General features: G+C 33.6%; 46 protein-coding genes and 1 pseudogene (1 of these 47 running past the window's edge). 3 read left to right on the top strand and 44 right to left on the bottom strand.

Annotation, left to right across the window (positions count from 1 at the left end; all coding sequences use genetic code 11):
• From HALSAC_RS0114460 to HALSAC_RS0114445, 4 genes are all read right to left on the bottom strand, one after another.
• Positions 1–560, bottom strand: partial view of a collagen binding domain-containing protein gene (locus HALSAC_RS0114460; RefSeq protein ID WP_027340858.1) — the 5' portion only. 1216 nt of this gene lie to the left of the window's left edge; the window shows 560 of its 1776 coding nt (coding positions 1–560); the start codon lies at positions 558–560; the stop codon falls past the left edge of the window.
• 229 nt (positions 561–789) lie between these two features.
• Entirely contained in the window at positions 790–1113 is a 324-nt protein-coding gene (locus HALSAC_RS0114455; RefSeq protein ID WP_027340857.1) for a hypothetical protein, read from the bottom strand.
• Positions 1114–1302: 189 nt separating this feature from the next.
• On the bottom strand, positions 1303–1464 hold the full coding sequence (gene rd, locus HALSAC_RS16955) for a rubredoxin (RefSeq protein ID WP_084804524.1): 162 nt from the start codon (positions 1462–1464) through the stop codon (positions 1303–1305).
• A gap of 216 nt (positions 1465–1680) precedes the next feature.
• Positions 1681–2067, bottom strand: a complete 387-nt coding sequence (locus HALSAC_RS0114445) for a PadR family transcriptional regulator (protein ID WP_027340856.1) — start codon at positions 2065–2067, stop codon at positions 1681–1683.
• 179 nt (positions 2068–2246) lie between these two features.
• Between HALSAC_RS0114445 and HALSAC_RS16185 the strand changes: the two genes are divergently transcribed.
• On the top strand, positions 2247–2507 hold the full coding sequence (locus HALSAC_RS16185; protein ID WP_035571954.1) for a hypothetical protein: 261 nt from the start codon (positions 2247–2249) through the stop codon (positions 2505–2507).
• Between the two features lie 56 nt (positions 2508–2563).
• Here the strand turns inward: HALSAC_RS16185 and HALSAC_RS0114435 are convergent, their stop codons facing one another.
• Positions 2564–3520: a D-2-hydroxyacid dehydrogenase gene (locus HALSAC_RS0114435; RefSeq protein ID WP_027340855.1), complete on the bottom strand. Its 957-nt coding sequence runs from the start codon at positions 3518–3520 to the stop codon at positions 2564–2566.
• 125 nt (positions 3521–3645) lie between these two features.
• Positions 3646–5553 (bottom strand): DNA topoisomerase (ATP-hydrolyzing) subunit B, encoded by a 1908-nt coding sequence (gene gyrB / locus HALSAC_RS0114430; protein ID WP_027340854.1) that lies wholly within the window; start codon positions 5551–5553, stop codon positions 3646–3648.
• A gap of 464 nt (positions 5554–6017) precedes the next feature.
• Between gyrB and gyrA the strand changes: the two genes are divergently transcribed.
• Positions 6018–8414 (top strand): DNA gyrase subunit A, encoded by a 2397-nt coding sequence (gyrA, locus tag HALSAC_RS0114425; protein WP_027340853.1) that lies wholly within the window; start codon positions 6018–6020, stop codon positions 8412–8414.
• 44 nt (positions 8415–8458) lie between these two features.
• Here gyrA and HALSAC_RS0114420 read toward each other — a convergent pair whose 3' ends face one another.
• The 26 genes from HALSAC_RS0114420 to HALSAC_RS0114290 all read right to left on the bottom strand — a co-directional run bounded on the left by HALSAC_RS0114420 (position 8459) and on the right by HALSAC_RS0114290 (position 37182).
• Positions 8459–9496: a protein-glutamate methylesterase/protein-glutamine glutaminase gene (locus tag HALSAC_RS0114420; protein ID WP_051412269.1), complete on the bottom strand. Its 1038-nt coding sequence runs from the start codon at positions 9494–9496 to the stop codon at positions 8459–8461.
• Positions 9497–9575: 79 nt separating this feature from the next.
• A complete protein-coding gene (locus HALSAC_RS0114415; RefSeq protein ID WP_027340851.1) occupies positions 9576–9938 on the bottom strand; it encodes a response regulator in 363 nt (120 codons plus the stop codon).
• A gap of 12 nt (positions 9939–9950) precedes the next feature.
• Positions 9951–11948: a chemotaxis protein CheA gene (locus HALSAC_RS0114410; RefSeq protein WP_027340850.1), complete on the bottom strand. Its 1998-nt coding sequence runs from the start codon at positions 11946–11948 to the stop codon at positions 9951–9953.
• A gap of 28 nt (positions 11949–11976) precedes the next feature.
• On the bottom strand, positions 11977–12438 hold the full coding sequence (locus tag HALSAC_RS0114405; RefSeq protein WP_051412260.1) for a chemotaxis protein CheW: 462 nt from the start codon (positions 12436–12438) through the stop codon (positions 11977–11979).
• A gap of 266 nt (positions 12439–12704) precedes the next feature.
• On the bottom strand, positions 12705–13355 hold the full coding sequence (gene hisIE / locus HALSAC_RS0114400) for a bifunctional phosphoribosyl-AMP cyclohydrolase/phosphoribosyl-ATP diphosphatase HisIE (protein WP_027340848.1): 651 nt from the start codon (positions 13353–13355) through the stop codon (positions 12705–12707).
• Positions 13346–14104 carry an imidazole glycerol phosphate synthase subunit HisF gene (gene hisF / locus HALSAC_RS0114395; RefSeq protein WP_027340847.1) on the bottom strand — a complete coding sequence of 253 codons (759 nt, stop codon included), beginning with the start codon at positions 14102–14104 and terminating at the stop codon, positions 13346–13348. The genes hisIE and hisF overlap by 10 nt, the downstream gene beginning before the upstream one ends.
• 230 nt (positions 14105–14334) lie before the next feature.
• Entirely contained in the window at positions 14335–15060 is a 726-nt protein-coding gene (gene hisA, locus HALSAC_RS0114390; protein WP_027340846.1) for a 1-(5-phosphoribosyl)-5-[(5-phosphoribosylamino)methylideneamino]imidazole-4-carboxamide isomerase, read from the bottom strand.
• A 374-nt stretch (positions 15061–15434) separates the two neighbouring features.
• Positions 15435–16055, bottom strand: a complete 621-nt coding sequence (gene hisH / locus HALSAC_RS0114385) for an imidazole glycerol phosphate synthase subunit HisH (RefSeq protein WP_027340845.1) — start codon at positions 16053–16055, stop codon at positions 15435–15437.
• A gap of 163 nt (positions 16056–16218) precedes the next feature.
• Complete coding sequence (gene hisB / locus HALSAC_RS0114380) at positions 16219–16806, bottom strand: imidazoleglycerol-phosphate dehydratase HisB (RefSeq protein ID WP_027340844.1); 588 nt, start codon at positions 16804–16806, stop codon at positions 16219–16221.
• A 304-nt stretch (positions 16807–17110) separates the two neighbouring features.
• On the bottom strand, positions 17111–18403 hold the full coding sequence (hisD, locus tag HALSAC_RS0114375; protein WP_027340843.1) for a histidinol dehydrogenase: 1293 nt from the start codon (positions 18401–18403) through the stop codon (positions 17111–17113).
• A gap of 80 nt (positions 18404–18483) precedes the next feature.
• Positions 18484–19131, bottom strand: a complete 648-nt coding sequence (hisG, locus tag HALSAC_RS0114370; protein ID WP_027340842.1) for an ATP phosphoribosyltransferase — start codon at positions 19129–19131, stop codon at positions 18484–18486.
• Complete coding sequence (gene hisZ, locus HALSAC_RS16180; RefSeq protein WP_051412259.1) at positions 19124–20389, bottom strand: ATP phosphoribosyltransferase regulatory subunit; 1266 nt, start codon at positions 20387–20389, stop codon at positions 19124–19126. The genes hisG and hisZ overlap by 8 nt, the downstream gene beginning before the upstream one ends.
• 45 nt (positions 20390–20434) lie before the next feature.
• Positions 20435–20566 carry a hypothetical protein gene (locus tag HALSAC_RS17735; RefSeq protein WP_281172364.1) on the bottom strand — a complete coding sequence of 44 codons (132 nt, stop codon included), beginning with the start codon at positions 20564–20566 and terminating at the stop codon, positions 20435–20437.
• A 132-nt stretch (positions 20567–20698) separates the two neighbouring features.
• The gene (folK, locus tag HALSAC_RS16175; protein WP_035571952.1) at positions 20699–21190 is read right to left on the bottom strand and encodes a 2-amino-4-hydroxy-6-hydroxymethyldihydropteridine diphosphokinase; all 492 of its coding nucleotides are present in this window, start codon (positions 21188–21190) and stop codon (positions 20699–20701) included.
• Positions 21183–21548 (bottom strand): dihydroneopterin aldolase, encoded by a 366-nt coding sequence (gene folB, locus HALSAC_RS0114350; protein ID WP_027340841.1) that lies wholly within the window; start codon positions 21546–21548, stop codon positions 21183–21185. Before folB ends, folK begins: the two co-directional genes overlap by 8 nt.
• Positions 21548–22348 (bottom strand): dihydropteroate synthase, encoded by an 801-nt coding sequence (gene folP / locus HALSAC_RS0114345; protein ID WP_027340840.1) that lies wholly within the window; start codon positions 22346–22348, stop codon positions 21548–21550. The genes folB and folP overlap by 1 nt, the downstream gene beginning before the upstream one ends.
• A 239-nt stretch (positions 22349–22587) precedes the next feature.
• Positions 22588–23160 (bottom strand): GTP cyclohydrolase I FolE, encoded by a 573-nt coding sequence (gene folE / locus HALSAC_RS0114340; RefSeq protein WP_027340839.1) that lies wholly within the window; start codon positions 23158–23160, stop codon positions 22588–22590.
• Between the two features lie 132 nt (positions 23161–23292).
• Positions 23293–24063, bottom strand: a complete 771-nt coding sequence (locus HALSAC_RS16170; protein ID WP_051412258.1) for an aminotransferase class IV — start codon at positions 24061–24063, stop codon at positions 23293–23295.
• Complete coding sequence (gene pabB, locus HALSAC_RS0114330; RefSeq protein WP_027340838.1) at positions 24053–25396, bottom strand: aminodeoxychorismate synthase component I; 1344 nt, start codon at positions 25394–25396, stop codon at positions 24053–24055. The genes HALSAC_RS16170 and pabB overlap by 11 nt, the downstream gene beginning before the upstream one ends.
• The gene (locus HALSAC_RS0114325) at positions 25389–25976 is read right to left on the bottom strand and encodes a glutamine amidotransferase-related protein (protein WP_027340837.1); all 588 of its coding nucleotides are present in this window, start codon (positions 25974–25976) and stop codon (positions 25389–25391) included. The genes pabB and HALSAC_RS0114325 overlap by 8 nt, the downstream gene beginning before the upstream one ends.
• A 169-nt stretch (positions 25977–26145) precedes the next feature.
• On the bottom strand, positions 26146–27996 hold the full coding sequence (locus tag HALSAC_RS16165) for a methyl-accepting chemotaxis protein (protein WP_051412257.1): 1851 nt from the start codon (positions 27994–27996) through the stop codon (positions 26146–26148).
• 176 nt (positions 27997–28172) lie between these two features.
• Entirely contained in the window at positions 28173–28631 is a 459-nt protein-coding gene (locus HALSAC_RS0114315) for a hypothetical protein (protein ID WP_027340836.1), read from the bottom strand.
• A gap of 178 nt (positions 28632–28809) precedes the next feature.
• Positions 28810–30675: a methyl-accepting chemotaxis protein gene (locus HALSAC_RS16710; RefSeq protein WP_051412256.1), complete on the bottom strand. Its 1866-nt coding sequence runs from the start codon at positions 30673–30675 to the stop codon at positions 28810–28812.
• A 488-nt stretch (positions 30676–31163) separates the two neighbouring features.
• A complete protein-coding gene (locus HALSAC_RS0114300) occupies positions 31164–31547 on the bottom strand; it encodes a hypothetical protein (RefSeq protein WP_027340835.1) in 384 nt (127 codons plus the stop codon).
• The gene (locus tag HALSAC_RS0114295; protein ID WP_027340834.1) at positions 31547–34279 is read right to left on the bottom strand and encodes a UvrD-helicase domain-containing protein; all 2733 of its coding nucleotides are present in this window, start codon (positions 34277–34279) and stop codon (positions 31547–31549) included. The genes HALSAC_RS0114300 and HALSAC_RS0114295 overlap by 1 nt, the downstream gene beginning before the upstream one ends.
• Positions 34279–37182, bottom strand: a complete 2904-nt coding sequence (locus tag HALSAC_RS0114290) for a PD-(D/E)XK nuclease family protein (RefSeq protein ID WP_027340833.1) — start codon at positions 37180–37182, stop codon at positions 34279–34281. The genes HALSAC_RS0114295 and HALSAC_RS0114290 overlap by 1 nt, the downstream gene beginning before the upstream one ends.
• Before the next feature lie 256 nt (positions 37183–37438).
• Between HALSAC_RS0114290 and HALSAC_RS16155 the strand changes: the two genes are divergently transcribed.
• The gene (locus tag HALSAC_RS16155; RefSeq protein WP_035571950.1) at positions 37439–37720 is read left to right on the top strand and encodes a tetrahydromethanopterin S-methyltransferase subunit G; all 282 of its coding nucleotides are present in this window, start codon (positions 37439–37441) and stop codon (positions 37718–37720) included.
• Between the two features lie 312 nt (positions 37721–38032).
• Here the strand turns inward: HALSAC_RS16155 and HALSAC_RS0114280 are convergent, their stop codons facing one another.
• The 12 genes and pseudogenes from HALSAC_RS0114280 to HALSAC_RS0114220 form a co-directional block, all read right to left on the bottom strand.
• Positions 38033–38743, bottom strand: coding sequence for a M48 family metallopeptidase (locus HALSAC_RS0114280; protein WP_211231353.1), 711 nt, complete (start codon positions 38741–38743; stop codon positions 38033–38035).
• Between the two features lie 266 nt (positions 38744–39009).
• Entirely contained in the window at positions 39010–42186 is a 3177-nt protein-coding gene (locus HALSAC_RS0114275) for a type I restriction endonuclease subunit R (protein WP_027340831.1), read from the bottom strand.
• Positions 42187–42572: 386 nt separating this feature from the next.
• On the bottom strand, positions 42573–43895 hold the full coding sequence (locus HALSAC_RS16705; protein WP_051412255.1) for a restriction endonuclease subunit S: 1323 nt from the start codon (positions 43893–43895) through the stop codon (positions 42573–42575).
• A 135-nt stretch (positions 43896–44030) separates the two neighbouring features.
• A pseudogene (locus HALSAC_RS17895) lies at positions 44031–45101 on the bottom strand (IS30 family transposase).
• A gap of 296 nt (positions 45102–45397) precedes the next feature.
• Positions 45398–46924, bottom strand: a complete 1527-nt coding sequence (locus tag HALSAC_RS0114260; protein WP_027340830.1) for a type I restriction-modification system subunit M — start codon at positions 46922–46924, stop codon at positions 45398–45400.
• 439 nt (positions 46925–47363) lie between these two features.
• Positions 47364–48260: a hypothetical protein gene (locus HALSAC_RS16700; protein ID WP_051412254.1), complete on the bottom strand. Its 897-nt coding sequence runs from the start codon at positions 48258–48260 to the stop codon at positions 47364–47366.
• Between the two features lie 2024 nt (positions 48261–50284).
• The gene (locus HALSAC_RS0114250) at positions 50285–51550 is read right to left on the bottom strand and encodes an OLD family protein (RefSeq protein WP_027340829.1); all 1266 of its coding nucleotides are present in this window, start codon (positions 51548–51550) and stop codon (positions 50285–50287) included.
• Positions 51551–51705: 155 nt separating this feature from the next.
• Entirely contained in the window at positions 51706–51948 is a 243-nt protein-coding gene (locus HALSAC_RS0114245; protein WP_027340828.1) for a hypothetical protein, read from the bottom strand.
• Between the two features lie 73 nt (positions 51949–52021).
• Complete coding sequence (locus HALSAC_RS0114240) at positions 52022–52678, bottom strand: ATP-binding protein (protein WP_027340827.1); 657 nt, start codon at positions 52676–52678, stop codon at positions 52022–52024.
• On the bottom strand, positions 52675–53397 hold the full coding sequence (locus HALSAC_RS0114235) for an ABC-three component system middle component 1 (RefSeq protein ID WP_027340826.1): 723 nt from the start codon (positions 53395–53397) through the stop codon (positions 52675–52677). The genes HALSAC_RS0114240 and HALSAC_RS0114235 overlap by 4 nt, the downstream gene beginning before the upstream one ends.
• Entirely contained in the window at positions 53390–54937 is a 1548-nt protein-coding gene (locus tag HALSAC_RS0114230) for an ABC-three component system protein (RefSeq protein WP_027340825.1), read from the bottom strand. Before HALSAC_RS0114230 ends, HALSAC_RS0114235 begins: the two co-directional genes overlap by 8 nt.
• Positions 54938–55752: 815 nt before the next feature.
• On the bottom strand, positions 55753–55965 hold the full coding sequence (locus HALSAC_RS0114220) for a hypothetical protein (RefSeq protein WP_027340824.1): 213 nt from the start codon (positions 55963–55965) through the stop codon (positions 55753–55755).
• Between the last annotated feature and the right edge of the window lie 1706 nt (positions 55966–57671).

Here is a 57671-nt window from a genome sequence, read left to right as displayed (position 1 = left end):
TCTGCATCCCCTTCTCCTAAAGTAACGTCTTTAATTATCTTATCATAACCATCTTTAATTACTTCAAGAGTATATTCGCCAGGCTCTAATTCTTCAAATGTCATCTTAGATCCTTCTTTTGTAGCTATAGTCTGTCCATCTTTTTTCAAAATAACCTTAGCATCTAATTCATTCTCATTAATATCAGAAATATCAATAACTAAATCAACCTTAACTATTTCTTTAACTACCTTCTCTTCTTCAACAGGCTTAATTTCAATTTTATCCAATTCTAAAGGAACAATAAGGTCATCTTCTCCTAATACAATTATAGTTTTAAGATCATCATAACCATCTGCTTTAGTTACTAAATCATATTCTCCTTCTGGTAAGCCCTCAAATTGTACTATTTTACCTGATTCAGTCTTACTTTCTCCCTCTCTAGAGATTGTAACTTCAGCTTCAGTATTAAGCTCCACAGTTAAATCAGAAAGGCTTTCACCTCTACATCCAACTAAGGCCAAAATTCCTACTAATAATATTGCTAATATTCCAATCTTCTTTCTAAATAAACTTTTCATTTTTCTTGCCCCCTTAATTTATTTAATTATATTTTTTGTCTAATACTTTAATATAACAATTAGACAAATATATCTTTTTTCCTTTAATTTCATCTATAAATCTATTATTTAAAGCAAAGCAATTTTATAAGATTGCTCTAGTATATATGTATAGATCTGATTTTATATGACTAACAAAAGCTGTTTATTGCAACTGAGGGAGGATAGAGAGGTAAACCCCTCGACCCTATTAATCTTCCTTGTTTGCATAATCAAAAATATTAACTATATTACTATCAAAAGAATCTCTCTCGTCCATAAACTCCCTATCCTCATATGATTGTAAGCCATTGAGTAAATTCAAGACTTCATTTCTTCCCTCTTTATACTTAGATTTAATATTATTTTCAAATAAATCATCAAATACAGCCTTAATTGCTAACATCTCTAAACTATTAAAGCCATCATTTTCTAACTCTTCTTCTTGAAATCTCTCTAACATATCACTAGCAACTTGTAGACAATAATCACCATCAATTATACCTGCAGCCCTTTTATCCTTATCAATTCTCATTATATCCCCCCTCAAGTTTAGTATTTGTAATCTAAATACTTTTAGTCAAAGGAGAAGATAAAATTAATTACTACAATGTTATTATATCTCACAATAATTAAAATAACCAACTTCACCATAAATTAATTTTATAAAATCTAAAAACGAGGCCATATTAAGGCCCCATTTTTATTAAATATGTTTAACTTTTTATTCAACTTTTTCGAACATATCCTTCCCTACACCACATAAAGGACATTCCCAATCATCTGGAATATCTTCAAAAGCAGTTCCAGCTTCAACTCCACTATCTGGATCTCCTACCTCTGGATCATATACATAACCACATACAGTACATTCATACTTAGCCATGCTAACTCCTCCTTTTAAGTTTAATGCTATTAATTATTGTAATCATCTTCCTTACCTTTTATAAATTAAATCCAAATTATTATTTTGAATTTATGGAATCTATTGCAATGAAAGAAGATAAAAGAAAATGAATCAACAATAATTACTACTATTAATTATAATTGATTGCTGTTTGTTTGTCAACATATCCCATGGATATTTGAGGTAAAAAAATAATTATACCTTCCCACCATAGATTTCATCTATAGCGGTTTTAACTATCTTTAGTGCATCTTTAAAGGAACTCTTGTACTTTATCTTCATATTCTCTAAGTGTTTTGCTCCTTTATCAGTTATTCTATAGTAACGAATTGATCTCTTATCTGGCTCATCCCACCAAGCCTTCAAATAACCTTCTTCCTCCATCTCTCTTAATAGTGGATAAACCATTCCCCTTGACGGTTTCCACCTAGTTCCCATCTGCTGGTTAATGGTATCTAAGATTTTTTGACCATACATTTTATCATAATTTTGTAATAGGTGAAGTATATAAATTGATGTAAAAGCAGTAGTACTTATTTTAGCAGGAAATTGTCTGTTTAACTTTCCTTTATATTTTGACATTAAAACCATTCCTTTCTTTGGTGATAAATAACCAATATATAAGTAAACACTTCTTTAAAATAGAATTTAAACAAAAATTCATAAACTCCTGCAAGAAGTTTATTTTATTCATCTGCACTTTTTACCTCTTATAATTAAAAACTTTTATGGAAGACTATAAAAAGAAGGGAGGTAAAGAAATGGCTCAAGGTCCAAAAGAAATTAAAGCAAATCATAAAGAAAGTGATAACCCTAAAAGTGTAAGTAATGAGATAGCCGATACTAAAGAATTTGTTGAGCAGGAATGGGGTGATACTGAATCTGCTAGCAAAGTCAACAAAGGATATCCCCAAGATCACAGTATGCCTGCTTTATTTGGCTGGATAACCCAAGAGTATCAAAGAGAGATTGCAAAAGATTTAGTAGAAATGGGTAAAGAGATAGAACCAAAGAAAAGATAAAAGCTAGAAATCTGGAATCGATAAAAGTGATTCCAGATTTCTAATTTTTAATCATACTATATAACACTATTAACTATCTCTCCATCCAAGAAAGATTCTAGATTTTTAACAGCAATATTCATTAACCTCTCTCTTGCTTCCTTTGGTGCCCAAGCTATATGAGGAGTAATTATAGTGTTTTTAGCTTTAAGCAATGGATTATCTTTAGTTGCTGGCTCTTTGGATAAGACATCCAGGCCAGCTGCCCTTACCTTTTCATCATTTAAAGCTCGGGCCAAATCCTCTTCAACGATTAATGGGCCTCTTGCGGTATTGATTAGTATAACACCATCCTTCATCCTGGCGATAGTCTCCTTATTTATCATCCCTCTTGTACTATCAAATAAAGGGCAATGCAAAGAGATTACATCTGATTTTTCTAACAATTCATCAAAATCTATATGTTTTACACCATCAATCACTTTCCCTTTATTCTTACCCTTATTATAAGCTAAGACTTCCATACCAAATGCTTTGGCTAACTCTCCAGTAGCTTTACCTATGCTCCCATAACCGATTATTCCAAATTTCTTGCCTGCCAACTCCATTAGAGGATGATTCCAATATGAGAAATCTCTAGCGTTGGCCCATTCTCCTTTTTTTACACTCTTACTATGTTCACCAACATTATGACAAATCTCTAAAAGGAGAGCAAAGACAAATTGTGCTACAGAATCGGTACTATAAGCAGGAATATTAGTTACTACTATCCCTAAATCCTTAGCAGCCTCCACATCTACCACATTATAGCCTGTTGCCAGAACACCTATGTATTTAAGATTAATTAACTTAGACAGTACCTCTCTCTTTAAAAAAGTCTTATTTGTAAAGATAATCTCTGCATCCCCTACCCTTTCGATTATTTTATCCTCGGGCGTACGATCATAGACCTTAAGATCACCTAACTTCTCTAAACCTTCCCAACTTAAATCACCTGGATTTAAAACCTTGCCATCTAATACTACTATCTTCATTTATATCATCCTTTCTTGTTATTAACTATTTTTTCCTAATTTCAAATTCATAAATTCTAAAAACTATTGCCCTATACAATTTATTATCTATAAAAAGCAGCCCAATATTGGACTGCTGCTTAACTCTATATATCTATATTATCGGCCAAATTAGCATTCTTCATAATAAACTCTCGGCGTAACCTTGCCTTAGACCCCATCAGTCGATTAAAGATGTCATCAGCCATTATCTCATCTTCAACCTCAATCTTCTGTAACTTACGATTTTTAGGATCCATGGTAGTATCCCAAAGTTGCTCAGGGTTCATCTCTCCTAGCCCCTTATATCTTTGGATAGTTACCCTACTTCTATCCTTACCCTTTAAATGCTCTTTTAACTGAACATCACTATAAAGATACTTCTCCTTCTTACCATACTTCACCTTATATAAAGGTGGTTGAGCAATATAGACATGCCCCTCCTCTATTAACTGAGGCATATATCTATAGAATAAAGTTAAAATTAAAGTACAGATATGAGCACCATCAACATCAGCATCGGTCATAATCACTATCTTATGATACCTTAACTTCTCTATATCAAACTCTTCTCCAATTCCCGCACCTAAAGCTGTAACTACAGATGCTATTTCAGTATTCTTTAAAATTTTATTAAGTCTAGCTCGTTCCACATTCATTATCTTACCCTTTAGAGGTAAAATAGCTTGAAACTCCCGATTTCTTCCCTGCTTGGCCGATCCACCTGCTGAATCACCCTCTACTAAATAAAGCTCACACTCTTCAGGCTTACGACTACTACAGTCTGATAACTTACCAGGTAAAGAGTTATTATTTAAAATCCCCTTCCTTCTAGCCAGCTCTCTAGCCTTCTTAGAAGCTTTTCTAGCTCTAACAGCTTCTAATGCCTTTTCAACCACAGCCTTAGCCAACTTAGGATTTGTATCTAAATAGTAACCTAAGAAATCATAAACAACCTTCTCTACAATACTTCTTATTTCACTATTACCAAGCTTTGTTTTAGTTTGGCCCTCAAATTGTGGCTCTGTTAACTTAACACTAACAACTGCAGTTAACCCTTCTCTTAAATCTCTTCCTGTCAAGGATGGATCTTTCTTCTTTAGTAAGTTATTATCCTTGGCATAATTATTAAAGGCTTTAGTTATAGCAGCTTTAAACCCTGTTAAATGATATCCACCATCATGGGTATTTATATTATTAGCAAAGGTATAGATACTTTCATTGTAACTTTTGTTATATTGAAAAGCTACTTCTACATAGGTATCATCTACCTCCTCTTCTATATAAACGATATCATCTACCAAAGAAGTTTGACTCTCGTTTAAATGTTTAACAAAAGCTTCTAAACCACCACTATAACAATATTCAACTTCATTCTGCTTATCTTCTCTATTATCAGTTAAAACTAACTTTAAATTTTTATTTAAGAAGGCAGATTCCTGAAGTCTTGTACTTAAAGTATCGAACTTATAATCAATTTTATCAAATATCTCCTTATCAGCCTTAAATCTAATCTGTGTCCCAGTCTCTTTAGTTCGTTCACCCTTTTTAAACTTACTAACAGGAATACCTTGCTTGTAACTTTGACGATATATATATCCACCACGATGAATCTCTAGCTCTAGCCACTCTGATAAAGCATTTACAACAGAGATACCGACTCCATGTAAACCTCCAGAGACCTTGTAGCCTCCACCATCAAACTTACCACCTGCATGTAAAGTAGTTAAAACTAATTGAGCTGCTGGTAACCCCTTCTTAGGATGGATATCAACAGGAATACCTCTACCATAATCCCGTACAGTAACTATATCACCTTGCTCTATAGAGACTTCAATCTTATCACCATATCCAGCCAAAAATTCATCTATACTATTATCTACAACCTCCCAAACCAAATGGTGTAGCCCTTTTGTTCCTGTTGAACCTATATACATTCCTGGTCTCTTACGAACGGCTTCTAAACCTTCTAAGACCTGAATCTGTTCTGCATTATATTCTTTATTCACTGCCATTCTAATCCCTCTCCCTTTATTACCACATTTTGTAAATTAACCTTCTTCATCTATTATAATAGCATATTAATACTTTTATAGCAACTTAGTATTAAAATTATACTTTAATAATCTCTTATTATCTAAATTAATCAAAATGACTAAAATTTATTCTAAAGCGAAGAATAATTAGGAATCAAGAGATACGGTTTTTGTGGATATGGTTTTTATGAATTTCACGAAAGGGCTGATAAGCCCTGAAGGATTTTCACGGAGAGTCTTGTTTTGTAAGACTCGTAGAGTCAGTAATATTGAATCAGTAAAAACAAAAGTAAATCAATTGAATACCCTTAGCATTTAGTAATAAAGAGTAGTTCTATTAGTTGTATCGCGAAAGTACCACTATATATTTTACAAATGAGAATTTAATGATATAATAAATAATGTTAATTAATATAGTAGAAATTGAAGGGAGTAGATATAAAATGAAGGATAAGAAGGTTACACCTGTCTCTATTGAAGAGAAGATGAAGAGTTCATACTTAAATTATTCACTAAGTGTTATTATAGATCGTGCCCTACCAGATGTTAGGGATGGTTTAAAGCCTGTACATAGGAGGATATTATATGCAACTAAAAAGTTAGGACTTACACCGGACAAGCCCCATAAAAAGTCAGCCCGTATTGTTGGTGAAGTTTTGGGTAAATATCACCCCCATGGTGATGCAGCAGTTTATAATGCTATGGTTAGAATGGCTCAAAATTTCAGTCAACGCTACCAATTAATTGATGGTCATGGTAACTTTGGGTCTATTGATGGTGATAGTGCAGCTGCTATGCGTTATACAGAGGCTAAATTAACCCCACTTTCAGAAGAACTGCTAAAGAATATTGATGAAAATACTGTCCAATTCACCGACAACTTCGATGGAAGTTTACAAGAACCACGAGTCTTACCATCTAGGGTACCTAACCTTTTAGTTAATGGGTCTAGTGGAATTGCAGTAGGGATGAGTACAAATATACCACCTCATAACCTAAATGAGGTTATAGATTCCCTAATTAAATTATTAGAAGATCCTAATAAATCAATTGAAGATATTATGGATATAATTCCTGGACCTGACTTTCCAACTGGTGGTACAATTATAGGTAATACAGGGATAAAGAAAGCTTATAAAACTGGTAAAGGAAGTATAACCTTAAGAGGCAAGAGTGTAGTTGAAGGTGCTGGCAGTGGTCGAAAGAGAATTGTTATTACCGAGATACCTTATCAATTAACAAAAACTAAGCTTATTGAAGAGATTGCCGATGCTGTTAAAAAAGCTAAAGTTGATAACATAAAAGATTTAAGAGATGAATCTGATCGCCACGGAATTAGAGTCGTTATCGATCTAAAGAGAAAGGCAAATCCAGAGATAATTCTTAATAGATTATATAAGTATACATCTTTACAATCTTCTTTAAGAATTAATCTATTGGCTTTAGTAGATCAAGAGCCTAAAGTTATGAATTTAAAAAAAATACTTAATCACTTCTTAGACTTTAGAAAAGAAGTAATCTTAAATAGAACTTCTTATCAGTTGGCCCAAAAGGAAGAGCGAGAACATATATTAATCGGGTTAAAGAAGGCTACCGATAACCTGGATAAAGTTATTGAAGTTGTTCGTAAGTCCAAATCTACAAAAATTGCTAAGAAGAACCTACAAAGGGAGCTTGAAGTAACAAAAGTCCAAGCAGAAGCTATATTGAATTTAAAATTGCAACGTCTAGTTGGCTTAGAGATTGAAAAGTTAAACGAAGACTTAAAGAAAGTAAGGGCAGAAATTAAATTCCTAAAATCTATCTTAGATAAGAAAGATGTTTTAGAGGGAATAATTAAAGATGAGTTATTAGAGGTTAAAGATCGTTATGGTGATCCTCGCAAAACAGAAATAATTGCTGATGACTCAAAGGCTGAACTTGATAAAAAAGATCTTATTAAAGACAAGAAAGTTGTGATCTCTCTATCCTTCCGTAATTATATTAAGCGAAGCGATACTAGAGATAATATCAGAGCAGGGAAAAATGATTTTATTACCCATATAGTAGAAGGAAGAACCCATGATAAATTAGTCTTTATAACTGATAAGGGTCAAGCGCACTTCATAACAGCCCATCAGGTACCCGAACACCATGGTCTTTCGACTGGAGATCCTTTAAACCAATTTTTAAAACTGCCTATGAACGAAAAAATTGTAACTATCCTTATGTTAAATAAATCTAACAAAGAAAAATATATTACTATAGCTACTAAGGATGGATTAGTTAAAAAGACTGAAGCTAAGGAATATGAAAGTACTATTTCTTCTATAATCGCACTAAATCTCAATGATGGTGATGAGGTAATTGGGGCATCATTTACCGATGGTGATAATAAGATTCTCTTAGGAACTAAAGCAGGTTATACAATCCACTTTGAAGAAGAACAGGTATCCCCTACGGGAAGAAATACTAAAGGTAGTAAAGGAATAAACTTAAAAGAGGATGATGAGGTCATCTCCTTTAATATTACTGATAAATCAGACCTAGTTATAGCTCTAACCAAAAATGGCAGAGGAAAGGCAACACCTTTAGATGAATATACATTACAAAACCGTTATGGAAAAGGACTAAAAACATTATCAAATGATAAATATACCCTATTATCTCTCTTTAGCGCTGAAGAAAACGAAAAAATTATGCTAGTAAGCGGCAATGGAGAACTTAAAGAAATGAAAATAGATAATATAACTTCAACCAAACGCTTAGGTAGTATGTATTCTCAACTAAAACTAGATAATGATGAATTTATTAAGGTGTTTAAATTGCCAAATCTTAATACAGACAATGATAAAAAATAAAGATAAAAGGTCCATCTCAATTATGAGATGGACCTTTTATCTTTTTAACTCTTTAACATTCTAATTATCTCTTTAGCGATACTACCTATAGGCTTAACAACATCTACTGCACCTATATTATAAGCTACCTTAGGCATACCATAGACTACTGATGTATCTTCATCCTGAGCAATGGTCTGCCCTCCAGCTCCTTTAATCATCTTCAGCCCTTCTGCCCCATCTTTACCCATACCAGTCAGTAATACTCCCACAGTATTACTTCCATACTCTTCTATAATAGATTTTATGGTAACATCAATAGCTGGTCTAACATTATGAACTTTATCCTCTTTGGATAGAGTTACCTTGCCCCTTTTAACCAGCATATGATAGCCGCCTGGGGCCAACAACGCCTTTCCTTTCTCCAAACGATCTCCTTCTTGAGCTTCTTTTACCTTTATATGAGAAAGACCATCCAATCGCTCAGCCAAGGATGTAGTAAAACCTGCTGGCATATGCTGAACAATAATTATATCTGCATTTATATCCTTAGGCAATAAAGTAACTACATCTTTGATAGCCCTTGGCCCTCCTGTAGAAGCTCCAATCACAAGAAGTTTCTTGTTTAAAGGAGTACTATTAGCAGATTTTGATATACTTTTAATCTCTTTTCTTTTGCTTTTAACCCTCTTATCATCAATAGTTTTGAATAGCTTTCTAGTCTTATTATTAGACTCCTTATTTTTCACCTTAGCTGCTAACTTGACCTTAGTTATAAGTTCTTCTTGTACTTTTTCAATATCTAAAGATATAGATCCAGAAGGTTTTAAAACAAAGTCAAAAGCCCCTAACTCTAAAGCTTTAATTGTAGTTTCACTTTGCTTACCAGTTAAACTACTTAACATAATAACTGGAGTAGATTTCTTCTCCATAAGCCTTTGTAAAAACTCCAAACCATCCATCTTTGGCATTTCAACATCTAAAGTTATTACATCAGGATCATACTTTTCTACCTTAAGTAGAGCATCTCTACCATTTCTAGCTTTTTCAATAACTTTTATCCCAGATTCTTCTTCTAACATCTCTCCTACTACTTTTCTCATAAATGCAGAGTCATCTACTACTAATACCTTTATTTCTGTATTGTTCTTGCCTTTATAATTCAATTCCCCACCTCCAGGATTAGCCTAGAATATTTACCAAAGCATCAGCTACCTTATTAGGCTTAATGGGTTTTACAATAAAATCTTTAGCTCCAGCTTTAAGTGATTCAACTACCATAGGTTTTTGACCCATAGCACTACATACAATAACTTTGGCACTTGGATCATGGCCCATTATTGCTTTAGTAGCTTCAATCCCATCCATCTTTGGCATTGTAATATCCATAGTTACCAAATCCGGCGATAAATCTTTATACATACTAACTGCTTCCTCACCATTAACTGCTTCTCCAACAACCTCATAACCATTTTCCTCAATTAACTTACTCAACATTGTTCTCATAAACTGCGCATCATCAACAATTAAAATCTTCTTCGGCAAGAGAATTCCCTCCTAATTTGTTGTAATTTCTTCTACATTAATAATTAAGGCGATACTACCATCCCCTAAGATGGCTCCACCTGCTATTTTCTGTAAGCTTTCTGATAAATCATTAATTCTTTTAATTACAACTTCTTGCTGTCCAATTATAGAATCGACCATTAAACCATAATTATCATCGCCTACTTCAACAATAACTGTAGGGATTTCATTTCTTTTTTCAGTTAAAGCTTCTTTATTCAAGTTCTTCCTTAAAGAGATAAGAGGAATTACAGAACCTCTACGATGAATAACCTTTTGGCTTCTAACAGTTTGTATCTCTTTTGGATTAACATCTACAATCTCTTGAATAGACTCTAGTGGTATTACATATTCTTGATTTGCTACCTTGGTTAAGAAACCTTGAATTATAGATAACGTTAAAGGTAATTTCATAATAAAAGTAGATCCTCTTCCTACCTCAGAAGTAATATCTACTGAGCCACTTAATGATTCTATCTTAGTTTTAACTACATCCATTCCTACTCCACGACCTGAGACATCACTTATCTCAGTATTGGTACTAAACCCAGGGGCAAAGATTAATTTAATAACATCAGAATCTTCCATACCTTCAAGCTCAGTTTGAGTAACTACTCCCTTTTCTAAGGCTTTCTGCCTAATTATATCCGGATTTATACCTTTTCCATCATCTTGAATCTGAATAACAACATTATTTCCTTCATGAAAGGCTGATAACTTGACTAGCCCTTTTCTATCCTTTCCTACCTTCTCTCTCTCTTCTGGAGATTCAACTCCATGGTCAATAGCATTTCTTAGCATATGAACTAAAGGATCACCAATCTCATCAATAATTGTCCTATCTAACTCTGTATCTTCTCCTTCAATTACTAGATTGATCTCTTTCTCTAAACCTTGGGCCAAATCACGAACCAACCTTGGAAAGCGATTAAATACCAAGCTGATTGGAACCATCCTCATCTCCATAACAGCATTCTGCAATTCAGTAGTAACCTTACTTAAGGGTTTTAGTTTCTTATTTAATTCATCTAAATTATAGCTTTCACCTACCGATTCAACTTGAGTTCTCTTAATTACAAGCTCTGCTACTAGATTCATTAATGAGTCTAAACGCTCTACATCAACTCTAATAGTACTTTTAGACTTTAACCTCTTAGAAAGCCTAGTGGCCTTATCCTTTTCATTAACCCTATCTTCTTTTTTATCTTTATTACTTTTAACTTCTTTATTAATAATTTCTTTGGCCCTTAATTGATCTATATCTTCTACTAGATCAACCTTTACCCTATCGACCTCCGAGATATGAATCAAAGATTCAACAATATTATCCTTATCTAGATCAGTTTTTCCTAAGAACAAAATAGAGAAGTTATTATCCATCTCTTCCTTTCTAATCTCTTCAACTCCTGGCAAGACTCTAATAATATCACCATAGTCCTCCAAGATTTCAAAGACCATATCTGCTCTTAAAGATTTAAATACACAGTCATCCTCTAACTGAATATCTATAGTTATAACCTTACCATCATTACTTTCGATAACCTGTAATTCTTCATCACTAATTTTAAAAGTATTCTTATCACCATCCGAAAAAGATCTCTTTTCTACATCTTTAAGATCCCCATCTTGAGAATAAGATTTTAACTCATCAATTAATTCATCCAAATTCTCTACCTCTTCAGGACTATTACTTAATAACTCTAAAGTATCTATTGCTTTAAATAATAAATTAATTACCTCTGTATCAACTACCAACTTCTCATCTCTAAGAAGATCCAATATATTCTCCATTACATGGGCTAACTCACTTACATTATCAAACCCCATCGTCCCAGCCATACCTTTAAGTGTATGTGCTGCACGAAAAGATTCATTAATCATCTCCATATTGCTTGGGTCATTCTCCAATGTTAGTAATGAGTCATTTAAAATATCTAAATGCTCTCTAGATTCACTAGCATACAACTCTTGAAAATCACTCATATCCATAACTATTTCCCCCTTCCTTAAAGTGCCCTTAAGCTTCTTCAGTTTGTAACTTTATCTTTTCCTTTGACCTTAATAAATTAGATAACTCTAGTAATATAACAATATCCTCTTCTATCTTAATAATTCCAGTAATATAATCCCCCTTAATCCCTACCATACTCTTAGGTGGTAGATCAATATCATCCTCATTAATATGTAAAACTTCTGAAACAGCATCAACAATTAAACCTACATTTTGGCCCTCAAAATCTACCACAATAATTCTAGTATCCTCAGTCTCTTCTAAATCTTCAATTCCAAATCTTCTCCTTAAATCAATGACAGAAATTATATCTCCCCTTAAATTAATAATACCTGCTATATACTTTGAAGAGATAGGTAACTCTGTTATCTTCTTCATTCGAATAATCTCATAAACCTCAGTAATCCTAACTCCAAACTTTTCATCACCAATATCAAAGACAATAGTTTGCCTAGTTTTAGCAGCCACTATAAGCCCTCCCTTCATATTTATAAAAAAATTGACATTCTAATCCTTTACACAAATTTTAACATAATCTATATTATTTATTAGTTCTAGATTTCATATTATAATTCCTTCTTAATTAGAGAAAAAAGTTAATTTAAATAAGTACTCTGGTTTCTCACAAATCTTTAAATAATTAATTTTTAAAGATTTCTCAATGAGTTAAAACAGGCAGAAGAATAAAGATAATAATACCCTTAAAAATAAAAAGACCACATAAAATGTAGTCTTTATCTTCTATCATCAAGCTCTTTATAGATATCATTCAACTCAACACCATAGTAGACTAAAGCAACTAAAAGGTGATATAAAAGATCTGCACTCTCATAAATTATTTCACCTTTATCATTCTCCTTGGCTGCCATCACTACTTCAGTAGCTTCTTCTCCTATCTTCTTCAAAAAGGAATTCTCACCTTTTTCATATAAAGATGAGGTATATGACCCTTCCTTAGGATTTAACTTTCTATCTTTAATCACTGTATATAATTCATCTAAGATTTCTCCATCTAAAGCCTTCTTATAAACCTCATCAGGATTAAAAACCTTCTGAGCTTCTTCCTTCTTCTTGATACCACGATAGAAACAAGACCTATGACCTGTGTGACAAGCTCCTCCTGTCTGATTAACCTTTATTAATAGTGTATCGCCATCACAATCATAATTAATCTCCTCGACCTCTTGGATATGACCTGAGGTTTCTCCCTTACACCAAAGTTCTTGACGACTTCTACTCCAAAAACAGGTTCTTCCAGTTCTAATAGTATGCTTTAAAGAATCTTCGTTCATATAAGCCATCATTAAAACTTCTTTAGTCTGGGCATCTTGAATTATAGCCGGTATTAATCCATTTTTATCAAATTTCAGATTACTTAAAGGCATCTTACACCAACCCCTTTCTCTCTTAAATAATCTTTAACATCCTTTATCCTATACTCTTTAAAGTGGAAGATTGAAGCTGCTAAAGCAGCATCTGCTTTTCCTTTAATAAAAGCCTCTTTAATATGTTCTAAGTTTCCTGCTCCACCAGAGGCAATTACTGGTATGTCTACTGCTTCAGAAACGGCCCTATTTAGATCATTATCATAGCCATCTTTGGTACCATCTCCATCCATACTGGTTAAAAGTATCTCTCCTCCACCTAAAGCTTCTATTTTTTTGGCCCACTCTATTACATCAATTCCTGTAGACTTCCTTCCTCCATGAACATAAACCTCCCAAGATTCACCCTTTCTCTTAGCATCTATTGCTACCACTATACATTGGGTGCCAAACTTTTCTGCTCCTTCCTTAATAAGATTGGGATTTTTAACTGCTGCTGAGTTAATAGATATTTTATCAGCTCCAGCCTTTAATAACTCTCTCATATCATCAGTAGTTCTAATCCCCCCACCAATAGTAAAAGGAATAAAAACCTCCTCAGAAGTTCTCTTTACTACCTCCACCATAGTCTTTCTCTTATCACTTGAGGCTGTAATATCTAAAAAGACAAGTTCATCAGCCCCTTCTTTATCATAATAGGCAGCCAGCTCTACTGGATCGCCTGCATCTCTAATATCAACAAAGTTTACTCCTTTAACAACCCGCCCCTTATCAACATCAAGACAAGGAATAATCCTTTTAGTAATCATCTTCTAACCCCCCCTTTTTTAATTGATAATTGATAGTGAATAATTGATAGTTAAAATCAATAACTTAACTCTAATATATCCAAATACTTTCCATTTATCATATTATTTGAAAAAGTTATTAAATAATAAATTTACTTAAAGTTATCAACTATAGATATTAATTCATAATGGTTCAACTTTAAGATTAGTAAAATACTATATAAAAGGTTTTAACTATCAATTATCAATTTTTAACTATCAACTGCTTTTATCGCTTCTTCTAAATCTAAACTGCCACTATACAAAGCTTTCCCAGTAATAACACCTGCAACACCGTAATCTTCTACTTCTAATAGATCTTCTATATCCTTTAACTTAGATACCCCACCAGAAGCAATAACCTTCAAACCTGTTGCCTGGGCCAACTCCTTGGTGCTTTCAATATTTGGCCCGCTTAGGGTTCCATCCTTGCTAATATCGGTATAAACTATCCACTCTACCCCTCGCTTCTTCATCGCCTTACCTAAACCAATTATAGTAGTGTCTGAAGTTTCAACCCAACCTTCAGTAGCTACATAGCCCTTCTTGGCATCGATACCTACTACAATTCTATCTGCCCCAAATTCCTCAATAGCCTTTAACACAAGATCAGGATTTTCTATAGCAGCAGTTCCAATAATTACTCTCTGCACACCTATATTTAGATAATTTCTAATCACCTCTAAGCTTCTAATTCCCCCTCCAACTTGTACTGGCATCTCTACACTATCAACAACCTTAGATATTAACTCCAAATTGGTAGGTTTCCCGTCTAATGCTCCATCTAAATCTACTATATGCAGCCTACCTGCTCCTTTAGACTCCCATAACTTGGCCATCTCTAAAGGATCACCATAGACCGTCTCCTTATCAAAATCTCCTTTATATAAACGAACACAATTTCCATCTCTAATATCTATTGCTGGTATTACTTCCATTAATTAAAACCTCCTTGTATTTAGCTATGTGCTGTGTGCTATGAGCCTTGAGCTAAAAATTCAAAACCTTAAAATCAAAGACTTAGCACAAATTAAACCCAGATTAAATCTGATTTTAAACCTTTTTAAAACCTTAAGTGCAAAATCATATACGCTGACAAGACCCCAGACAAGAGATGACTAAAATCTGACTAGACCTTTATTAATTTTAATTATTTAATCTTTTGTCCTGACCTTGTCGGCTCTTATCCGAACTTAGTCAGCGTCTATGCCTTTATTCTTATTCTTTATCCCTTATCACTTGATCTTTACTCTTGACTTTGTTCTTAATTGTACATTGTTAATTGTAAATTGTACATTGCTCTTAACTGCCCTTACCCCTTACTCTCTACGATCCTCCCAAAGTTCTCTAATATCTTCAGCCCTTGTTTACTACTCTTCTCTGGATGAAACTGTACAGCCCAGATATTGTCCTTAGCGATACTGGAGACAAATTCGATTCCATAATCGGTCTTTGTAGCTATAACCTTCTCATCCTCTGGAATAATATGATAAGAATGAACAAAATATTGGAATAACTCTCCTTCTAAACCTTTATAAAGCTTCTCTCCACCTTGAAGGTCTAGAGAATTCCAGCCAATGTGAGGCACCTTAATATCTAAGCCCTCAGGAAATCTTTCAACCCTACCAGCTATTATATCCAGCCCCTTAGTAGTACCAAATTCATCACTTTGACTAAAAAGAAGTTGTAATCCTAAACAGATTCCAAGAAATGGAGTTCCACCATCAACTACTTCATAAATAGTATCAATCAAATCAAGGTCCTTTAAATTATCCATAGCATCCTTAAAAGCACCTACACCTGGAAGTACAACTCCATCTCCTTTTAAGATCTCTTCTTTATCACTAGTAATCTCCGCTTCACAGCCAACCTTCTCAAAGGCCTTCTGAACACTACGTAGATTACCCATCCCATAATCTATAATCTTAATCATAATTTAACCCTCCATTCTTTGAAAAACAGTTAAGAAATAATAGAGAATATTTAATAAATAAAGTCATATATGCTTTGTGCCCTGTGCTCATAGCTCAAGACTCATAGCTTTTTTATTCTTTATCCCTTATCCCTTGACCTTGATTGTAAATTGCAAACTGTTCTTAAAGTTTACCCTTCGTCGACATAACACCGCTAATCCTATTATCTATAGTCACCGCTTCGTCTAATGCTCTACCGAAGGCCTTAAAAATTCCCTCAATAATATGATGTGTATTCTCCCCTTCAACCTTGCGAATATGTAGATTCATCTCTCCATTAAAAGCAACTGCAATAAAGAATTCTTTTACCAACTCTGTATCAAATTCACCGACTCGATCCTTTAACCCATCTACTGAAAAGTTTAAATAATACCTACCGCCAAGATCTAATACTGTATGAAGCAATGCCTCATCCATAGGGATAAACTTAGATCCATAACGCTTAATCCCAATTTTATCACCTATAGCTTCCTTTATTGCTTGCCCTAAAACTATTCCAATATCCTCAACAGTATGATGGTCATCAATCTCCACATCACCTTTAGCCTCTAATTTCAAATCAAAGAGTCCGTGTTTAGCAAAGAGATTTAACATATGATTTAAAAAAGGAACTGGCGTATCTATATAAGTTGTGCCACTCCCGTCCAAATTCAATTCCAAATCAATCTCCGTCTCCCCTGTCTTCCTATACTTCTTAACCTTTCTAGACATCTTAACTCCTCCTTTGGATTGTAGCTATGTGCATTGTGCTATGAATCAACAAAGATCACAGGCTAAAAAATTTTACCACTAATAAACACTAATAGTCACGAATAAAAGATTTAAAGACAAAAATCATACTTTATAATTAAAAATATCTAAAATATATTTCAATTCAATAATAATTTTAATTATATTCGTGTTCATTAGTGGTTCCAAAAAAGCTCTTGATTTTTTAGTATATCTCTAATACGCTCTTGATTTTAAAGACCTTGTTCTTAGCTCATGACTCATAGCTCTTGGCTCATAGCTTCTCTTACTCAAATCTCACCTTTATACTATTAGCATGGGCGTCCAATCCCTCTACCTCAGCGATCTTGATAGCATCGTCTTTGACCTTCTCTAAACCAGCCTTGGAATAGAATATTATGCTTGATTTTTTGACAAAGTCATCTACATTCAAAGGAGAATAAAATCTAGCTGATCCTCCTGTTGGCAAAACATGATTTGGTCCTGCTATGTAATCCCCTACTGGCTCTGCAGAGTATTGGCCCATAAAGATTGCCCCTGCATTCTTTATCTTACCCAAAATAGCAAAAGGATCTTCAACTTCAAGTTCTAAATGCTCTGGCGCAAAGGCATTACTTAAATCTATCGCTTCATCCATATTCTTAGCAATTAAGATAGCTCCATAATTCTCTAAAGACTCTTGAGCAATATCTTTCCTAGATAGCTTAGCTAATTGAAACTCTAATTCTTCATTTACCTTCCAAGCTAAATCTTCACAGGTAGTTACTAAAATAGAAGAAGCCATTGGGTCATGCTCAGCTTGTGATAATAGATCAGCAGCCACAAATCGAGGATTTGCACTCTCATCAGCAATAACTAGCACCTCACTTGGTCCAGCCAACATATCAATATCCACATAACCAAAAGCCAGTTTCTTAGCCAAAGTAACATAGATATTACCCGGGCCAACAATCTTGTCGACCTTAACCATAGTCTCCGTACCAAAACTCAAACCTGCTACTGCTTGGGCTCCACCAACCTTATAAATCCTATCCACCCCTACTTCAGCTGCTGCTACTAATGTATATGGATTCATACTCCCATCCTTTGCTGGAGGAGAAACCATAACTATCTCCTTAACCCCTGCCACCTTAGCAGGGACACCGTTCATCACTACAGATGATGGATAAGCAGCTCTTCCACCAGGCACATATAAGCCTACTCTCTCTAATGCCTCAAACTTCTGTCCAAGAATTACTCCATCCTCTTTGACATCCATCCAACTCTCTCTTAACTGCTTTCTGTGAAATTCGCCAACCTTCTCAATAGACTTTCTTATTGCTCTAATAAAGTTCTCATCTACCTTCTGATAAGCCTCCTTAATCTCCTCATCACTTACCTCTAAAGTAGATGAATCTAATTTGGCCCCATCAAAACGAAATGTATATTCAAAAATCGCTCCATCACCCTTAGCCTTCACATCATCCCAAATTATTTGCACACTCTCAACCTGATTAGGATTATCAAAAGATGAACGATTTAAAATCTTATTTAACTCCTGCTCTACTCCACTCTCACCAACTCTAATAACCTTCAACATAATTGTAACCTCCTCTTTATTAGCTATCAACTTTCAGCCGTCAGCCAATTTAGCTACTGGCTAGTAGCTAAAATTTTTAACTATGAATTGTTCTTTATAACTTCATCGACTTTATCAGCAATATACTTTATCCTATTATGATGGGTCTTATAACTGACTCTATTGACTATTAAGCGAGCCGTTGATTTGGCAATCTCAGCAATCTCAATTAGGTTATTCTCCCTTAGGGTCGTTCCTGTTGAAGTAATATCAACAATCATATCAGACAAATCAATAATAGGGGCCAACTCTATAGAACCATTCAACTTAACCGTCTCTACCTGTATCCCTTGCTTATCAAAAAAGCTTTGAGCTACATTTATATATTTGGTAGCAACAATCCCCGTTGGAGGAAGTTGGTCTAAACTTGTGATCCCTTTGTCTTTAGGCAAAGCTACTACTAACCTACAAGCTCCTAAGCCCAAATCTAAGATTTCAGCTACATTGGCCCTAGCCTCTAAAAGAACATCCTTACCTCCTACACCCAAATCAGCAACTCCATGCTCTACATAGGTATGTACATCAGCTGGCTTAGAAAGGATAATATCAATATCTTTTTTTTCATCCTTTAAAACCAGCTTCCTTGAACTATCATCTAAATCTCTCCCAACAATTCCAGCCTTCTGTAGTATCTGCACAACTGGATCAAACATTCTCCCTTTAGGTAAAGCTATAGTTAATCTACTCACCCTTTAATCCCCCTTCCAGCAAAACTTCTATAACCTCTTGGCCTTCAATTACCTTAGTCTGATAAGCATCCTTTCCTTCAACATCTCCAAGGATTAATATTCTATTGAGCCCTTTGACTAAACTATAATCAATCACCTGATCTAGACTTCTATTATAAAGCTCAAATTCCACATCTTCTCCTTCTTCTCTTAGCTTATCTACCAGCGAGAAAGCCTGAGCATTATTATCTCTATCAAAGAGAACTAAAGTCCCGTTTTGAGGAATAGGAAATTGATAATTCTGTTCCTCTAAAGATAATAGTAACCGATCAATTCCTATAGCAAAGCCTGTAGCTGGAATAGAATAGCCAAACTTATCTACCAATCTGTCATAACGGCCTCCACCACAGATAGTATAACCTAAGTCTTCACTATAGCCTTCAAAGACAATTCCTGTATAATAATCAAAGCTCCTTACTACACTTAAGTCTATACAGATATATTGGCTAACACCTAAAAGGTTTAAGTATTTATAAACCTCTTCTAAGTTAATTAGAGATTCTAAGGACTCTTGATTTCCTACCAACTGCTTGGCCTTCTCTATAACCTCTAACCCACCTCTTAAATTCTGACCCTCTAGAATTGCTTCCTTTCCTTTAGAATTAAGATCTGTTTGGTCTAAAAGCTCCTTTAACTCTACTAAATTCTTTTGGGATAAAGCCCTTCTAATCTTAAGCTGTATCTCTTTATCTAATTTTCCTTCTCTCATAATTCCTGTAAAATAATCTACATCTCCAATATCTATCTTAAAATTCTTCAAACCTGAACCCTCTAAAGCCTTAGCTGCAATGGCAATAACCTCCGCATCGCCCATTGGACTGCCTACTCCAAAGAGTTCTATACCTCCTTGAGAAAATTCACGATACCTACCTGCTCTTGGTTTCTCATATCTAAAGACATTACTCTGATATGATAACCTTAGAGGCAAAGGCTCATCCTTTAGTTTAGTAGCTACTGCCCTAGCAATAGAAGCAGTCATCTCTGGCCTCAAGGCCAATATTTGACCCTTCCTATCAAAAAACTTATATATCTTGGTCTGCAAACCTTCAGTACCTGCCGATAATATATCATAATGTTCAAATGTGGGAGTTATAATCTCTCTATACCCCCAACCTTTAAAAGTTTGGTATAATGAATCCTCTATGTATCTTTTCTTAATTGCAACCTGGGGTAGATAATCCTTAGTCCCTTCAGGTCGTTGTAATTTATTCAAATTCAACTTAACCCCTCCTTTAATACTTTACTCTGTTAAAGTGATGATTTATTAAAATATACCATAGGCAACTAAAGATGTCAAGAGAAATAAAGCCAAACTATTAATTCTGTACGACCCACAATCTACACTCTGTTGAAAACTCCTTAACTTCTTTACTCTCCTTAAACAAATCTCTTCCATCAAGCTTATTCATTGTCATTCTTACCTTCTAATCATTTTATAATTATTTCTTTATAATTTAAAGATTACCTTCTTGTGGCAAAAAAAGTTATAGACAAATTTGCCTATAACTTTTTAGCTTTACTTTAAATTTTAAATTTCCCTTAACTCAAAGCTAGAAACTATCCCTTCACTTCCAACTTCCTTCGCCCACTGCTTTACAGTATTTCCTTTAATCAATAACTTTTCATTTAAATCTAACAAGGGCCAAAGAACAAAATCTCTCTCTTCAATCCGTGGGTGAGGCAGAGTTAAATTTTCATCATCTAAACTTATACCTTCATAGATCAAAATATCGATATCTAAAGTCCTTGGCCCCCACCTTACCTTCCTATCTCGCTTTAAAACCTCCTCTACCCTTTGACACTCCTTTAAGAATACATAAGGAGCTAAATCAGTCTTTACCTTTAAACAAAGATTAAAGAAATTATCTTGCTCCTTATAACCCCAAGGTTCAGTTTCATAAAGCTTTGAAACCTGAATAACTTCAGTCTTAGAAAAATCTCCAATCAACTTGATAGCTTTCTTTAAGTTTTTGACCTTATCACCTAGATTACTCCCTAAGCCAAGATAAACCTCATTCATCTCTTCCTCTCCTTATCTCTACCCCGAAATAGTCAAATATCCCATCAACAGGAGCTTCTGGTTTCTTAATTTTAACTAAGACCTCTTTTACTCTAGGAAATTCAAATAAAATCCCATTAGCAATTTGAGTAGCCAAAGCCTCTAAAAGATTATACCTTTCCTTTGTACAAATCTTCTTAACAAGATCATAAACAGATGCATAATTTATAGCATCCTCCAATCTATCACTATCTCCTGCTTTAGATATATCAGTATAAAGAACTATATCTATAAAGAACTTCTGTCCAATCTCCTTTTCTGCTGCCAAAGCACCATGATATCCATAAAAAGCTAGATTATTTAGTATAATTTTATCCATCAACTATCCCATCCTCTAACTATGGCATCACTAACCAATGCTGCCCTTAAATTTTCTTTCACATCATGGACTCGGACTATATCAACACCGTGCATAATCCCCATAACTGTAGTTGCTAAGGTTCCTTCAACCCTTTTCTTAGGAGGAAGGTCTAAGATATTACCAATCATTGACTTCCTTGATGTACCCAAAAGAATAGGATAACCAAGATCTTTTAGTTCACTCAAACGACCCATAACCTCCACATTCTGCTCAGAGGTCTTGCCAAATCCGATACCAGGATCTAAAATTATGTCCTTATCTTCTACTCCAGCCTCTTTAGCCATCTTAATACTCTTAGCTAAGAATTTCTTCATCTCTACAATAATATCATCATTATACTCTGTTCCATCTTGATTATGCATTATTACAACTGGAACCCCATACTGAGCAACTACCTCTGCCATCTTCCCATCCCATTGCAGACCCCAGACATCATTTATTATATGAGCACCTATCTCTAGAGCCGCACGGGCAACTTGAGGCTTATAGGTATCGACTGAAATTGGAACCTCAAGCTCCTCTACCAGCCTCTTAATCACAGGTTTAATTCTGCTAAGCTCATCTTCTACACTTACCTTCTTGGCACCAGGTCGAGTCGATTCTCCACCTACATCTATAATATCGGCACCTTCAACAACCATCTCCTTTGCCTGCTTTAGCGCACTCTCAATATCATAATATTCCCCACCATCAGAGAAACTATCTGGTGTTACATTCAAAATTCCCATTATGTATGTCTTTTTACCAAAATCGAACATGATACCCCTCCTTTGTTATTAGCTGTGTGCTTTGTGCTATTAGCTAAAAGATTAAAAGCTTAAGTACAAAATCATCTGCGCTGATAAGGTCTTAGAGAAGAGATGACTAAAATCTGACTAAACCTTTTTTAATTTTAATTATTTAATCTCTTGTCCTGATCTTGTCGGCTCTTGTCAGACTTTAGTCAGCGTCAATCCCTTTACTTTTTATCTTTTTAAAGCCCCAGTTTAGCTAGTAGCTAATCTCTATTAATCAGTGCCATTACTTCATTTCTCGCTCCAATATCTTCTTTAAAGACTCCTCTTACAGCTGAGGTTATGGTCTTAGTACCAGTTTGCTTCATACCTCGCATCGTCATACACATGTGTTCAGCCTCTATTACTACTATTACACCATAAGGCTCTAAGACCTCCATAATGGCATCAGTAGCCCTTTTGGTTAACCTCTCTTGTAGCTGTAGACGCTTAGCTAGCCCCTCAATCAACTTAGCCAATCTAGAGAGTCCTGTTACCTTTCCTCCCTTTGGTATATAAGCCACATAAGCCTTGCCAAAGAAAGGGATCAGATGGTGCTCACACATAGAATAAAAAGTAATATCCTTTAACAAAACTAACTCCTCATACTTTTCATCTTCAAAACAGAGTTCTAACTCCTTTTTGGGATCCTCTCCTACTCCAGCAAAGATCTCACTATACATCTTAGCCACCCTTTGAGGAGTATCTTTAAGACCTTCACGATTTGGATCTTCTCCAATAGCTTCCAATATATCTTTAACTGCTCTTTCTATCTTCTCTAAATCCAACAGAATCATCTCCTTGTAATTAGCCATCAGCTTTCAGCTTAAGATCAAAACCTTAAAAACCATTTAACCACTATTCAATGAAAATTTAATTAAATTCTTAAAATATCTTTGAAAATATTTAAATTAATTATTTTTTCCTGTTCAATCATCAATTAACTTCAACGGATATGCTTTTTTATTAAATGACTCTCTTATTTTATCAAAGATCTTATTTCTAGAATCATATCTAAGCTCTTCTATCGATCTTATCCTTATCATATCAACTAAACTGTTGGTTGCAAAGGCAAAATCATAGTTAGAGATTTCACTGATATCTATCTCCATTAACCTAACTTCTATCCCCAAACCCTTAGCCAACTCTATAACTTTGGCCCGCAATATACCTGGAAGTAATCCTAAGTCTTCCTTTGGAGTATAAAGACAATCTCCCTTTACAAAAAATATATTTGTCGTGGTTCCTTCTAAGACCTTATTATCATACCTTACAAATAAAACCTCATCATAACCATTATCCAAAGCATCCCTTCTAACTAGAATATTTTCATAATAATTAGCAGTCTTATGATTATAAAGTGGGCTTTCTCCCCGCTTAAATGGGGCCAACGCCACCCGATATCCCCTCTTGTAATCATCTCTCCCATAAGGGATATCGCGAAGGGAAAAGTTATAACCCTCATCACAGACTGTAACCCTTAAAGCCTTATTATCTAAAGGCTGGCAATAATCTAGTATCTCCTTCTCCAACTGCTCCTTTTCGAATTTAAAAGGAATTTCTAACTTAGAAAGAGAAGAATAAAGTCTATCTAAATGTTCCTCTAAGAGCAAAGGATTACCTTGATAAACTTTAATAGTTTCAAAAAGTCCGATACCAAACTTAGTTAAACCACTCGCAAATGAAATTTTATTCTTCATAGTAACCCCTCAATGCTTTCATAATAGATCCTGCCTTGTCCAAAGTCTCTTGATATTCTGATTGGGCATCAGAGTCCCAAGTGATCCCACCACCAACTTGGAAGTAAACCTGTTGGCCCTTCTTGACCATTGTTCTAATGGCAATATTTAAATCTAAGTTCCCATCAAAACCAAAATAACCTATCGCCCCTGTATAAACATTCCTAACTGTAGGCTCCAGTTCATCTATTATCTCCATAGATCTGATCTTAGGAGCACCGGTAATCGAACCGCCAGGAAAGGTAGCCTCAATCAAATCAACCAAGTCCTTTTCTTCCTTAATCTCACCTCTAACTGTAGCTACTAAGTGGTGTACATTGGCATATTCCTCTAGCTTAAAGAGTTCTGGAACCCTCACACTTCCAGTCTTCGATACCTTCCCAAGGTCATTTCTTTCCAAATCAACTATCATTAAAAGTTCTGCCCTATCCTTCTCACTATTATATAATTCTTCTTTTAGCCTTAAATCCTCTTCTGGTGTACTTCCTCTAGGTCTAGTCCCTTTAATAGGTCTAGTCTCTATAACCCTATCTCTAACACTAATAAAGCGCTCTGGTGAATTAGAGAGAATATCTACCTCAGAAAAGTTAAGAAAGGCTCCAAAGGGTGCTGGGCTTATTCTCCTTAGATCACTATATAAATCATAGCTTGAAAGAGAAGTCTTCCCACTAAACCTTTGGGTCATATTGGCTTGGTAGATCTCTCCCTCTCTAATATAATCCTTTATCTTCTCGATAGCTTGGAGATAATCCTCTTTAATAAAATTAGATTTGATCTTTATCCGCTCAGATCCCTCTTTTCTACGACTAAGATTTAACCCTTCCTCCTCTGCTTTAGTAATTCTATCTAAGATACTGCTTAACTTCTCCTCTTCTATTTGAGAATCTAAGTCAGGAGAAGCTAGATAGACCTTATCTTTTAAGTGATCTACTACCAAAACCCAATCATATAACCCTACATAAAGATCAGGAATCGCCACATCATCTACTACACTCTTAGGTAGATCTTCTATGTAATGGCAAAGATCATATGAGAGATAACCAACTGCACCTCCAATGAAAGGAAGTTCTGTATGGTTATCTACTTTATACTTGTTAAGTTCTGATCTTAACTCTTCTAAAGGGTTTGTCTCTTCATCTTTAAATTTTAAGACCTTAAAGGGGTTGGCCCCGATAAAAGAATATCTTCCCAAATCATTATGTAAAGAACTATCAAGGATGAAACTATCACTATCATCCTTAAAAATTGTATATAATTCAAAAGCATTCAGTTCTGTTTTTATCTCCTTAATCATTTTCTCTATCCCCTCTTACTTTCTTGATAAAGTTTTCCAATATCTGTTGGCCCTGCTCTGTAAGGATTGCCTCTGGATGAAACTGTACCCCTTCAATGGAATACTCCCTATGTTTAATACCCATAATCTCTCCTTCATATGTTACAGCAGTCACCTCTAACTCTTGGGGCAATGTAGCTTTATCTATAACCAGAGAATGATATCTAGTAACCTGCAAAGGATTATTTAAACCTTTAAATACCCCTGTATTATTATGTTCTATTGGATGGACCTTACCATGAACAGGCTCTTTAGCCTTAACTATTTTAGCACCAAAGTGATGAGCAATTACCTGGTGACCAAGGCAAATACCTAAAACAGGTTTCTTACCCTTAAACTCTTTTACTATCTCTAAAGATAACCCAGCCTTAGTAGGATTAGATGGTCCTGGAGATATAGTTATAATCTCAGGATCTAATTTTTCAACTTCTTCTATTTCAATCTGGTCATTACGCTTTACCACCAATTCCTCCCCTAATTCTTCAAGAAATTGGACTAAATTATAAGTGAAAGAATCATAATTATCTATCATCAATATCAATTTAACCACTCCTGCAATTATTTTAACTATAAGACTAAGACAATAATATTACACCTCTATAAAATAATATAACCTTTATAAAGAAAATTCAAGCCTTAGCATTATTTTTAATATAGTAACAAAGAATAAGCCTATCATCTTAAGATGATAGGCTTATTCTCCGATCTTATTATATCCTAAATTCTTCAATTAAACCTTGTAACTTTTGAGCCATGACCGCTAATTCCTGAGAAGAATTTGCTATCTCATCAGACATATTAACTATATCTTCAGAGCTACTCATTACTTTACTACTCTGTCCTGCCAACTCTTTAGCTCCAATAGATGTCTCTTCTATAGAAACTGCGGTCACCTCTATTGCCTGCTCAATCTCTCCAAAGATATCTCCAGTCCTTTGAATAATCATATCCATATCTTTTGCTTTACTCTTAACAGCTTTAATAGATGCAAGTCCAGATCCAGCTTTATTTTGGATATTATTAATCAATTCAGTAATATCTCCAGTTGCATTTGAAGTCTCTTCCGCTAAAGTTCTAATTTCATCGGCAACTACTGCAAAGCCACGACCATGTTCACCAGCCCTAGCTGCTTCAATTGCAGCATTTAAAGCTAACAAATTGGTCTGCTCTGATATATCAGTGATCAAACTTACAATTTTTCCTATCTCTTGAGCCTGAGTATCTAACTCATTAATAACCTCTACAGCATCTACAAAAGAATGGTTAACATTATTATTCTTCTCTATAATATCTTTAATGTTCTTAGTTCCTAAATTAACTTTGGCAGTAGACTCTTGAGTAACCCCATTAACCTCTTCACTAATAGCAGATATCTGTTGAATATTTGCTATCATACTTTCAATCCTTTGATTGCTTACTTCTATACTAGCATTACCCTCCTGAGCTGAAGCCGATAACTCCTCGCTGTAAGCTGATAAATCTTCAACAGTACTCAATAACCTCTTAAAAACAAGTTGAATATTTTGAGAAGTCTTATTAAAAGATCTAGCCAAATCCCCAAGTTCATCTTTTCTATCATCTTTTAATTGAACAGTTAAATCACCTTCCCCAAAACGATCTATACTATCAACAACCTTCAAAATAGGATCCACAAATTGCTTAGCCAACCAAGCCGCAACTAAAGATGAAATTAAGCCGATTACTAAAACTGTTATCAAATTATAAAATAATTGAGCCTTCAACTCGCTAAAAGCTTCATCAGTAAGCTGTTGAGCTGTTACTACCCAGTTTAAACCTTCGACAGAACTATAAGAACCTAACATCTCCTCTTCAAAGGCATTATGATAAATAATATAGCCACTCTCTCCAGCCAAAGCTCTATCTACTGCTTCTGTTCCCCTCCCACTGGTTTGAGTTAAGACAGCACCTTCAAATTGGGGATGAGCAATTGCAGTCCCTTGGTCATCAGTTATAAAGACATATCCTGTTTCTCCTAAGGTAATTCCTGATATTATCTCTTGTAATTCAGCTAAACTAATATCTCCACCAAGGACACCTATTACTTCTCCTTCATCCCAAATTGGAAGCGATATTGTAACTGTTGGCTTATTAGTACCTTTAGATATGTAAGATGAGCTAACAAAAGCTTTTCCTTTTATAGCTTCTTTATACCATTGCCTGCCTGAAAGATCAGCCCCTATATATTCACTATCAACATCCAAACTTACCATAGTTCCATCTATATCAGTTGCAAAGAGATGTTCAAACAGCTCATATCCATCCATATATTCATTAAATATCTCTTGATGCTCTTCTAAATTCATAGATTTTATACCTTCTAAGTTACTTAAAAATTCTAATCCTCTAATATTATCCTCCATAAGTACTCTAACTTGCTCTACGACTCCATCTACCACTATATTATTTCTTTCAATTACCCTTTCTTGAATAGCAGACCTACTACTTATGTAATCAAATACCCCGAAAATAAAAACTGGTATAACACTTAATAAGATCATAATCATAATCAACTTCTGCTTTAGTTGTAAATTATTAAACATTCTTATCCCACTCCCTATAACTTATATTTTATTTAATAATAACTAAACTAATAAAAAATTCGATACAATTACTTGAACTCCTCTATTTTTTACCATATTTAAAATAAAATTATAACCTCTGTTTTAAAACAGAGGTTATAATTCGTGAATTATCATATTTTATATAAATTCTAAAATTAAGTTAAACTATTAATTTGATCTCCCAAATCCTTCTCCTTTATACATCTTTCTATCATTCTCTCTCTATATAGGTCAAAGGTCTTAAGAGTATCTTCTGCTAAATATTTATTTTCTTTAATAGCTTGGGCCAAATAGCTAATCTTTTTAGAAATTTTTTCTCTATCTTCTTGACTGGCTACTTTATATTTATCAATATTTATCTCTGATATATCCTTTAGATCATCTAATTCTTTTATCTTCTTTATCTCCCTTAATTGACATTCTTTTTCCTTCTTTTCTTTTCTTATTTCTTCTACCTTGGCCTTAAGCTGTCTGATCTGTTCTTCTTTATTAACCTCATCTAAATCCTCTTCTCTCTCCACTGCCTCTCTAATTGCTTCATCTAAATTATCTTCCTTTGCATTTTCGATTCTATTTAATATTTGCCAAGCCTTTTCTTCAATATTATTATTCATCTAAAACCCTCCCTAAAAAATTACTATATCTATTATATAATCTTATCAAATAAAGTTTTACCTTGCCAGTGATTTTGACGAATTTCGGTATGAAATCACATAAAGTAGAAGTCTTAAGAGTTCTACTTTATCAATAACATTAACCTTATTATAGAAGCTAATAGAGATTTTTTAAACTTTATACGCTAAACTGTTCTACTAAATCTTGTAATTCTTGAGCCATCTGGGCCAACTCTTGGGCAGAATAAGAGATTTCTGTAGACATCCCTTTTATATCTTCGCTGGCACTATTAACTTCACTACTACTTTGAACTAAAGTACTTGTTGCTTTAGATGTACTTACAATTTTACTAGTAGTCTCTTGAATAGAGTTTCTAATATTATCAAATACCTCTCCAGTTCTTTGTACAGTTTTTTCACCATCTTGAGCCTTGATTCTTACCTCTCTAATCTTATTTATCCCCCTATTGGACTCCTCTTGGGTTTGTCTGATTAAATTAGATATTTTATCTGTAGCATCGGATGTTTCAGTAGCTAAATTCCTTATCTCTTCTGCTACTACAGCAAAGCCCTCCCCATATTCTCCAGCACGGGAAGCTTCAATTGAAGCATTTAAAGCTAGGATATTGGTATGCTCAGCAATCTTAGTAATCAATACTATTATATCTCCAATCTCAGTTGTTTTATCTCCTAGGCCTTCAATTAATTTTACACTTTGGTTAACTACTCTATTAATCTCTTTTATACTTTCTACAGTTTCTTCAATTTCGGCATTTCCAATATCAGTTTGATAATTAGCTTCCTCAGATAATCTTCTTACTTCTTCTGTATTAGAAGAGATTTCTTCAATACTTGATACCATATTCTCAATCAGGCCACCAGTAGCTTCTATAGTTGCATTACCCTCTTGTGATGATGCAGATAGCTCCTGACTATAAGAAGATAAATTAACTACTGTTTTATTTATATTATCTATAACACTCCTCATATTTAACTGAATCTTTTTAAAAGCTCTAGCTAAATCACCCAATTCATCTTTACTTTCTATCAAGCTATCTGAAATATTTGCAGTAAAGTCCCCTTTAGCTATGATTAAAGCATACCCTTTTAATCTTTTAACCCTATCGACAATAGGCTTAGTTATAAGCCAAATAATAATGCTAATTATTATAAAAGAAATTATACTTATAAAAGTTATTCTTCGGCTTAAAGAAGTTACTTCTGCAAACATCTCTTCATGGGGAGCAACAACGCCAAAACTCCAAGGAGTTTGGGTTTCCCCTACCCTAACAGGAGCAAAGCTTTTAAATACATAATCATCTAAAGCTACTGAAAAAGCATCATCATAAAAGAGCTCTCCTTCTTTGACAACACCCCTGTATATATCCTCTTTCTCCCCCTCAAAATCTCCCGAAGTATCCCATCTCCTACCTTGATTAGGGTGAGCTATTACAATCCCCTCATTTGAAAGCAGTCTACCAAAGCCACTTTTAAAGATATCAAAGCCATCAATTATACTCTGAAGTTCTTCAAAATTTATAGCAATTCCTAGATTACCCACAACCCTATTACCTTCTCTTATCGGTACTACTAAAGAGCTCACATTTATCCCTTGAAGGTTTTCATATGGTTCTAGTATTCTTTCAGAATCAAAGGTATTGTTAACAATATAATCATTAGTAATCTCATTTTCTATAATTATATCATCCTCTAAATGATATCTCTTATGTATGTTGCTATCTACAATACTTATCCAGATATTATTGAAATGATCATTGTCTAATATATTCTTAATTAATACCTCATCACCAATTAATTCCTCTACACTACTACTATTATTTGTTAAAAACCTAAGTACATTAAACCCTTCTTCTAATTCCTTTTCAATAATCTTTGCATACTCTCTTGATTCAGCCATAGCTAAATTTGTAGCCTTATCTACAGCCATATCCTTTGTTGTAGATATAATAATTCCTATAGTTACAGAAAAAATAGCTAATAAAGTTATTAATAAAAAAGTTAGTAATTTAGATTGAATTTTCAAATTTGTACCCTCCTATTATGATTTTTTATTTATTTAAACAGATAAAAATCAGGACATAATATCCTGATTTACTAAACAGTAGACCTACACATTTTATACTAGATTTTAGTAAAAATCAAAATTTTCTGTTAAGAAAGATAGTTATTCACACTAACTGTTTATAATAAAAATCACTGATTATTAAATTATATTATTGAAAACGAAAAGATATTAATATCTTTTCATTTTCTTGTTTTAAGAAAATTTGTATCTAACAATTGTAATATATAATAAATAAGAATTCAAGGGAACCTTATTTTTTTATATACATAATTTTACCTTCTAGTTCTTCAATCCTAATTTCTAATTCTTCAATGCAATCTTCAAGATCTTCTATATAATATTCTAGCTCTTCATTTTTTTAGACACTTAATTTTCGACCTATAAAATCAGGCAACTCACAATAAAGTTCTATCAATATCAAAAATACTAAAATAGGCCCAATAAACTTAATAAAATGAATCATTTATCTTCTCCCCTAACTCTATCCCCTTATGAACTATATCCCCCTTTAAAGTAGCCCTACTATCTGAGAGAAGAGAGACCTTCCCTTTAAGACCACTACTACTACCGATAGCCCCTTTAGCATCAGCAAGGCTCGATGGGGCAACAACCTCTTTTTCAGTAACAGACAGGGCCAACTTTTCTAACTTTAAAGTCTTATCTACCACCTGGCGAATCTTCTTTTCACCACTTTCACCAATAGTAATGGTATTTCTAGTAATCTGAACCTCAAGCTCTCTATCTCCAACCTTTAAATTTTCTATCTTAGAACCTTCTTCACCCCTTAAGAATTGAAGCAACTTTTCTTCATCATAACCAAGACCTAGCATCAACCATTTAAAACTACATAGAATTTAACCTTATCCTTTTTACTTGGGCTAATCCTTGAAGATAAAAACAACATATCCTCTGTCCTGGTTACTCCTACATAAAAGACCCTCTTTCCTTCCATCTCCTCTTCTAAGGTCAGGTTATCCTTGATTATCCCATAGGAGCTGGTCTTATTCTTCTCAAAATCAGGGCCAAAATAAGAAAGACCTAGCTGCTCTTCTCCTTCAACCTCTCCTGCTAAAAGACTACCACCTGGAGAAACACCCCGGTTATTAAGATCTACCAAGAAGACTACAGGAAACTCCTTCCCTTTAGAAGCGTGAATAGTCATTAATTTAACCCTTCCTGCATCAGCACTTAAATCCTCGCCTTCACCTTCGTCAGTCTCTTCCTCCATCAATAGCTCCAACTCTTTGAGGAACTTATAAAGATTATTCCCATTACGATAGCTAAATTCTGCAGCAAAATCTATTAGCTTATCAAAATTGGATATCCGTTGACTACCTTTGGCCCCGCCTAAATAAGAGGCATAACCTCCACAGTCACTTATAATCCTATCGATCAACTTATCTAAACTACTACACCTTCTAAGCTCCTCCCAATGGGCAAATAACTGCTTAATCTTAGGGTAATCTGCAGAAACTAAATCCAAAAGATTCCTCCCAGACTCCTCCACTCTGCGCATATAAGCAAAGAGTTGATCATCACTCAAGGCAAATAAAGGGGAACGAAGCAGTCCAAAGGCACTTAACTTATCACCTTTATTGGCCAAAGACCTTAAAGCTAAATAGATATCATATACCTCTTGTCTTTGATAGAAACCTTTACCCTTGACTGTAGTATAAGGAATACCCTTCTCTTCTAAGGCCTCTTCGTAAAGTTTAAGGTTGGTTCTAGCCCTCATTAAAAGAGCTATATCACCATACTCTACCTTCCTAAGCCTCTCTTCTCCAACTATCATCTTCTCTGATTGCTTGACCAACCACTCTATCTTTTGAGCTATTATCTGCCCTTCTCTTCTCTTATTATCCTCTCCCTCTAACTGCTTGTCATCTTCAGTAAGAAGAACTTCGATGTGAGAATCTGGGTCTCCATCAATTCTATCCTTATAAGTTATATCTCTACCAAAGGTTAAGCTTTGATAATCAACATCATATAGGTTATGGTCAGCTCCAAAGATTCTAGGGAAGATATAATTAATAAAATCGATAATCTCTTTATTAGACCTAAAATTCTGCCTGAGATTAATCAGAGAATCTTCCTTAGAGTCATCTACAATCTTATCTATCACCTTATTAAAGATTCTAACATCAGCCCTTCTAAAACCATAGATAGATTGCTTAGGGTCACCAACGATAAACAACTTCCCTTCTACAAGATTACTAAACTTATCATCATCTGTAATCAAAGGTCTGATAATATCCCACTGGGTCTGATTGGTATCTTGAAACTCATCAACCATAACAAAAGAGATCTCCTCCCTTAAACTTTGGAGCAGCTCATAGTTATTATTAAAAGCCTCAATAACCCTCTCCTCCAAATCAAAGTAATCAAAGTAAAGACCTTTCCTTTTAATCTCTTTAAAGTTTCTTAGAACCTGCTGATATACTTTAATTAATGCTAAGAGAAGTTCGATGGCCCAGCTATCATCAAAGCCCTTTAAGAGAACCTTCTTCTTATATCCTATCTTCACTGTAGGTAGTACAGCAATTATGGAGTCCCTTAAAGCTTTATATATCTTATTGACTTTAGACTTATCACTATTACCATTTCCCCAATTGCCTGCCTTCATCTTTCTATAGATACCAATCTCCTTTTCATTATCAAAGTCATAAAAGCATTCAATAAGCTGGTAATGATTATCTATTAGCTCCCTATTATAATCTCCTTCATCTAAATCACTCATCTCCTCAAAGATCCTTAAAGCCTCTTTTACTATGGTCACCCCTTCACTCTCTTGCACAGCCTCAAATTCTTTGAGCTCCTTTATATAAGCTATAACCTTATCACCCTGAAGGTAATCACCTATAGATTTGATATGTAACTTATCCACCAAATTATCAAATTTGGCCTTGATCCCATCTACCCCTTCTAGGTCAACCTTGTTAATAAAACCCTTTAGTTCTCCTCTATCATCTAAGAGTTCATTTAAGATCCTAAAAAAGCCTGACTTCCCATATAAATAACTAATAAGCTTTAATTCTTTAAGCAGATGATGATCTTCTTGGGCCAACACCCTCTCGAGGGTCGAAGTTATTGCCTCCTCCTTTATCCTTTCTAACTCTAAGCCTTCAACTATCCTAAAATTACCCTTCAACCCTAGTTCAAATAGATTACTTCTTAGGATATCGCTACAAAAAGAATGCATAGTCGAAATCCGGGCATAGGTTAAATTATCTAGCAGGCTTATGATCCACTTCCTCCTACCTTCTTCCAAACTCTCATCTTCAAGAAGCTCCTCTAAACGCTCCCTGATTCTATCCTTCATCTCCGCTGCTGCCTTCTTGGTAAAGGTAATTGCCACTATTTTCTCTAAGGCACTAGGATCACCCATTAACCCACCTTTACTTGGAGGGGCCAACAATATCTCTACATACCTCTCAGTTAAGACTCTAGTCTTGCCACTACCAGCCCCAGCCCTTATAGCCAAGTTTCCTTCGATATTTGAAACAGCTAAAGCCTGATCTTTAGTAAACTTCATACCCCTTATCGATACTGATCCTTCTCCCATTAGCTCTCCTCCCTTCTACAGATAAGACTACAAGAACAGTATTGACAGCTATCACTATTAACAGGGCTGAAAACACCTTCTCTTATCCTTCTTATAGCCTCTGCTGCTAACTCCTTAGCCTCTTCTAAGGCTTCTATGAATTTTTCTCTTTGTTTATCACTACTTTTAGAGTTCATCACTGTTTTATGTCTAACATCACCTTTCTTTAATCCACTATAGGTCCCATAAGCTATATCCTGTCCAAAAAACTTCTCTACGGCTAAAGCATAAAGGGGCAATTGTAAAGGATGCTTAGCTAAGCTTTGATTATCTAAACTACCACTCTTATAATCAACAACTGCCAAAGCCTCCTCCTTAAGATGATAATCGATTCGATCTACAGTTCCAGTAAAGTAATGCCCATCGACCAACTGAAAATCTGAAAAGCTCCATTCAGTCTCTTTAACCTTAAATTCAGACCTCTTATTATAACCTAGATTCTTCCCTTGAAGCTCTTCCTTTAAGAACTCTTCTAAGACAACTCCTAATCCTCCATCCTTTAGATAAAGCTCCTTCTCCCTTTGCCAGTAGAAGTTACTTTTAAATAAAGGATACTTCTCTACTTCCTCTTGGACTACCTTCAGCAATACCTTCTTGGCCTTTTTGTAATTCTCTTCTGTCACCTTCTTTTCTTCTAAGCGGCTATAAAACTCCTCCATAATCTGATGGAGGAAGATCCCCCGGGTCATAGCATCCATATCCTCATCAAGATCTAAATCTTCTATAGCAAAGATCCGCTTAAAGATAAATTGAAAAGGACAGCTTAGATAATCTTCTAAAAGGCTAGGGGAATAATTAAATTTGGGATAAAACTTCTTCTTTAACCACTCAACGTTTTCTTCATCCTTTAATACTCCATTATAATTATCTAATTCCTTAGCAGTAGAATCTTCTAGCAGCTTAAACTTAAGATCCATATCCTCTGCCCAAGAACCTCTATCTTCTAATTTATAAATCTTTCCTTCATTGAGTCCACTCCCAAACTCCTTTTGCAACTCTTGTTTGGAGGTGATTAAATCTCTTTCAACCTCCATCTCCTTAAAGTCGACTACCCTCTTTAGTTCATTTATAAATAAGGAAGAGAAGGCCTTATCTTCACCTTGGGCTTGAGAATAAGTAATATAAACTCCTTTAATCCCTCCTAAAAGATTGGTAAAGAAGAGATATCTATCATCTATCTGGGAGTTTCTCACCCTAATTCCTAAACTATTATAGTACCTATGTAATGGCTCTTTCTTTACTTGGGGATATAGATCATGGCTCATCCCAACTAAGAATATATGATCAAATTCCCCACTTCTAAGCTCTATCTTTCCAACTACCTTTACCCCTTCATCCTTAGCAGGGCAATATCTTCCCTCTTCTATTGCAGACCTTATAACCTTAAGCCACTCGCCTTTGCTAAGCTCTTCTGAACTAATATTAGCTAAGGTTTCTAGCGCCGATCTTAGCCCTTTCCAAGCAGCACTTATCTCCTTATCATTAGGAGAGTCGGCAATTATTTGGGGAAGAGATGATTTATTGAGCAATAATTCTAACTGATCTATAAAACTTTTTAGCCCTACCTTCTGGTCTAGATCAATCTCTAGTCTTTCTCTGATAATCTCTAAACCTTGCTTCAAAGACGATTCTTCTTCTAGCCCCTTCTGGAGCAAATCTACCAATTCCCAACCTTTTGCTTTAAATCTAATCCTCTTTAGTAACTTTTCGGCGCTCCAAACTAAAGCATCTTCCCACTCAAATTTAATTAGCTTCGAACTTAGCAAGGCCAAAAGATCTTTATCTAAAAAATCTCCCCCTAAAATACTTAATAAAATTAAAAATTCTTGGATTAAAGGTGAAGATAATAAGGGAACCTCGATAGTCTGATTATAGGGTATCCCATACTGAGTAAAAACTCTATCTAGGTGAGGAAGATAAGGGGTTGGCGTGGAGAAAGAAACTCCTATTCTAGAAAGGGGTTGGTCTGTCTTAGCAATCTCTCTAATCTTTTGAGCTATCAAGCTAAGCTCATCAACTTTAGTCTTAGCACTTCCAAGCTCTAAGGCTCTACCCATCTCCTTCTCCCAACTATACTTCTCCTGCATAAACTTATCACTAGAGCTAAATACATCTGCTATAATTCTTTTATCCTGATTTAGTTTAGGGATGAGCTCAAAGCCTCCTCTCTTCTCTAAGCTCTCAACTATTGGATCAAGGTTAGCAAATACCTTCTTTTTTCTTGGGTTATAGTCTAATAAGATAACAGTCTCTTCTACCCAATTACTTAACTTTAAAATTAATTCTAACTCTACATCCCTAATTATATACAACCGGTCAAAGAATAGCTTCTTTACTTTAGGGTATACCCTCTTGAAATCATCTTTAGTTATTCTAGACAATAACAACCTATACGCTGTCCACTTAGCAATAAAACCCCTCTTTTTTAGCTCCTCCTTACTATGATTATAGATAGCAACCAACTCTTCTATAATGGGCTGTTCCTTATAGTCGCCTAAATCTATCAACTGACTATCGACATTTTCGATAAATTCTATAATATAATCTACTGAATTATGATTGAAAAATTTATAATTTCTCTCCTCTAACAGTGATCTTAAGATATGCTTTAATTCACCGTTTCCTATAATTGTTCCTTCTCCTATAAGCTTATAATAGAGATCTTTAAATAAGCTATCTATGGTGATTATATTATTTAACTCTACTATATTAGTCTTACTTCTATCCAAGATCTTTCTTTTCATAGTATCTTTCATCTGATAGTAAGCCAAGATATGTAAAAGCCCCTCTTGTTGGCCCAAATAATAGTCCAATCCAATATCCATTAGTGGGCTTTGATCACTATAAACTAACTTCTTAGACAAGAAAATCCCTCCCCGATACTCATAATATTACACCTTAAAACAATTCATTATTGATCCTTATTCTCCTGCAAAAATATCCATATAGATATAAAAGTTAACAAAAAACACTTTTATATTTAAGCTTAAACTACTTACTAAATGAATAGATCAATTTAAATTTAAGACTGATTATTCAGTTGCTTATCACCAGTAAAAATGATAAACTATTATTATGATAACAATTAATAATAACACAATAAAACTGGAGGCACTATAAATGGAGGAAAAACAACTTTTAGAGTTACTAGTTAAACAAGTGGGGCAAATAAATTCTAGATTAGACAATGTTGATTCTAAATTAGATAGTATGGATTCTAGATTAGACACTTTAGAAAAAGATATGAAAGAAGTCAAAGGTGATATCAAGACATTAAAAGGACAAAACGAAACTATAGCGATCCAAGTCAATCAAAACAATCAAATCTTGAAAAAAGATAATGTTAAAGATTGGTTGGAGCTAGGAAGTGAAGTTATGACTAACTTAGAAAAGAAAAAGTAAGGTTCTTTAAAGAACCTTACTTTTTCTTTTCTACATTCTTTAAACTTAGTTGTCTTTTCACTCTAATTTAAGCTTTAACTCTACTCTTTAATAAGCTAATAATTCCTAATTTTTATAAATAATAATGGATAAACAAGCCAACTTAATATAAAAAAGAACCTATACTGCGTTTTAAGTTAATATATACAACCTTATACTCTTTTATTAATCGGTAGGTTATAACTATTAGATTAAATAATCTTTAGGATCTCTAATGTTGGGTCAATTAAAAATATTAGTTTAACTTTAATTTTAAGACTGCTATATTATAAATTACAAATTCATTCTAATTCCATAGTTCTTCAACCACTCTTTTCTTTGCCGATATTCAGGCATTACTCTCTCTAGCAAATCCCAAAACTCCTTAGAATGGTTTAAATGAACCATATGGCACATCTCATGAACTACTATATAATCTAAAACATTTGCCGGAGCCATTGAACAACGCCAGTTGAACATCAGATCCTTATTAGCATTACAGCTAGCCCATCTTTTCTTCTGCTCTTTTACCTTTATCGAATTTGGTTTAACTGAAAAATAAGGTTGAAAATAATCTATCCTCTTTGATACTTGCTCTAGGGTTTTGGCTCTATACCACTTTTCCATTGCCTCTTTTAACTCTTCTCTATTTTTAGTATTAGTCCTAATATAAAACTTTCCTTGATATAATTTAGCCTCAGCTTTATTTATATCTTGATCATCAATAATCTCTAAGGAGTAATTTCTACCTAAGTAGATAAAATTCTCACCATTTATATACTCTTTCTGTCTTGTTCTATACTCCACATCCCTAAACTCATACAACTTTTGAATAATCCATTTAGCCTTAGATTTAACGAGCTTTATTATCTCTTCCTCGCTAGTACCTTGAGGAGAGATTACTTTGATGTTATCAGGAGGTTCTATTCCTATCTCTAATGTTTTTCTATTGCGATATTCTACATCGAATTCTATTGTCTTAGTGCCGTATTGGAAATTTAGCATTATCTATACCCCCACTGTTCAGTTCACAATTATATAAGTAATAAAGCGGCACTTTTGTGCAACTAGTAATCAGTGATGAGTGACGAGTAATGAGTAAGATCAAAACCTAAAGACCTCTTATTCAAATTTAGGCAACAAAGGGGTTTTTAAGGTTTTACCCATTACTCATTACTAATTACCCATTACTAGTGACACGAAAGTGACACTATATTACTATTAATCCTCACTTTAATATTAACACAATGCCTAAAATCTTGAACTGCAAATTAGTTATCCATTTTATAATAGTGTCTTTTAGCCAGTTGTAATAATGGGTTTTTCATCTGTTTAATCTTATCTAATCCTGCTTTCTTAATATAACCTTTAATCAAGCCTTGGTAGATAGCCTTTTCCATCTGGTCCATTTTTGCTTGGTTTTTGGTCCAACCAATTAGGTAATTTTCTTTGATTACTTGGGCAATATCTAGGGCAATCTCCTTGGACAGGTCTATAGTCTCTTGGGAGATATAGTCTACTCTCTCATCTTTGACTCTATCCTTCTTCTTAGTTGATTGTTCTTTAGCAATTAGTGTGTCCTTCACCACTTCATATAAAGCATACTCTCTTTTGGTGTTAAAGCCTAGTTTCTTGGCTTCATTCTCTTCACCTGTATCTAGATCACGATGGATGAACTCTTGTAGCTTCTGCTTTCTTTCTTGCCAATCATGTTCGGTCTCCTCTAAAATCTTGCGAAGTTTTTCTAATAGCGAGGTATAGTGGACTGGATTATCCTCCATCTTAACATTGATTGTATGCTTAATAGCATGCTCCATTCCTGAAGCGAGGGCTTCATCACTGCCTAATGAATCTATCTTATCCTTGAAGTCATTCTCAAATAAAGTAATTGGAGTAATCCACTCTTCTACCCCTTTAGATTGAAGGTGCTTGGATATAATTGCCCTTGCCTTCTCACCACAGTCACTGATATCCAGTTCCTCTTCTGGGGCAAATCTAGCTTTGGCCCCTGCTCGAACATAGCTTAACCATTTTAAGTCATTGATATCATCTTTGCTAACATGGTTTGGCATCAAGGCTTCTAAAGCTTGGCTGAAGCGTTTATAGCCCATCTCAAACTCTGCCCTCTTATCATCAGGCTCTAAAAGTCTCATCACTGCATCAATATCATTCTTATCTATTCCTCTAAAGAGATTCATTACCCCCTCTTTATAATCGAGCATCTTATTATAAAGGAGATCGATATCCTCCATAGGCTCACCAATATCACTACCATCAAAGATTTCCAAGGCCTCTTCTAAATAGGTAGAGATACCATAGTAATCAATTACAAAGCCATACTTCTTCCTTTCACCATAGGTTCTATTGACCCTAGCTATAGCCTGGAGTAGAGTATGCTCCCTTAAGGGTCTATCTAGATACATCACCTGTTCAATTGGAGCATCAAATCCTGTTAAGAGCATATCCTTAACGATTAAAAAGCAGAGTTTATCATCTTCAATTGGTTGTTTAAAACGCTTAATCAGTTCACTCTGCTCTTTTTTGGTAGTCTGATGATCTCTTAGAAAAGGCTTATCATTATTATCACAGCTGAAGATAACCTTTGCTTCTAGCTCTTCACCGATTACCTCTTTCATCAACCTAGTTAGAGCATTATAATATTTAACACAGGCTATACGACTGACACAGACGATCTGAGCCTTAAAGCCATTGGGATAGATATTATCCCGATAGTGAATCAGCATATCTCTAGCTATCTCTTCGATACGCTCATCACCTTCAGCGATAGCCCTCTTATTGGCATACTTATCCTTGATAGCTTCCTTCTCTTCTTTACTCCTATCGGCAAAGACTTGGTTAAAGGCCTCCTCAATGGTATCTGCTTTTAGATGTAGATTAGGCTTTCTTCCTTCATAGATAATAGCCAAGGTTGCCCCGTCCTCTACAGCCTCATTGATGGTGTACTCATCGATAATCTGCCCAAAGGTCCTATAGGTATTCTTATCATCCTTTTCGATTGGTGTTCCTGTAAATCCGATAAAGGTGGCATTGGGTAAAGCCCTTCTCATATTCTGAGCCAACGAACTGTACTGACTACGATGGGCTTCATCGGTCATTACAATCAGATTCTCCTTCTCAGTTAGAACCTCAATCTCCTTTTCAAAGAATAACTTGGTCCTCTGTAGATTATCCTCTAAGACCTTATCCTCATCCCGCTCCGACTGGAACTTATGAATGGTAGTCATAATAATCTTAGGTTGGGCCTTGGCTAGAAGCCTCTTCATCTCTTCTACCGTATCGGCTCTTAAGAGTACCTTATCCTCATTCTTCTCTGCTTCAGTCAACTCGGGAAAGACCCTGACAAAGGTATTGTAAATCTGCTTATCCAGATCGACTCTGTCGGTAATTACTACAATGGTAGAGTTTCTAAGCTTGACTTCCCTTCTAATCTTTCTTGCCAGCATCACCATTGATAAACTCTTACCTGAACCTTGGGTATGCCAGATTACCCCTCCCTTTTCTAAAGGACTCTTCCCAGTTAAGATTCTCTTTAAAGCCTTGTTGACCGCTCTAAATTGCTGATAACGGGAGACCTTCTTTAGACGGAGGTTATCCTCAGTCTCAAAGATGATAAAATTCTTCATCATATCTAATAAGTTCTTCTTCTCTAAGACCCCTTGTAAGAAGATATTCTGACCATTATTCTCCACATCTTCAATCTGTGATTTCTTAAAGGGATAAGGGTTCTTCCACTCTAGATAATGGTTATACTTCGAAGAAATTGTACCAAGATAGCCATGGTACTTATTTAAGATACCTGTGATAAAGTTAGAATAAAATAGCTGCTCCACCCCTTCACCTATCTGAGAGCCTCTAGCATTCATATACCTTCTTAGCTGTTCATAGCCATCCTTCTTGCCAGCTCTGATATTACTCTCCTGCTCCTTAAAAGGAGATTTACACTCGATTACAACTACAGGAATCCCATTGATATAGATTATTAGATCAGGATAGCACTTCTGATTAATGCCTTGTATCTTCAACTGTCTAACTACTAAGAATTCGTTATTCTCTGGGTTGTCAAAGTCGATATATTTGACTGTATGAAAGTCCTTACGACCTTGGCTATCAATCTGCTCTAAGGATAGCTCCAACTTGACGATGGCATCATAGATCTTCTCATTAATCTCCAGCAAAGAGGCCCCTAGATTGTTGGCCCGACTGAGGTAGTTGATTGCTTTATGTAAGTTGGAGTTATTCATCCAGGGGTTTAGTCTTTTTAGAACCTTGGTCAATCTATCTTGGAGTATCACCTCACGATAACTCCCCCTTGCCCCGCTTTCGGGAGCCAACTCATCCCCATGGACAAAGTCATAGCCTAGGTTATCAGTTAGGTACTTGATTGCTGGTAACTCTACTAAAGTCTCTTCATTTCCCATGTATGGCATTTTGATCACCAACCTTTTTTTGAAAGATAAAATTAAATTCAAAACCTTAAAATCAAAGACTTGACACAGATTAAGTTCTGATCAAAGCCGATTAAATCTGATTTAAAAACTTGAGATGAGCTATCAGCTAAAAGATTAAAGCAAAATCTTTTACTCTGACAAGGGCGTGACTAAACCTTTGACTAAGAGCTGACTAGAGACTAAAGGCAGTTAGATATTTAGAAATTTAAGTTGGTAGGTTTAGAACTTCCTAAACACCTAACCCCTGCCTTCTAACTACCTAAAACTAATTTCAATCTCTTGTCTAGAACTTGTCAGCTCTTATCAGGCCTTTGTCTAGATAAACTGCCTTTGATCTTTATCTTTTAACTATCAATTATCAACTATCAATTTTCAACTCTTACCTGCCCTGTCAAGAGCTTCTGCATCAAGCCTTTCTTCAGTTCTCTAAAGTCTTCTCGCTCCTCTTGGTAGGTCTCGATTCGTCCATCTACAGAAGAGAGGATAGAGGCTATCTTTTCCTGTTCTTCTAGTGGTGGAACTGGAATATTAAATTTTCGTATTCTCTTAATTGCTAATTTAGGCTGAGCATTTAATGTTTTTTCATTCTCTATAACTCTTTGTATTAATTCTGACTGTAAAATATATAATAAGAAATCTTTATTACATTTTATATTAGTTAATTTATCTGCATTTTCTGTAAGGTTAGCATTATCTAATTCTATAGGAACCGCTCCAACTACTCCTAAAGTTCCAGCAACAGAAATAAAAATATCATCTTTAGTTATTCTATATCTACTAATCTTATCAGCAACTTCAACAGGCACATACTTAATTTCATCTAAACTAACTCCACCCATATACATATCAGCAACTCTAATATAAGGAAATTCATTTTTTTCATCTATTAAACTATGACCTTTAGGTATTCGTTTTCCACCCTTTACACTACATATATCATTCAACTTCTTAACTTCCCAACCTTCTGGTATCATTCCTAGCTTTGTCTTTTTAAAGTCTTTATTAACTCTCAACTTTCCATTCTCAATTCTCCACTGCCCCGTCAGCAGTTTCTGCATTAAGCCCTTCTTCAGCTCTTGCAAATCCTCAATCATCCTATCTATCTCTTCAATATATTCATCAACCGAAGAGAGAATTGTAGCTATCTTCTCTTGTTCTTCTAATGGTGGAATAATAATATATAATTTTTTCTGCTTAGTAATACCTATATAACTTCTAGTTGATTGTGATGATAAGTTAGTTAAAACTCTTTGAAATTTATCGCTATCAAGACAATATTTTAAATATTTGTTATTTAACTTACTACTATCTGATATTCTATAATAGGTTACTTGAGGAGTAAGCACAATATATTTGTCAATATCTGGTACAATTGCAGTCTCACCAATAGTTCCTTTATGAGTTAATAAAACATCACCCGCTTTAGCAAATCCCTTTTTCAAATCCTTACTACGTTCTTTTGTAATAAACTTACAATTATTTAAATCTACTCTACCATTTTTTAAATTATTAGCCATTATAAATGGAATACCTTTTTTTTGATAATCGCTTGATTTTGGATGTCTAGAACCATGATTTCCATCTAATACTTCAGAAATAATATTATTATTTATAAGTTCCTGTATCTTCTTAACTTCCCAACCCTCAGGTATAACACCCATCTTCGTCTTCTTGTAACCAGCTTTCATACTAAAAAACTCCTTCCTCTTCTACACACGTTTGAGCTGTGAGTCTTGTGCTATGTGCTTTGAACTAAAAAATGAAAATTGCAATATAAAATGCACAGCCTTTATGGAAAAAAACACCTCATATGATGTGTTTATTTATGCTACATTTAAACCTATTTCAAATATATTATTAGAACTTTTAAAACCAAACATCTTCCTAGGATAATTATTAATCCATTTTTCAATTCTTTTAATTTGATTTCTACTAAGATTCTTAAAGCTACTTCCTTTTGGCAAAAACCTTCTAATCATTTTATTTAAGTTCTCATTACTCCCTCTTTGCCAAGAAGAGTAAGCATCAGCATAATATTGCTTTGTCCTTGGAATTTTACTTCTTGTAAAAGAAGTCTCTATTCCTGTATAGTTATAAAATTCTTTCCCATTATCAGTTGTAATAGTCTTGAACAATTCTCTAAACTTCTTTACTCCTATTCTTCTTTCTATTCGATCCAGACCTCTTATTACAGCTTCCTGCGTCTTATTAGGTATAATCTCTATTATTTCTTTTCTACTATACCTCTCCGTTAGAACTAATAAGAAAGGCTCTCCTTTCCCTTTCTACCCTCTACTAGATCCATTTCCCAATGACCTACTTCTAACCTCTCATCAGCTGCTTTAGGCCTATCTGATATTCTTCTACCTTCTTTACGTCTTTTAGTTGTATTCTTTTTCTTTCTTCTTTGTCTTTTTAGACTTTTTATAATTACCATAGGTCAACTCTTCTCTACTTACAAATAGGATGCCTTTATCTATATAATTATAGATAGTCTTCCAATGTAATTCTATTTCAAAATCTTCACTATTTTTTATCATATCTGCAATTACTTCTGGAGAATACTTATCTTTGATTTTTTCCTCTATAAACTCAGCTAACCTGTGATCTTTACCTATTTTTATTTTAGCTCCTTTAGCTGTAGCATTTTGATCATATACCTTTTGAACCTTTAATGCATCATATTCTATTCTAATTGTATAGTCCCAATTTAATAGCTCTATTTTGCCTTTTTTAACCTCTCTGCTTATTGTAGTTCTATGTCTACCTAACTCTTGTGCAATCTCTTTGGGAGACTTGTTTTGTTGATTATACAAGTGTTCTATTACTTTTCTATCTTCCCATTTTAAGTGTTCACCTTTGTTCTCATTTGTGTTATAATTATCTTGGCACATATCAATACCTCACTTTATGTTATTTGTGGTTATTTAACATTATATATGAGGTATTCATATGTGTCATTTATTTTTTGCACTATCCGTGCATTTAATTATACAATGTTCCTTTGAGCTAAAAAAATAAAAACTAAATTCAAAAAACTTAACTCTGACAAAGGCGCGACTAAACCTTTGACTAAATTCTGACTAAATCTTTTTATTTTATAGCTCTTGTCTAGAACTTGTCAACTCTTATCAGGCCTTTGTCTAGATAAACTGCCTTTGATCTTTATCTTTTAACTCTCAATTTTCAACTATATTCTCCCAAACCCCAACTCACTCAAAAATCCATTAATCTCTTCCTTAGATTTACTCAATTTCTCTTCTCGCTCACCGATACGGCTTACAACAGCCTCGATATCAACCTCTGGCTCTGGCACGGTGGTATCGACATACCTAGCAATATTCAAGTTATAATCATTGTCCCGTATCTCTTCCAAATCAGCCACACTAGCGAATCTCTCTAGATCGTCAAAGTTATCATAGGCTTCTATTATCTTATCAACATCCTCCACTCTTAGCTTGTTCATGTTACCATCCTTCTCGTAACACTCACTTGCTTCGATAAATAAGACCTTCTCCTTCTTCTCTTCTGGCTTGTCCTTGTTCAAAATAATAACCGCTGCTGGAATCCCTGTTCCGTAGAAGAGGTTACTTGGCAGTCCGATTACTGCTTCAAATAGATCATCCTCTAGCATCTGCTTTCTAATCTTACCTTCAGAACGGGTAGAACTTCCTCTGAACAATACCCCATGAGGAACTACCGTCGCCATCTTCCCTTTACTATTTAAGCTGGCTAGCATATGCTCAACGAAGGCATAATCTCCATAGCTCTTAGGAGGCACTCCATAGTTGAAACGGTTATACTCATCGGCCTTTGCCACATCCTTACCCCAGTTCTTTAAGGAGAAAGGTGGATTGGCCATTACCTTATCGTAGGTCATCAAGGTTGCTCCACTCTTATTCTTAGGGTCACGAATGGTATCACCCTTCCAGATAGTAGCCCCCTTTGCCTCATGTAATAGCATATTCAACTTGGCAATTGCCCAGGTTGAAAGATTAATCTCTTGACCAAAGAGTTGTAGGTTCTTATAATTTCCACCCTGGTCTTTGACATAGTTAATAGCATTGATCAAAAATCCTGCACTCCCAACTGTCGGATCATAGATACTATCACTCTCTTGGGGCTTTAAAATCTTAACCACAAGCTCTTTAACCTCTTCAGGTGTATAGAACTCTCCACCCTTCTTACCACCATCATCAGCAAACTTCTTGATTAGATACATATAAGCATCACCTAAGATATCAGGCTTCTCTAAGCCCTCGTTAGATAGATCTATACTATCAAATATCTGTATAATCTGTACCAGCTTGGCATCAGGTACACGCTCTTTATTATTATAGTTAGCAGTGGTCAAGACCCCTACCAACTCTGAATTCTTCGGTTCATCCTCAATTGCCTTAAAAGCCTTGTCCAACTCCGGGCCAATATCAAAGTTGAGATCCCGTAGGTTGGCCCAGCGTGCCTGCTGGGGTACAAAAAAGGTATCATACAAACTAGCCTCCTCTAAAAGCTCCTCGATAGTCCCTTCATCCATCCCTTCTGCTTTATATTCACCGCTTAACCTTTCTCTCTCAAGATCAAACTGATCATTCATCCTCTTTAAAAACATCATCCCAAATATGTAATCCTTATATTCAGCCGAGGATAACTCGCCACGTAAAACGTTGGCACAATCCCATAGCTTCGTCTCCAAAGTCTGTAAATTTAACTTTTCCATTTAACTTCCACTCCCCCGTTTTGTCAATTCACAATGCACAATTCACAGTGCACAATTAAGTTCAAAAGATTAGTATTCTTTTTATTTTGCCTCAACCTTATTATTTCTATGATAACATCTTAACTCCTCCTTAATATGGAAAAAGCCATAGGCTTGTTGGCCTTATGACTTTGGTTATTGGTATTTAGTTGGTTATCAAAAGTTAGCTTTTTGAAGGTGATATCTATTTATCTATGTTAACTCCTCAATACAATTCACAGCTAGCAAATCACAAAAGCGTATCCAATCAATTCCCCTTGCTCATTTTCTATCTAGGTTTGAAGTGTTATCTTACTATTGTTCCTTCAAGACTTAATACAAAGCTAATGAAATCTAAACTCACTAGAGTATATACCCTGCTAGAATGCACCACTAACTCCATACAACTAACAACTAATTATCAAAACGGAACTTCATTTCCCTCTAATTCCAACAGTTCCACGTTTAAATATTTAAGTTTAGTAATTATCTTTTTTATATCATAAGTACAAGGAATACCCTCATCACTATTAATTGATAGCTTAATTGATATAATCTTCTTTTTACCAATAATTTCTTCTTCCACAACTTCAAATGATTTTAATTGTGAAAATTCACTCTCTACCCCATTTTTAAATTCTAAATAAAAACTTTCTTTGTTAAAATCATCTGGCACCTTTATTTTTAAATTGAAATTTTCCTTATATTTAAAATCAATATTTTTCTTGTTTAATTTAGGCATATAGTCTAAAATCTTTGATTCTAAATTGTCAAATCTTTCTAACAAGTACTTTTCTAATCCTTTTTTAGGATCATTGATAATTACATCTTGATAAATTTTTGTTTTGGCAGAGTTATAAATAGGATTATCCCTGTGTTCTTCATTTTTCATACTTTCTTCAATCATAGCTTTTAAGTTTTTAGTTAATTCATCTACTCCTAACATGTCATTTTTGAAGAAAATAGTCCGTTGATCAATAATATCAAATGGAAGTTTTGTTCCTTCTTCACAAATATGAATTATTGGTTTCATAGTGGCGTGTCTAACTGCTATTTCATACATAACATTTGGATTGACTCCAGTAAGGTTTGCAATAACTAAATCATCTTCCAAAATTCGATTCATAATTTGGTTGTTTATTGAACCTGTAGAATTAATTTCATGTGCTGCTTTAACATCCGCAAAATCAAATTTTTTTTCTAATAATGGCCTAATTACTGAATTTATCACTCCATCAGCGCTTCTTCTTATTTCTGTCTTATCAGAACCTATTGGTGTAATAATAAAACATTTTTTAGATACGCAATTATCACTCATTTCATACTCCTCTCAAATTCAATTATTCTTTTATTCACTAAAAATAATGCTTGTACAACCTATTATTTCTTATAACTACTGGTATGTGATGTATAGCAATAGGTAAAACTTTGATATTATCTCCGCTTTTTCCCCTGCTCCACACCCTGCATGAAGTTTTCAACTTCACAAGGCGTTCTATGAAAATAAGATAATTATTACTATTTATCATATATAGCTGAAAACTTCTATTGAAGTCCCATTGGGCAAGGATTGGAAGATAAAACTTTCTTCCCTAACTTTCTTTTAGTCTCACCAGAAACCAATGATAACGATAGGTAAGAATTTGATATTATCTCCAACTTTTCCCCCGCTCCACACCGTGCGTGAGACTTTCACCTCACACGGCGTTCCATCAAGTGTATTAAATTATGTGGATTTTACTATTTCCTAACTTAGAACTCGAAACTCTGGCTCATAGCTTGTGTGTAGCTCCTCAAAGTTTCTCTAAGTGTAGTCATAAGTCGCTTAGAACTTCCTTTAGTTGTTCCTATAGAAGCCTGTCTTCGGGAATTAACCCTGCTCTCTTAGTCTCACCAGAACCTTATGTGTTAAATAATAAAATTATATTAATCTAATACATTGACTTGTGGCTATTCCTCCACCTCTTATTATCAAGGTTTCAACGGTACTTTACCACTACTCTCACTAATATTAAGGTATGTTATCTATAATTAGTTTCCATACCACCACTTCATAGGTATTAAGACCTCCGTGTTATTAGCTTTCCTTGTTCCAAAAGACTTTACCTTTACATATATCCTTAGATTTCTCCTATAAGCCTGTATATCTCTATTAAGAGTATATCCCCTATAAGGATATAAGGACTTTCATAACAGCAAATCTTACTCACCCCATATACGCCAAAACTTTGTTGGCATAATCATTTCTGATTATTTGAATTTTAGACCTGTACATTCAGAGATTTGTCAGTAGGATATTATCCTACATTCTAATCATAGATATTTTATAGGCAACCGACCTATCACAACCTTGACTACCTCTAGCCACTTTTCCTATAATTAGGGGTTGCTCTCAGCCGACTTCACCGAGCTTATTACATTATCTATCTTAATTTAGATAATGCAATTCGGAGTATCATTGTTAGCCCTTCAAGGTGTTACCCTTTCATTTGACTAATAAGTCTTTTAGTTCTAACTTCATTGTTAGGCTAAACTTTTCATTTAGCAACAAGTCGCACTACTATATTAATAACTTTTATTATCATTTTATTTCACTTATGGCTATCCCTCCACTATTTATTATCATAGTTTCATAGGTACTGTGCCACTACTCTCACTAATATAAAGATAGATTATATATTCCTTACTCTATCACCAATTCATTGAGATTAAGCTCTCCTTGTTATTAGCTTTCTTTGTTCCAAAAGACTTTTCCCGTACATATATCTTTAGACCACTCCTATAAGCCTGTATCCTTGATATGACCTGTAATCATATAAGGTTGTTCATATTAGCGAATCTTACTTAACCTCAGATACTTCAATCTCCGTGAATTTATTACGTTAGGTTGTTAAGCCTATAAGGGATATAACTATTTCTAGTTATTTGAACTTTAGACCTGTACATTCGGAATTTCGTCAGTCTCTCACAAAGACATTCTAGTCTTGGATATTTTATGGGTGTCCGACCTATCACAACCTTGGCTACCTCTAGCTACATTTCCTATAATTAGGGGTTGCTCTCAGCCGACTTTACCGAGCTCTACCACAAAGTAATTCTTAATAATAACTTTGCAGTTCGGAGTATCAACTCTAACCCTTCCAGGCGCACCCCAAGAGTACTTCCTCAAGAAGCAAAAATCGCTTCTCTCAGGGCGTTACCTCTTCATTTGATTAGTCAAGTCTTTTAGTTCTAAAACATTTATCAGTTTTAGGTAATTCTTTTCAAATTACAACAAATCGCACCGCTAACCTTATGTTATCTGAAGTTTAATCTGTTTATACTATTTTAAATTATAGTTAATTAACCTAAAACATCATTAAGCCTTTCTTTTACATTAAATCTAACTTGCTTTAAGTTATATTTAGCAAATTTATATCTCATATACATTGAAACATTATCTTCATGAGTCGACATAATAATTTGTTTGTTTGAGAATTCATTTCTTAATACTTCTACAAAACAAGCCATATTAATATCATCCATTGTTTGCACCGGATCATCTATTAAAACAGTTGTTAATTTTCTATTACCATAAACTTTATTAAGTGCCAAAGTAAATGCTATTACTAATCCAGATAACTGACCAGAACTTAAATAATTTATTACATCATGATCCGTCTTTAGATTAGGTACAAACTTTATACTATCTAGTTCTTCTTTATCTTCACTTCCTTTTATAAATATACCTATTCCTCTTTGATAGTCTTGTATAATTTTACCACTGTATATGTAGAACGGAATCTCAACTTTTTTAATTATTTTACCCCAATGTTCTTTTATACAAGTGTTATAAATTTTAATACTACTTTTTAAAGACTTTAATTTATCTTCTATTTTTTCTAGTTTAGATTCCAATTTTTCTTTATTTTCTTCCATATTTTTAATTTCTTGAATAACATTATTGTAATATAAATAATCAATATAAGATTTCTTCTGCTTTATAAGTTTTATATTTAAATTTGATACATTTTTCTCTTTTTCATTAAATAACTCTTTATATAAATAGTCAAAATTATCTTCATTTCTTTTGTAATAATATTCTTCATTAACTATTTTATGTCTTTTCCGAATCTCTTCTTTTAATTTTTCTACTTCCTCATCGATATTTCCTATAGTTCTATTAATTTTTTTATTAATGTGTTTTGTTAAATTAATTCTTTGGTTTTTACAAAATTTAATTAAGCTTTTAACTTTGTCTACTCTATTATAACTACTACTTAACTGCTTATAAAAATTATTGTTAATTTTATTCTCTTCTTTATCTAAATAATTATCAATACTTGAAATTAATCCTTCTAGGTGATTACTATATAATTCTTCTATTTCTTTTTGAACTTTTTTCATTGTTTCATCACAAAAAACAATAAATTTCTTCTTTTTCTTTTCAATTTGTTTAATTAATTTATTATAATTCTCCCAACCATAACCACATAATGGACATCTATTATTAATTATATTATTATTTTCATTAGTTATTTTATTAAATTGATCTTTTAATGAACTCCTTGTTATATTTAATTCATCAACTAACTTAGATAGCTCAGAAGAATTTTCTTTATATTTCAAGATACTATTTAATTTCTGATTAATATTATTTATATCAACATTTAGTTTAAGCTTTTTAGGTAACTTTTTTAAATCAATTTTTTTATTAATATCTTCTATTTTTTTACTTTTTAATATTTTGTTATATTTTTCTAATCTTTTTTGAATCTGATATTTTACTTTATTTTATCAAATCCATCAATAAAGTTTGCTATAATAATTGTATCTTTTAGTAATTTTGTATCCTCTAATCGAAGTTTTAATTTCTTATTAAATTGATCCTTCTTAAATTCTGAAAAATATTTTATAAAATTTTCAATGGCATCTAATTCCCTTTTATATTTATCCTTTTTCTTCTTAGACTCAACATTTATTCTTTTTCTGTCCCATTCTTTTGATATTTTTAGTTCGGGAAACAAACATTTATAGCTAATATTTTCATCTGCTTCTTGTATTTTTGAAATATTTTTGTTTTTAGCTTTATATTTTCTTTTATATCTTCTTTTTTTTCATAATTTTTTTATATATTCTTAATAATTTATTTTTTGCTTTTTCCAATTTTTTTAATTCATTTTCTTCTTTATATGTATCAAATAAATATTTTATAGTATCCATTCTTTCTTTTTCATTTTTCTTTAAAAAATAAGTATTGTCTTCCTGCTGAATATAATAAAATAAGCTATAAAATCTAGATAAATCTATATCAAATAATTTATCTACATCTTTTTGTTCAATTTCTTTATTATCATTAAATTCAGAATCAAATTCTTTTACCTTATAAGTTTTAAATAATTTATTTAATTCAGAACTCCTCCTATCCATATTGGTATATTCAATGTTTTTATTATCAATCTTTTTTATTAAAGTAAATTTATCCTCTAATGATTCAAATTCAACTTTAATCAATACATCTTCATTCTCATCATTACAAATTATAATATCATGACATCCACGTCTATTATCTGCAACATCAACCATCCTAGATATTTTTCCAGTTAATAATAATTCTATCGCATCAAAGATGGTAGTTTTTCCAAAGCCATTAGGTCCATCTAAAATTATTATATCACCTTTAGAAAAATCAATTTTTACTTCTTCAAATAACTTGAAATTATTTATATATAATTTATTTATCCTATATTTACTCACTCTATCACCCCAATTTCACTCAGAAAATTTTCCTCATCCATATCTTCTATTTCATTTTTCTGTAATATAGTATCAATAAAATCAAATGTCTCGATAATCTTTAATTCTTCTTTTATTTTTTGTTCCAAATTTTCCAATGTTGCAGATTTTAATGTTTTTAAATTTAAAAAAGGAAGTTTTATAAATAGTTTAGTGATTAAATTATAGAATGTATCTTCCTCTAGATTAAACTTAAATTGTTTAAATGATTTAGAATTGTTTAAAATATTTTGAAGATGTTTTATTAACTTAATTTCTCTAGGCTTATAAGTTATATAATTAGATTCAAAATCTTGTATTTGCCTTTCTGTATAAACTAAAACATATTTTTTAAAATTATATAAATCTTCTTCTACTTCATAAATAGATTTCTTTTTATCTCTATCTAGTGTTAATTTTTTTTCTTTTAAACAGATGATTAAAGATGTATTTTTCTGCATCTCTTTCTCATAAAAACTAAGCTTTTTTAAATTTGAATAGTATTCAAAAGCTTGTCGATTTATTAAATCTGTCAATTTCTTCTTACTAATATAATCAAAAAAAGTTATTAAAAAATACTCTTTTTTATTAATGCTTTCATTGACAGCAAAAAAATTTTTATTTTGACCATCTTCTAAAAATTTAGGATAATAAATCCGAAATCCACTCTCAATAAATATTTTTTCTAACAACTTATTCATTATCACTCAACTCCTCTATTGCTTTTTCAACACCTATTATGCTCATATTACCTATTTCTGTTATTTTAGAACCAATACCTTGCTCCTTTTTCAAAAAAATTTGTGTGTTTTTTATTTTAGCATATTCTTCTATTAATGAATTAATGTTTATATCATTAGAAATCATATTATCAACTTCATACAATTCTTCTAAAAAATGTGGGTTAGTAAATATTTGAGTAATTACTAATTCTTCCGATCCCTTAGAACGTAATGTTGTAGGTAAATATGTATCTATTCCTGTATTACTTTCATAGTGATAAATAGGTTTATGCTTATCCCATAAATATTCTAAACTAATTCTTTCAAAACATGTTAAAAATGATTGCAAAAGTCCATCTTCTGACATTAAAATTTTATAAACTTTCATATCAATTACTTCTGCATTTACATCAGGACTAATATTTTTACATAATAACTCAAATTGATAATAATCAAGACTATTAATTTTTTTAATCAGAAGCTTTAAAATACAATTATTGCAATCTCCTTGTACTTTAACTCTTTGACAATAAAAATTACAATACTTATTACGTGTATCATTAAATACATTTTTTAAATGATATAAGAAATATTTTTTACTAGGTTGCTCTAAATCTTCTTCTAATATATTCTTTATTTCTAAAAAAGGTATAACTAATTTTTCATCTTGTTGAAAATTTTTATGCCTTTGAATTATATGTTCATCAATCTTACCCAAAAAATTCTCAAAAACTCTCTCTATATTAAAAGCATTTATTTTATGATCTTCACCTTGCTTTTTATAATAAATTTCTATCTCTTTTTTTATTGAATTATTTATATCCTCTATTTCATGAAACTCTGATTTCAAATTATTCATTACTACTTTAAAATTATCACCTTTTGTAATTTTTTTGTATAATGATATCTTTTTTCGTTCTATAATATTAATTGCTTTCTTTATTATTTCCTTGATTTGTTCAAAATTATTATCTTCTTTCATATTTATAATTTCAGTCTTGTTACTATAATTAATAATTTCATCTTTTAATATTTTTTCTATATCAGTCATCTGTTTTTTATTTATAAATTTATTAATAAATTTTTTTAGTTTATTTTTATTACTAATATAAGTTTCAAGCTTTTCAATTAATGACTCAATACCTTTATTAAATTTATCTTTTATATTCTCTTCATTCCAATCATCTATATTTTTCCAACTATGTATATATGCTTTAATTTCTAAATTATAATCTATTACCTTCTTTATTAAATTAAATATTGCATCTTTATATTTACTAAAATTACTTTTGTTATAAGCTTTTACTTGGTGAATAGATATATATGTATCTCTTTTCTTTATAGAAAAATCTTCAAGCCACTCCAACTCTAAAAAGTAATTATTATAACTGTCTATATCATCATTGTTTAATTCTCTTAAAAGTATATAAATTGCTACTTTCCCTTGATAATTGAATCCATTCCAAGTGGGAGTAGCATCATGAAAATTTTTCTCTTTTTTAATAAGTGATGTAGACAAATTAATCCCTCCCTTAGTGCAATATTAATAGTCATTATTTCTAAAACTTCTAAAGATAAAAATTATTTATATGCTTGTCCTAATTTAAAAATTAACACAGAAAATACAGTTAGATTAAAATCTGGTAGGTCGGGAGCCTCTCGGCTCCTCTCCCCCATCAGAACTGTACGTGACAGTTTCCCGTCATACAGCTCAAGCAGCTTGACCCAACCTTCGGATTGGCGATAACAGATATAATCTGCTATCTAGCATTTCAGAATACCAGTCTGTTAACTTTAGTAGTCTGTGGTCGCCCACTCATCAGAGTAATTTGGCTTGCCACATTCACAAAGTTCTTATCCCTTCCAACCTCAAGCCACCTCTTAGGAAGTCAGCCTCCTTTGGGAGTAAGGTAATTTTTGAACCCTTATCTATATCATTATAAGATAGCCTTCGCATCTTTCTATCTCCTCTACCCACTAGCTACTGTATCAACATTGCTGTTAACCTGCCTAACCATTTCAGAAAATCATTGTGCTTAGCAAGTTCTATACCTTAACCGATTCATACTGTCTCAAATTCTACCTTTACTCCTAAGATAAACGTCTATTTTTTAATAGACTTAGACATCCTAAGATATAATTTGACCCTGTTATTTCAAGGGTTGGTCGCACTTTCACAATAAACCCTTAGCTCACTTATTACAACTACAATCTCGCCACTAACCTATTCTCATATTCAGACAGATATCTAAATTTCGCTAAACTCTCTTTGCTACTACGTTTTAAACTAAAATATTCAAATCTATGACTAATCCAAGTTATTAATCACCTTATTTATTTAAGATAATCAATTACTTCTTTATTAGGCACGATTTTACCAGTCTTTGTACTTTTAGCTTTTGGAGAATTACTCCAAGTTCCTACTAAATATTCATATCTATTTGAAAACTGATCTTTTAAATGTCTTAAAAGGGCAATTGCCTCTTCCCTCTCCAATAAATCAATGTCCTTCGATTGAAGATCTTTAATAGAAATATCAGAACTCATTTGAATTCACCACCTTTCAAATCATATTATTTAAAAATCTACTGGCTTTGAACAAATAAACCTAATAATAATATTCATCATAAAAACTGTTTATCCTGTTAATCATTACAAAATAATTGTATAATTTTATTTTATTTTCTTTATTCAACAAAAAAGTAATATCAGCAACTTCTATCGACCTACCTTTAATTTCATATCTAGTTAATTGAGTCCTTGACCTTGTCGGCACTTGTCAGAGTATATCCTTTGATTTCTATCTCTTGACCTTATTAGTGCCTATTCGTGTCCATTAGCACCCCAAGGGCATTTCTTTCAGGGCATGGTTACACAGCCCTTGACCTTGATTTTAACACTTATCGTATTTGTCATATCGTTGGCCTTGCAAAAAAACAACCAACACCCTTAGTAGAATGTTGGTCGGCTACTCTCGCTTCCGTTGGTCCATAACCTCAAAGTGACTGTATATCGTTGGCCCTGCCTTCATTCATCTATGTCCAGTTGGCCCTTAATTTTTGGTTTTAGATTCGCTTGATTCGCGTTAATTAGCTGCCACTAAAGGTTTTTATGCTCTTGTCTAGACCTTGTCGGCACTTGTCCAGCCTTTGTCAGAGTATATCCTTTGATTTTTATCTCTTGACTTTATTAGTGCCTATTCGTGTCCATTGTAGGGTCGAAGTCTGGTGCATTAACTAAGTTAGATTCCCAGTCCCCGCCACCTCAAACCGTACGTGCGGTTCTCCCGCATACGGCTTTCCTATTAACTTCATCATTAAACCTTATTAGGTTAAACTACTTTCAACTTTCACTATGTAATTAGCTAATCCATTTCCAGTAGGTATTTCACGTTCAGTTTAAGATATATTCTCCTTCTCAAGTCTTGTAAATTGATGGATGCTTTTATCATTTCATCCTTACCTCCTCTAGTGTCGGAGAATTTATTAATAGTAGGGTCTCTTCGCTATATGAAGTTTTGTTGTCTTCACAATTTTAGCTACTACAAACCCATCCGCCACCCTCTTCTTTTCCAGTTCATTTCTCGGGTCTCGATTATAGAACCTTCAGTTCTCAAGTGATTTCTCACAGGAAGAAGGAGGGCTTCTCCAGTTCCGAACATATCCTTATATACATACCATCGCTAATACTCCGCTGATGTGTATAGATGTTTCAGCCATTTTCATCTATACATTCTGTCTTCGCCCAGACGCTAAAGGCTCGACCATCAGATTTTACCCCTTTCGAAGCTACTATGCGTTCACTGGTGTTACGGTCTGCATATTTGCTCGGTATCCTTTAGATACCTTTGTCAATGGACTTCAACATTTTGATTTCTCTCCACATTGCCATTCGTGCTACAAGGCTTCGGCTTTTACCTTGATGGGACTTTCACCCATTGGATATGTCCAGCTTCGCTGGACATACAGCACCCCAAGGGCATTTCTTTCAGGGCATGGTTACACAGCCCTTGACCTTGATTTTAACACTTATCGAATTTATCATATCGTTGGCCTGTAAAAAAACCATAAATATTAGCTGTAACACCCCTTAATTCTTTTGACATTAGGTTTTAATTTTATCAGTGTTTATCAGTGTTTATCTGTGGCTAATTGGCTTTTAATATTTGCTTTTAGATTCGCGCGATTCGATGCCACTAAGGTTTTTATGCTCTTGTCTGGACCTTGTCGGCTCTTATCAGATCTAATCTGTGC

The organism is Halonatronum saccharophilum DSM 13868 (assembly GCF_000517025.1).
GTDB classification, from domain to species: Bacteria; Bacillota; Halanaerobiia; order Halobacteroidales; family Halobacteroidaceae; genus Halonatronum; species Halonatronum saccharophilum.
Note: the sequence above shows the minus strand (reverse complement) of the source record. Positions and strands in the feature narration are given on the sequence as shown.

Coding starts and splice junctions, on each gene's coding strand:
- folE (WP_027340839.1), bottom strand. CDS start 23,160: ATGATTCTGTTGGATTTAGAGAAGATAGAAAGAGCAGTTAAAGATATA.
- folK (WP_035571952.1), bottom strand. CDS start 21,190: ATGAATGAGGTTTATCTTGGCTTAGGGAGTAATCTAGGTGATAAGGTC.
- HALSAC_RS0114260 (WP_027340830.1), bottom strand. CDS start 46,924: ATGGAAAAGTTAAATTTACAGACTTTGGAGACGAAGCTATGGGATTGT.
- rd (WP_084804524.1), bottom strand. CDS start 1,464: ATGGCTAAGTATGAATGTACTGTATGTGGTTATGTATATGATCCAGAG.
- gyrA (WP_027340853.1), top strand. CDS start 6,018: ATGAAGGATAAGAAGGTTACACCTGTCTCTATTGAAGAGAAGATGAAG.
- folB (WP_027340841.1), bottom strand. CDS start 21,548: ATGGATAAAATTATACTAAATAATCTAGCTTTTTATGGATATCATGGT.
- HALSAC_RS16155 (WP_035571950.1), top strand. CDS start 37,439: ATGGAGGAAAAACAACTTTTAGAGTTACTAGTTAAACAAGTGGGGCAA.
- HALSAC_RS17735 (WP_281172364.1), bottom strand. CDS start 20,566: ATGGAAGAGATTTGTTTAAGGAGAGTAAAGAAGTTAAGGAGTTTTCAA.
- hisB (WP_027340844.1), bottom strand. CDS start 16,806: ATGTCTAGAAAGGTTAAGAAGTATAGGAAGACAGGGGAGACGGAGATT.
- HALSAC_RS0114235 (WP_027340826.1), bottom strand. CDS start 53,397: ATGAATAAGTTGTTAGAAAAAATATTTATTGAGAGTGGATTTCGGATT.
- hisD (WP_027340843.1), bottom strand. CDS start 18,403: ATGTTGAAGGTTATTAGAGTTGGTGAGAGTGGAGTAGAGCAGGAGTTA.
- HALSAC_RS0114455 (WP_027340857.1), bottom strand. CDS start 1,113: ATGAGAATTGATAAGGATAAAAGGGCTGCAGGTATAATTGATGGTGAT.
- HALSAC_RS0114280 (WP_211231353.1), bottom strand. CDS start 38,743: ATGCTAAATTTCCAATACGGCACTAAGACAATAGAATTCGATGTAGAA.
- HALSAC_RS16700 (WP_051412254.1), bottom strand. CDS start 48,260: ATGAGTGATAATTGCGTATCTAAAAAATGTTTTATTATTACACCAATA.
- pabB (WP_027340838.1), bottom strand. CDS start 25,396: ATGATTAAGGAGATAAAAACAGAACTGAATGCTTTTGAATTATATACA.
- HALSAC_RS0114300 (WP_027340835.1), bottom strand. CDS start 31,547: ATGCTAGGTCTTGGTTATGATGAAGAAAAGTTGCTTCAATTCTTAAGG.
- HALSAC_RS0114445 (WP_027340856.1), bottom strand. CDS start 2,067: ATGTCAAAATATAAAGGAAAGTTAAACAGACAATTTCCTGCTAAAATA.
- gyrB (WP_027340854.1), bottom strand. CDS start 5,553: ATGGCAGTGAATAAAGAATATAATGCAGAACAGATTCAGGTCTTAGAA.
- hisIE (WP_027340848.1), bottom strand. CDS start 13,355: ATGCCTTTAAGTAATCTGAAATTTGATAAAAATGGATTAATACCGGCT.
- HALSAC_RS0114275 (WP_027340831.1), bottom strand. CDS start 42,186: ATGCCATACATGGGAAATGAAGAGACTTTAGTAGAGTTACCAGCAATC.
- HALSAC_RS0114295 (WP_027340834.1), bottom strand. CDS start 34,279: ATGGGAGAAGGATCAGTATCGATAAGGGGTATGAAGTTTACTAAAGAT.
- hisH (WP_027340845.1), bottom strand. CDS start 16,055: ATGATTAAGATTATAGATTATGGGATGGGTAATCTACGTAGTGTTCAG.
- HALSAC_RS0114420 (WP_051412269.1), bottom strand. CDS start 9,496: ATGAGAAAAGTAGTAGGAGAGATGTTAGAAGAAGAATCTGGGATAAAA.
- HALSAC_RS0114435 (WP_027340855.1), bottom strand. CDS start 3,520: ATGAAGATAGTAGTATTAGATGGCAAGGTTTTAAATCCAGGTGATTTA.
- HALSAC_RS16165 (WP_051412257.1), bottom strand. CDS start 27,996: ATGTTTAATAATTTACAACTAAAGCAGAAGTTGATTATGATTATGATC.
- hisF (WP_027340847.1), bottom strand. CDS start 14,104: ATGATTACTAAAAGGATTATTCCTTGTCTTGATGTTGATAAGGGGCGG.
- HALSAC_RS0114315 (WP_027340836.1), bottom strand. CDS start 28,631: ATGAATAATAATATTGAAGAAAAGGCTTGGCAAATATTAAATAGAATC.
- HALSAC_RS0114220 (WP_027340824.1), bottom strand. CDS start 55,965: ATGAGTTCTGATATTTCTATTAAAGATCTTCAATCGAAGGACATTGAT.
- HALSAC_RS16185 (WP_035571954.1), top strand. CDS start 2,247: ATGGCTCAAGGTCCAAAAGAAATTAAAGCAAATCATAAAGAAAGTGAT.
- hisA (WP_027340846.1), bottom strand. CDS start 15,060: ATGGAAGTAATACCAGCAATAGATATTAGAGATGGAAATTGTGTTCGT.
- HALSAC_RS16705 (WP_051412255.1), bottom strand. CDS start 43,895: ATGAAAGCTGGTTACAAGAAGACGAAGATGGGTGTTATACCTGAGGGT.
- folP (WP_027340840.1), bottom strand. CDS start 22,348: ATGTTCGATTTTGGTAAAAAGACATACATAATGGGAATTTTGAATGTA.
- HALSAC_RS16170 (WP_051412258.1), bottom strand. CDS start 24,063: ATGAAGAATAAAATTTCATTTGCGAGTGGTTTAACTAAGTTTGGTATC.
- HALSAC_RS0114410 (WP_027340850.1), bottom strand. CDS start 11,948: ATGGATATGAGTGATTTTCAAGAGTTGTATGCTAGTGAATCTAGAGAG.